The 57,671-nt window shown below is 28.1% G+C and carries 54 protein-coding genes, 1 tRNA gene and 1 riboswitch (2 of these 56 only partly in view); of the genes, 21 read left to right on the top strand and 34 right to left on the bottom strand.

Features of this window, described 5'->3' with window-relative positions:
- The 5 genes from bamA to RT575_RS05715 all read right to left on the bottom strand — a co-directional run.
- A protein-coding gene (gene bamA / locus RT575_RS05735; RefSeq protein WP_313579470.1) for an outer membrane protein assembly factor BamA crosses the window boundary here: on the bottom strand, positions 1–800 show its 5' end (the start). It extends 1,723 nt beyond the left edge of the window; 800 of the gene's 2,523 nt are visible here — the first part of the coding sequence; it begins with the start codon at positions 798–800; the stop codon falls past the left edge of the window.
- A 20-nt stretch (positions 801–820) separates the two neighbouring features.
- Positions 821–1,570 carry an isoprenyl transferase gene (locus tag RT575_RS05730; RefSeq protein WP_313579469.1) on the bottom strand — a complete coding sequence of 250 codons (750 nt, stop codon included), beginning with the start codon at positions 1,568–1,570 and terminating at the stop codon, positions 821–823.
- A 7-nt stretch (positions 1,571–1,577) separates the two neighbouring features.
- Positions 1,578–2,348: a DUF6089 family protein gene (locus RT575_RS05725; RefSeq protein ID WP_313384949.1), complete on the bottom strand. Its 771-nt coding sequence runs from the start codon at positions 2,346–2,348 to the stop codon at positions 1,578–1,580.
- Between the two features lie 118 nt (positions 2,349–2,466).
- Positions 2,467–3,351: an NAD kinase gene (locus RT575_RS05720; RefSeq protein ID WP_313384948.1), complete on the bottom strand. Its 885-nt coding sequence runs from the start codon at positions 3,349–3,351 to the stop codon at positions 2,467–2,469.
- On the bottom strand, positions 3,351–4,010 hold the full coding sequence (locus RT575_RS05715) for a CBS domain-containing protein (RefSeq protein ID WP_313384946.1): 660 nt from the start codon (positions 4,008–4,010) through the stop codon (positions 3,351–3,353). The genes RT575_RS05720 and RT575_RS05715 overlap by 1 nt, the downstream gene beginning before the upstream one ends.
- Before the next feature lie 252 nt (positions 4,011–4,262).
- On the opposite strand from RT575_RS05715, the gene RT575_RS05710 reads away from it, so the two are divergent.
- The 7 genes from RT575_RS05710 (at position 4,263) to RT575_RS05680 (ending at position 12,577) form a co-directional block, all read left to right on the top strand.
- Positions 4,263–5,180: a mevalonate kinase gene (locus RT575_RS05710; RefSeq protein WP_313579467.1), complete on the top strand. Its 918-nt coding sequence runs from the start codon at positions 4,263–4,265 to the stop codon at positions 5,178–5,180.
- Positions 5,181–5,200: 20 nt separating this feature from the next.
- On the top strand, positions 5,201–6,124 hold the full coding sequence (locus RT575_RS05705; RefSeq protein WP_313579465.1) for a geranylgeranylglycerol-phosphate geranylgeranyltransferase: 924 nt from the start codon (positions 5,201–5,203) through the stop codon (positions 6,122–6,124).
- Positions 6,125–6,134: 10 nt separating this feature from the next.
- Entirely contained in the window at positions 6,135–7,079 is a 945-nt protein-coding gene (locus RT575_RS05700) for a pseudouridine synthase (protein WP_313579463.1), read from the top strand.
- A gap of 261 nt (positions 7,080–7,340) precedes the next feature.
- Positions 7,341–8,540, top strand: coding sequence for a methylmalonyl-CoA mutase family protein (locus tag RT575_RS05695; protein WP_313579461.1), 1,200 nt, complete (start codon positions 7,341–7,343; stop codon positions 8,538–8,540).
- A gap of 113 nt (positions 8,541–8,653) precedes the next feature.
- Positions 8,654–9,163, top strand: a complete 510-nt coding sequence (locus RT575_RS05690) for a hypothetical protein (protein ID WP_313579459.1) — start codon at positions 8,654–8,656, stop codon at positions 9,161–9,163.
- A gap of 59 nt (positions 9,164–9,222) precedes the next feature.
- Positions 9,223–12,006 carry a TonB-dependent receptor gene (locus tag RT575_RS05685; protein ID WP_313579457.1) on the top strand — a complete coding sequence of 928 codons (2,784 nt, stop codon included), beginning with the start codon at positions 9,223–9,225 and terminating at the stop codon, positions 12,004–12,006.
- A 13-nt stretch (positions 12,007–12,019) separates the two neighbouring features.
- Positions 12,020–12,577: a 5-formyltetrahydrofolate cyclo-ligase gene (locus tag RT575_RS05680; RefSeq protein ID WP_313579455.1), complete on the top strand. Its 558-nt coding sequence runs from the start codon at positions 12,020–12,022 to the stop codon at positions 12,575–12,577.
- Here RT575_RS05680 and RT575_RS05675 read toward each other — a convergent pair.
- A complete protein-coding gene (locus tag RT575_RS05675) occupies positions 12,517–13,140 on the bottom strand; it encodes a hypothetical protein (protein ID WP_313579453.1) in 624 nt (207 codons plus the stop codon). The genes RT575_RS05680 and RT575_RS05675 overlap by 61 nt on opposite strands.
- Complete coding sequence (locus tag RT575_RS05670; protein ID WP_313579451.1) at positions 13,130–14,212, bottom strand: hypothetical protein; 1,083 nt, start codon at positions 14,210–14,212, stop codon at positions 13,130–13,132. The genes RT575_RS05675 and RT575_RS05670 overlap by 11 nt, the downstream gene beginning before the upstream one ends.
- 283 nt (positions 14,213–14,495) lie before the next feature.
- On the opposite strand from RT575_RS05670, the gene RT575_RS05665 reads away from it, so the two are divergent.
- On the top strand, positions 14,496–14,711 hold the full coding sequence (locus RT575_RS05665; protein ID WP_313579449.1) for a hypothetical protein: 216 nt from the start codon (positions 14,496–14,498) through the stop codon (positions 14,709–14,711).
- 58 nt (positions 14,712–14,769) lie between these two features.
- Here the strand turns inward: RT575_RS05665 and RT575_RS05660 are convergent, their stop codons facing one another.
- The 3 genes from RT575_RS05660 to rluF form a co-directional block, all read right to left on the bottom strand.
- On the bottom strand, positions 14,770–15,819 hold the full coding sequence (locus tag RT575_RS05660; RefSeq protein ID WP_313374870.1) for an NAD(P)-dependent alcohol dehydrogenase: 1,050 nt from the start codon (positions 15,817–15,819) through the stop codon (positions 14,770–14,772).
- A 124-nt stretch (positions 15,820–15,943) separates the two neighbouring features.
- Positions 15,944–18,058, bottom strand: coding sequence for a prolyl oligopeptidase family serine peptidase (locus RT575_RS05655; protein WP_313579447.1), 2,115 nt, complete (start codon positions 18,056–18,058; stop codon positions 15,944–15,946).
- A 91-nt stretch (positions 18,059–18,149) separates the two neighbouring features.
- Positions 18,150–19,052 carry a 23S rRNA pseudouridine(2604) synthase RluF gene (rluF, locus tag RT575_RS05650; protein WP_313384931.1) on the bottom strand — a complete coding sequence of 301 codons (903 nt, stop codon included), beginning with the start codon at positions 19,050–19,052 and terminating at the stop codon, positions 18,150–18,152.
- Between the two features lie 110 nt (positions 19,053–19,162).
- On the opposite strand from rluF, the gene RT575_RS05645 reads away from it, so the two are divergent.
- The gene (locus tag RT575_RS05645; RefSeq protein WP_313375053.1) at positions 19,163–19,510 is read left to right on the top strand and encodes an ArsC/Spx/MgsR family protein; all 348 of its coding nucleotides are present in this window, start codon (positions 19,163–19,165) and stop codon (positions 19,508–19,510) included.
- 8 nt (positions 19,511–19,518) lie between these two features.
- The gene (locus RT575_RS05640; protein WP_313579445.1) at positions 19,519–21,651 is read left to right on the top strand and encodes a DPP IV N-terminal domain-containing protein; all 2,133 of its coding nucleotides are present in this window, start codon (positions 19,519–19,521) and stop codon (positions 21,649–21,651) included.
- Between the two features lie 64 nt (positions 21,652–21,715).
- Here the strand turns inward: RT575_RS05640 and RT575_RS05635 are convergent, their stop codons facing one another.
- Positions 21,716–23,041: a hydroxymethylglutaryl-CoA synthase family protein gene (locus RT575_RS05635; RefSeq protein ID WP_313579443.1), complete on the bottom strand. Its 1,326-nt coding sequence runs from the start codon at positions 23,039–23,041 to the stop codon at positions 21,716–21,718.
- Positions 23,042–23,214: 173 nt separating this feature from the next.
- On the opposite strand from RT575_RS05635, the gene RT575_RS05630 reads away from it, so the two are divergent.
- Together RT575_RS05630 and RT575_RS05625 are read left to right on the top strand one after the other, a co-directional pair.
- On the top strand, positions 23,215–23,856 hold the full coding sequence (locus RT575_RS05630) for an HdeD family acid-resistance protein (protein WP_313384926.1): 642 nt from the start codon (positions 23,215–23,217) through the stop codon (positions 23,854–23,856).
- A 77-nt stretch (positions 23,857–23,933) separates the two neighbouring features.
- On the top strand, positions 23,934–24,410 hold the full coding sequence (locus tag RT575_RS05625; protein ID WP_313579441.1) for an ecotin family protein: 477 nt from the start codon (positions 23,934–23,936) through the stop codon (positions 24,408–24,410).
- Positions 24,411–24,454: 44 nt separating this feature from the next.
- On the opposite strand, the gene RT575_RS05620 is transcribed toward RT575_RS05625, so the two are convergent.
- The 3 genes from RT575_RS05620 to RT575_RS05610 form a co-directional block, all read right to left on the bottom strand.
- Positions 24,455–24,922: a lipocalin family protein gene (locus RT575_RS05620; RefSeq protein WP_313384923.1), complete on the bottom strand. Its 468-nt coding sequence runs from the start codon at positions 24,920–24,922 to the stop codon at positions 24,455–24,457.
- Positions 24,923–25,025: 103 nt separating this feature from the next.
- Positions 25,026–27,173, bottom strand: coding sequence for a TonB-dependent receptor domain-containing protein (locus RT575_RS05615; protein WP_313579439.1), 2,148 nt, complete (start codon positions 27,171–27,173; stop codon positions 25,026–25,028).
- 67 nt (positions 27,174–27,240) lie between these two features.
- Positions 27,241–27,339: riboswitch (TPP riboswitch) on the bottom strand.
- Between the two features lie 56 nt (positions 27,340–27,395).
- Positions 27,396–28,247 (bottom strand): endonuclease/exonuclease/phosphatase family protein, encoded by an 852-nt coding sequence (locus RT575_RS05610; RefSeq protein WP_313579508.1) that lies wholly within the window; start codon positions 28,245–28,247, stop codon positions 27,396–27,398.
- Between the two features lie 152 nt (positions 28,248–28,399).
- On the opposite strand from RT575_RS05610, the gene RT575_RS05605 reads away from it, so the two are divergent.
- Both RT575_RS05605 and purE read left to right on the top strand, forming a co-directional pair.
- Positions 28,400–29,530 carry a 5-(carboxyamino)imidazole ribonucleotide synthase gene (locus RT575_RS05605; RefSeq protein ID WP_313579438.1) on the top strand — a complete coding sequence of 377 codons (1,131 nt, stop codon included), beginning with the start codon at positions 28,400–28,402 and terminating at the stop codon, positions 29,528–29,530.
- Positions 29,531–29,534: 4 nt separating this feature from the next.
- A complete protein-coding gene (gene purE / locus RT575_RS05600) occupies positions 29,535–30,038 on the top strand; it encodes a 5-(carboxyamino)imidazole ribonucleotide mutase (protein WP_313579436.1) in 504 nt (167 codons plus the stop codon).
- 236 nt (positions 30,039–30,274) lie between these two features.
- Here the strand turns inward: purE and aat are convergent, their stop codons facing one another.
- Together aat and RT575_RS05590 are read right to left on the bottom strand one after the other, a co-directional pair.
- Positions 30,275–30,910: a leucyl/phenylalanyl-tRNA--protein transferase gene (gene aat / locus RT575_RS05595; RefSeq protein ID WP_313579434.1), complete on the bottom strand. Its 636-nt coding sequence runs from the start codon at positions 30,908–30,910 to the stop codon at positions 30,275–30,277.
- A gap of 90 nt (positions 30,911–31,000) precedes the next feature.
- Positions 31,001–31,372 carry a DUF3127 domain-containing protein gene (locus RT575_RS05590; RefSeq protein ID WP_313384917.1) on the bottom strand — a complete coding sequence of 124 codons (372 nt, stop codon included), beginning with the start codon at positions 31,370–31,372 and terminating at the stop codon, positions 31,001–31,003.
- A gap of 116 nt (positions 31,373–31,488) precedes the next feature.
- Here RT575_RS05590 and RT575_RS05585 point away from each other — a divergent pair.
- Positions 31,489–31,570 (top strand) — tRNA-Leu (locus tag RT575_RS05585).
- A 76-nt stretch (positions 31,571–31,646) separates the two neighbouring features.
- Here RT575_RS05585 and RT575_RS05580 read toward each other — a convergent pair.
- Positions 31,647–32,747: a mannose-1-phosphate guanylyltransferase gene (locus RT575_RS05580; RefSeq protein WP_313384916.1), complete on the bottom strand. Its 1,101-nt coding sequence runs from the start codon at positions 32,745–32,747 to the stop codon at positions 31,647–31,649.
- 7 nt (positions 32,748–32,754) lie between these two features.
- Positions 32,755–33,294, bottom strand: coding sequence for a SprT-like domain-containing protein (locus RT575_RS05575; RefSeq protein WP_313579431.1), 540 nt, complete (start codon positions 33,292–33,294; stop codon positions 32,755–32,757).
- 104 nt (positions 33,295–33,398) lie between these two features.
- Between RT575_RS05575 and RT575_RS05570 the strand changes: the two genes are divergently transcribed.
- The 5 genes from RT575_RS05570 (at position 33,399) to ribH (ending at position 36,936) form a co-directional block, all read left to right on the top strand.
- Positions 33,399–34,145, top strand: a complete 747-nt coding sequence (locus RT575_RS05570; RefSeq protein ID WP_313384914.1) for an ABC transporter permease — start codon at positions 33,399–33,401, stop codon at positions 34,143–34,145.
- Positions 34,145–34,915, top strand: coding sequence for an ATP-binding cassette domain-containing protein (locus RT575_RS05565; RefSeq protein WP_313579429.1), 771 nt, complete (start codon positions 34,145–34,147; stop codon positions 34,913–34,915). The genes RT575_RS05570 and RT575_RS05565 overlap by 1 nt, the downstream gene beginning before the upstream one ends.
- An 18-nt stretch (positions 34,916–34,933) precedes the next feature.
- Positions 34,934–35,533, top strand: coding sequence for an outer membrane beta-barrel protein (locus RT575_RS05560; RefSeq protein ID WP_313384912.1), 600 nt, complete (start codon positions 34,934–34,936; stop codon positions 35,531–35,533).
- 75 nt (positions 35,534–35,608) lie between these two features.
- A complete protein-coding gene (locus tag RT575_RS05555; protein WP_313384910.1) occupies positions 35,609–36,316 on the top strand; it encodes a tetratricopeptide repeat protein in 708 nt (235 codons plus the stop codon).
- A gap of 119 nt (positions 36,317–36,435) precedes the next feature.
- Entirely contained in the window at positions 36,436–36,936 is a 501-nt protein-coding gene (ribH, locus tag RT575_RS05550) for a 6,7-dimethyl-8-ribityllumazine synthase (protein ID WP_313384907.1), read from the top strand.
- A gap of 35 nt (positions 36,937–36,971) precedes the next feature.
- Here the strand turns inward: ribH and RT575_RS05545 are convergent, their stop codons facing one another.
- The 16 genes from RT575_RS05545 to RT575_RS05470 all read right to left on the bottom strand — a co-directional run bounded on the left by RT575_RS05545 (position 36,972) and on the right by RT575_RS05470 (position 56,693).
- Positions 36,972–38,093, bottom strand: a complete 1,122-nt coding sequence (locus RT575_RS05545; protein WP_313384905.1) for a GTP cyclohydrolase — start codon at positions 38,091–38,093, stop codon at positions 36,972–36,974.
- Positions 38,094–38,140: 47 nt separating this feature from the next.
- The gene (locus tag RT575_RS05540) at positions 38,141–38,662 is read right to left on the bottom strand and encodes a DUF4833 domain-containing protein (RefSeq protein ID WP_313579428.1); all 522 of its coding nucleotides are present in this window, start codon (positions 38,660–38,662) and stop codon (positions 38,141–38,143) included.
- A 69-nt stretch (positions 38,663–38,731) separates the two neighbouring features.
- On the bottom strand, positions 38,732–39,313 hold the full coding sequence (locus RT575_RS05535) for a hypothetical protein (RefSeq protein ID WP_313579426.1): 582 nt from the start codon (positions 39,311–39,313) through the stop codon (positions 38,732–38,734).
- Positions 39,314–39,317: 4 nt separating this feature from the next.
- A complete protein-coding gene (locus RT575_RS05530; protein WP_313579424.1) occupies positions 39,318–39,950 on the bottom strand; it encodes a VTT domain-containing protein in 633 nt (210 codons plus the stop codon).
- Between the two features lie 64 nt (positions 39,951–40,014).
- The gene (locus RT575_RS05525) at positions 40,015–40,671 is read right to left on the bottom strand and encodes a DedA family protein (RefSeq protein ID WP_313384897.1); all 657 of its coding nucleotides are present in this window, start codon (positions 40,669–40,671) and stop codon (positions 40,015–40,017) included.
- A gap of 9 nt (positions 40,672–40,680) precedes the next feature.
- Positions 40,681–41,046, bottom strand: coding sequence for a YraN family protein (locus RT575_RS05520; RefSeq protein WP_313579422.1), 366 nt, complete (start codon positions 41,044–41,046; stop codon positions 40,681–40,683).
- A gap of 10 nt (positions 41,047–41,056) precedes the next feature.
- Positions 41,057–41,692, bottom strand: a complete 636-nt coding sequence (upp, locus tag RT575_RS05515) for a uracil phosphoribosyltransferase (protein ID WP_313579420.1) — start codon at positions 41,690–41,692, stop codon at positions 41,057–41,059.
- A gap of 5 nt (positions 41,693–41,697) precedes the next feature.
- Positions 41,698–42,639, bottom strand: a complete 942-nt coding sequence (locus RT575_RS05510; protein WP_313579418.1) for an LD-carboxypeptidase — start codon at positions 42,637–42,639, stop codon at positions 41,698–41,700.
- A gap of 87 nt (positions 42,640–42,726) precedes the next feature.
- Positions 42,727–45,243, bottom strand: a complete 2,517-nt coding sequence (locus tag RT575_RS05505; protein WP_313579416.1) for a TonB-dependent receptor domain-containing protein — start codon at positions 45,241–45,243, stop codon at positions 42,727–42,729.
- A 379-nt stretch (positions 45,244–45,622) separates the two neighbouring features.
- Positions 45,623–48,076, bottom strand: coding sequence for a TonB-dependent receptor domain-containing protein (locus tag RT575_RS05500; protein ID WP_313579414.1), 2,454 nt, complete (start codon positions 48,074–48,076; stop codon positions 45,623–45,625).
- A 393-nt stretch (positions 48,077–48,469) separates the two neighbouring features.
- On the bottom strand, positions 48,470–50,878 hold the full coding sequence (locus RT575_RS05495; protein WP_313384887.1) for a TonB-dependent receptor domain-containing protein: 2,409 nt from the start codon (positions 50,876–50,878) through the stop codon (positions 48,470–48,472).
- 374 nt (positions 50,879–51,252) lie between these two features.
- Entirely contained in the window at positions 51,253–52,122 is an 870-nt protein-coding gene (nadC, locus tag RT575_RS05490) for a carboxylating nicotinate-nucleotide diphosphorylase (protein WP_313384885.1), read from the bottom strand.
- Complete coding sequence (locus tag RT575_RS05485) at positions 52,122–52,901, bottom strand: hypothetical protein (RefSeq protein WP_313579411.1); 780 nt, start codon at positions 52,899–52,901, stop codon at positions 52,122–52,124. The genes nadC and RT575_RS05485 overlap by 1 nt, the downstream gene beginning before the upstream one ends.
- 78 nt (positions 52,902–52,979) lie before the next feature.
- Positions 52,980–54,548: an L-aspartate oxidase gene (gene nadB / locus RT575_RS05480; protein WP_313579409.1), complete on the bottom strand. Its 1,569-nt coding sequence runs from the start codon at positions 54,546–54,548 to the stop codon at positions 52,980–52,982.
- Positions 54,548–55,552 carry a quinolinate synthase NadA gene (gene nadA / locus RT575_RS05475; protein WP_313579407.1) on the bottom strand — a complete coding sequence of 335 codons (1,005 nt, stop codon included), beginning with the start codon at positions 55,550–55,552 and terminating at the stop codon, positions 54,548–54,550. The genes nadB and nadA overlap by 1 nt, the downstream gene beginning before the upstream one ends.
- Positions 55,553–55,577: 25 nt before the next feature.
- Entirely contained in the window at positions 55,578–56,693 is a 1,116-nt protein-coding gene (locus tag RT575_RS05470; protein ID WP_313384879.1) for a C1 family peptidase, read from the bottom strand.
- Positions 56,694–56,913: 220 nt separating this feature from the next.
- Here RT575_RS05470 and RT575_RS05465 point away from each other — a divergent pair, with 220 nt between their 5' ends.
- On the top strand, positions 56,914–57,671 hold the 5' portion of the coding sequence (locus tag RT575_RS05465; protein ID WP_313384877.1) for an orotate phosphoribosyltransferase. It continues 598 nt past the right edge of the window; only the first 758 of its 1,356 coding nucleotides appear in the window; its start codon is at positions 56,914–56,916; its stop codon lies off the right edge, out of view.

The raw sequence follows: 57,671 nt of genomic DNA, 5'->3' as shown, positions 1-57,671 counted from the left end.
ACTTTAGCATCTCTAAAACCAACTGATTTATATTCTTCAACTAAATTTTTTAAATCATCCTGAAATTTTTCAGGAATCATTTTAGATGATTTGAATATATTAATTGAAGTACGCTTAGTATTTTTCAATCCTTTTTTACGTAAACGAGAAGAAGGCATATTTTTATTCCCTTCAAAAACTATATTTTGAATTTTTACACGCTCTCCCTTATCTACATTTAATATAATATTTTCTTCATCATCTTTACCAGCGACTTTTTCTCTTACAACATTAATTGTTGTATTAGGAAATCCTTTACCAGTATAATAATCTTTTATTTTATTATTTGTAGTGTTTATTAAACTCTGTGTAATCTTAACTCCTGGATTTAATTTATTTTGTTTAATTATATCTTCTCGTTGAGATTTTTTTACACCATTCATTTTTATTTCACCCAAACTAGGGACTGAAACTAAAGAAAGTTCTAAAGTTACTTCGTTACCTTCTATTTTATATACATATAAATCTATATCTGAAAAAATATTAGATCTCCATAACTTTTTTACAGCATTATTTACCTTTGTTCCTGGTAATTCTATATCTTCTCCAATTGCAAAACCTGCATAACGAATAATTTGATTTTTAGAATATTTTGTATCTCCTGTTACAACAATGTCTTTTAATTTATATGTTTTTGCATTACCGTAATCTAAGGTAAATTTATTCTGTTGAGTTGAATCAATGGGTGCTATAGAATCGTTTACTTGGGCATTTGCCATATAAGTACCAAGCATGCACATTGTCCAAAAAATTTTCTTCATAATCCTCTATTTCAGTTCGATTAGCTCGTTAATTGTTCACTTATTTTACCAAATCTACGTTCACGATTTTGATAATTTAAAATCGATTTGTAGAACTCTTCTTCATTAAAATCAGGCCATAATACATCTGTAAAATATAATTCAGCATACGCAATTTGCCACAGCAAAAAATTACTAATACGTGTTTCACCACTTGTTCTAATCATAAGATCTACCATTGGTAAATCATGTGTATATAAATTTTTATGAACTAATTCTTCATTAAAATCATCATCGGATATTTCACCGTTTTTATATTGCTTAGCAATAGTTTTTATAGCATATAATAACTCTTCTTTAGAGCCATAACTAAGTGCTAAAGTTAAAACACAACCTTCATTATGTTTTGTTAATTCCATTGCTTTTGTTAAATCTTTTTGGGCTTTACTTGGTAATTTAGAAAAATCTCCTATAACATTTAAACGAATTTCATTTTCATGTAAATCATTTATCTCATCTTTTATAGCTGAACTTAACAAAGTCATTAATACATTTACTTCTAATCTTGGTCTGTTCCAATTTTCTGATGAAAACGCATAAAGAGTAAGATATTTTATCCCTAATTTACGGCAAGATTCTATTGATGAGCGTACAGATCCTAAAGCACTTTTGTGTCCAAAAGTTCTTTCTTTTCCATTTTTCTTAGCCCATCTACCATTACCATCCATAATGATGGCAACATGATTTGGTAATTTTTCTTTGTTTATTTGTTCTAGCAAACTATTATTCATTCTATTTTTAATCGCAATAACAAGCAGGACGTCCGAAGCTATACGTTAACGTTATTCCAGATAATACATACCAATCCTTGTTGGATGTGTTACCCCAAACTCTTTTATTATATTCGTCCTTAGATAAATTTCCATCATTGATGCCTTTAATAAAATTATCTGAGAACTTACCTACATTATAATCTATATAATCAACATTCGTGTAACGAAATCCTGTTTCAAAACCTAATATCCAATTATAATTGAATTTTATCTTATATCCTATACCAAAAGGAATTGACAAATTTGTTTTGTATTTACCTTTCTCAGTAATAACATTTGTTGCTGCATCGTAGTCATAATTTTTTTCTTTTGCAGAAAATGCTCCTAAGCCAAAAAATATATATGGTGAATTAGCATTTTGTACATCATCATTTATATTAAAAAAATTATACTCAAAAACAACAGAACCTTCTACAATATTATTACGAAAACTTTTTTTTCTATCTTGTTTATATAGCTCATTTGAATGTCCATCATCTGCACCTACCCTAGAGTAAGATAAATTTGCTCTGAATCCCATTTGAGGATTAATATTAAAACGATATAAACCTCCTATTGAAATAGGTAGAAAAAAATCTGTTTTTCCTGTTCTTACCGGAAATGGATTAAAATAATTTCCTTTTCCAACATCTCCTATAACATTAGCTCCTCCAGCAAAAATTCCAATTTCATGTCGTTGTGCAAAGATTAATTGTGACATAAACATTGTAAAAACAAACAAAAATATTTTCCTCATGTGTTCTGTTATTTTTTTTGATTTTTGCTATTTTTATTCATAAAATTCGAACAAATATAAACAAAAGTCTATTCAACATAACTGATTTAACAAAAATTAAGAAGTTTTATTGTAAAAATTAATTTCTTTTATCCGAACCCCAAAGCATTTTTTCTCTTAAAGTCGTAAAATAAGTAGCATCAACAGCTTCAACAATTAAAATTTTAAAATCTGCTTTTTCAATTGTTAATTCAACATCTGTAGATAAAGGAAAATTACGAGAATCTAGTGATAAGAAATATTCTTCTGCTCTACTTCGTATTTTTAAATTAATTTTTTCATTTTCTGATACAATTAGAGGACGCACATTCAGATTATGTGGAGCAACTGGTGTTATTATAAAATTCTGATTGGACGGATGTACTATGGGTCCTCCACAGCTTAATGAATAACCAGTAGATCCTGTTGGAGTAGAAATAATTAGACCATCTGACCAAAATGAATTTAAAAATTCTTTATTCAAGTAAGCGTCAACTGTTATCATACTCGTTGTTTCTCTACGAACAACAGTCACTTCGTTTATTGCAAAATTATTTTCTATTTCAACTCCATCACTTCTTTTAACTGTTAATAGTGTTCTAGGAATAATATTATATTCATCATTAAAGAAACTATCCATTTGCTCCATTAAAACATTTTTATTGATAGTTGCCAAAAATCCCAATCGCCCAGTATTTACTCCGATAATAGGTATATTTGAATCTTTCACAAATGTTGTTGCAGACAATATTGTTCCATCTCCACCAAAACTAAATAAAAACTTTATTGACTTATCTAAGTCTTCATAAGAAGAGAAAGTTTCTACTGAAGATAAATTTAACTCCGTAGAATCTTTTAAAATTTCTAAAAATTTTTCTTCAACACAATAAGATATATTATTTTCTGCTAAATAATTTAAAAGTATGGGAATAATATCCGTTAAAGATGTACTTGTTTTTTGACCGAAAAGTGCAATTTTTGTCATTAGGTATTCATATATTTTAGCAATTGTTCATAACGACTATGAAGCAACTCTTGCTTTTCATCATTATAAAACTTCTGAATTACTTGGTATCCGTATCGTTCAAATGTTTCACCAATTGTTAATAGATTTGACGAACTAAATTTCAATAGAACATAAACACTATCCTCTTTATTTCCTACAATCATCATTCCTAATATTTTACCATTGTTACTCTCTATTATATTTGAAATAGATGTCATAGATAAATCTTTTTCTGTTATAGAAACTAGCATTGATATACCTTGAGATGAAACAAAAGGAAAATTAGCAAATATCTTTATAATGTCACTCTCAGTGATTATTCCTAGATATTTTGATTGTTCATTTATTATAGGAAGAATATTTGTTTGATTTGTATACATCATTTGAATAGCCTCAAGAAGTGTACTAGACTCTGAAAGAAAAAAGTTTTCTACATAAGATGAATAATCTACTTCAGCTTTATCTTCCAAAGATAATTCTATTAAATCTTCTTCTGATATATTCCCAACGAAATGTAAACCATTAAATAAAGGGATATGATTCAATTTATTCTCTTCTATTACTTCTAAAAGTTGATTAGGTGAATAATTGATTTTTCCTGGCTTAATATCATTTGATAAATATTCAGTTATATACATACCGCAAATTTATAATTTTAAAATTGTATTTATTACTATTAAGAATTCTTTTAAAGAAATTTTAATATTTAACAACAATACAACTCTATTCATTTATAATGATTTACAATAAATGTATTTCAAAATATCATATTGTCAAAATAATGTAAGCTTAAAATTAAATATTTATTATTTTCTTATTCATTCTATAGATTTATATTGAATATACAACTATTCTTTCGTATTTTTGCATAACCAATTAGAGGATAAATAATGAAAAACCCATTGTTTTACGCCAAAATAATTTTATTTGGTGAATATGGAATTATTGAAAATTCAAAAGGACTTATTGTTCCTTATAATTTTTATCAAGGAGCTTTAAAATTTGAAGCATCTGATATTTCTGAGCAATCTAATGCTCACCTTAATAATTATGCTAAATTTTTAGAAGAAAAATTTGCTGAATCATTCGATACAAAAGCTTTCTCTGAAGATGTTGCTAAAGGAATGTATTTTGATTCTAATATTCCTCAAGGTTATGGTGTTGGTAGTTCTGGCGCTTTAGTTGCAGCGATATATGATAAATATGCATACAACAAAATAGATATTACAAAAGATTTAGATAAAGATAAAATTAATAGTTTAAAAAAACTTTTTGGGCAATTAGAATCTTTTTTTCATGGAACTAGTTCTGGAATTGATCCTTTAATTTGTTATATGAACATCCCTATCCTTATTCAGTCTAAAGATGATATCTCTACAATTGGTTTACCTACAGCTAATGATTCTGGAAAAGGAGCTGTTTTTTTAATTAATTCTGGAACTCCAGGAGAAACTGCTCCTATGGTTCATATTTTCTTTGAAAAAATGAAAAAAGAAGGTTTTAGAAAAACACTTAAAGAAGAATTTATAAAGTATAATAATGCTTGTATAGAAAGTTTTGTAAAAGGAGATTATAATCCTTTGTTTTTTAACTTACAAAAATTATCCTCTTGGGCATTTGAACATTTTCAACCAATGATTCCTCAAAAATTAATCAATGCATGGAAAACAGGAATAGATACAGATACTTATTATCTTAAATTGTGTGGTTCTGGTGGAGGTGGATATGTTCTTGGTTTCACTCAAGATTACGAAAAAGCAAAAAATCATTTAAAAGATTTTCAAACCGAAATAATTTATAAATTTTAAATCATAAAAAAATTAATTCTATGAACTTTAAGAAAATAATTCTAAAAATTTTTGCTTTATTTTCTGTTATTCGTGGATATAATTTAATTATTCTCATACTTGCTCAGTACCTTGCTGTTCTATTTATTTTTGCACCAAATACAGGACATCGGGAATTACTAAAAAACCTAAAATTAGATGGAATTATATTTTGTTCTATCCTTTGTGTCGCTGCTGGCTACATCATCAATAATTTTTATGATTTAGAAAAAGACGAAATAAAAAGACCTCTACAAGTTTATTTACAAAAACAAGTTTCTCAAGGATTTAAACTTACTGTATACATCTGTTTAAACTCTATTGCTTTAATCATAGGAAGTCTAATATCTTTCAAGGTTTTTATATTCTTTTTTATCTATCAATTTCTTGTTTGGTTTTATAGTCATAAAATAAACAAATTTGCTATTATCAAAAATTTTTATTTAGTAATTATTCGTGTTCTACCTTTTTTTGCTCTATTAGTTTATTTTGATGATTTTTCTTTTAACTTAGCTTTACACGCAACTTTCTTGACGATATTATTATTGGTAACTGACATTGTTAAAGATTTAGGATCTCAGAAAGCCGATGTAATTTATAATTACAATTCTATACCAATAAAATACGGAGTAAATTTCACTAAAATTCTTATTTCTGGTTTTATTATTATAGAATTAATTATTGGCTTATTAATTATATTAAAAAATGATGTTGGTTCAATGAAATATTTTTTCATGCTTGCAGATAGCATCTTTTTAATTGTTTTATTAAGCATTTGGAAATATAAAACAGCTCAAGATTATAAGCTTTTACATTATCTTTTTAAAGGAATGATTGTTCTTGGTGTATTTAGTATCGTATTAATCGAAATAAATCCCTTAACTTTGCAAACTATTGCGCAAAATTTTAATCAGCGCATAAATTAATCAAATTCAGATGAATAACAGACGAAATCAATCCAACGACAGAAATTCCCAAGGCGGGAACAATCGTGGAAAAGGTGGAGCAAGAGGAAATTCTTCTTCTAAACCATCTTCAGGGAAAGGAAAACCAACTTTTGGTGGAAAACCATCAGAAGAAGGAAAGAAAAGTTTTGGACCAAAGAAACCGTTTAACAAACCAGGTGAAAAACCATTTGTTAAAAGACTGAAAAAAGCACCAGTTGATGACGGGACTATTCGTTTAAATAAATATGTAGCGAATGCAGGGATTGCATCCAGAAGAGAGGCCGATGAGTTGATCAAAACTGGAATTGTTACAGTGAATGGTCAAGTAATCACTGAAATGGGTCATAAAGTACAACCCGATGATGAGGTACGTTTCGATGGTCGAAAAATTTCTTCAGAGAAAAATGTTTACTTTGTTCTTAACAAACCAAAAGGGTTTATATCTACTGCTAAAGATGAAAGAGACCGTAAAACCGTTATGGATTTAATGGCTAATGCAACTACTGCACGTATTTTTCCTATCGGACGTTTAGACAGACAAACAACAGGGGTTTTATTGTTTACTAATGATGGATATTTAACTAAAAAACTGACTCACCCAAGTCATGATGTTAAAAAAATATACCACGTAACATTAGACAAAAAACTAACAGCAAATGACTTAGCTGATATAAAAAAAGGTGTACGCTTAATTCCAGAAGGAATTGCAATGGTAGATGAAATTTCTTTCATCGAGGGTAGACCAAAAAATGAAGTTGGTATTGAATTACACATCGGTTGGAACCGTGTTGTAAGACGTATCTTCGAGGCTAAAGGATACGCTGTAGAAGCATTAGATCGCGTATCTTTTGCTGGATTAACAAAGAAAACCTTACAAAGAGGTGAATACAGAAGATTGACAGAACAAGAAGTTAACTTCTTAAAAATGTTATAATAACGTATTTATAGAAACAACATAAAAGTGACTTTAGTTGACAAGCTAAAGTCACTTTTTTATTTTTTAAATTATTACTTGGGGCAATTTCTTCGGACCATGCAATACGTTGCAATCTTTTTTGCTAAATTATTTCTATTGTTAAATGTAAAAAAAAGAGTTTCCTCTTCTATCATTAATGCAGTGTATTTTAAAATCAACAAAAAATATATAGAAAAAGAATTTATATTAATAAAAATTAGAAATATTTATCTTAGCAACATGAAGCAAAAAACCGATTTTTCGAATTTAAAGTTCAAACGAATCAATCATTTAAACAATGAAAAGTCTTTCGATACAAACAATAATAGTATCGAAAAAGAGAACGACCATCTAAATACAACAAATTTAGAACAAGCTAATTCTTTTCCTGGTTTTTTCCCTTTTTTACGTGGTTATTCTACAACAGGTTACATTTTAAAACCGTGGACAACTAATCAAAATAACTGTTTTTCTAATGAAAAGAAAAATTATAATTTTGATGAAGAAAGTTTTTCTTCCATTAATGAAATGTCATCTTGGTTAGAAAAAAATTCATCAGATGATATTTCAATATCAATTTCCATAAATAAAAAAGGAATTATTTATTTTGCATATTTCTTAATAGCATTAGAAAAAATTAATTGGAAAAAAAATCAATTATCTATAAACTTAATAATTAAAACTAATGACTCTGTTTATCCAAACATTTTATTAGATTGTATTACTTATGTAAATAAAAATAAATCTAATTTTTATAGTTTATCAATTATCTATAAAAACTTAGATGACAATTTGTTCGATTCTATTGTCAATTCACTAACAAGAAGCCTTCAATTAATACAAAATGGAATAAATAGAGATTTAAAAATTGATTACATATCTCCATTAATTTCATTGTATTTACCTGTAGATAAAAATTCTATTAACGAAATATGCAAATTAAGGGCAATCCGAATAATATGGGCAAAATTAATCGAAGAATTTTCTCCTCAAAATTACGATAGCTATAAAATAAAAATTCACTCATTTCTTAAAGAAGAAAACTCAGAAATATTTCATCAACAAATTTTTAATGCAACTAATCAAGCCTTATCATCTGTTTTAGGAGGAATAGAATCTTTAAATACAACGTTTAAAATAAACGAAAATTTGAGTTTAGAAGAAGCTAATCTTATAGCTAAAAATTTACAGTTAATACTTCAAGATGAAACGCAAATATGTAGAACTGTTGATCCATTAGGAGGAAGCTTTATAATAGAATCAATCACCAATGAAATAGCAATAAAAGCATATCAAAAAATAAAGAAAGTATCTTTAATAAAATCAACAATAAATTATCAATTTAATATAAACAACATATTAGAATTAACTATAAATATAATAAAAGATAATACTACTTTTGATGAAGTTTATTCGGCTTTAGAATCTATAATAGAATAAATTTTCATCACTAACGTTTTAAAAAAAACAAAAATTAATTGTAATTTTAGTTCACTTTATTTCTCTGTATTAATTGAGAATACGTTATATTTATACCTACAAACCTTAAATAAATGAATAAAACTCTCCGAAATATAATTTTATCAATCTCTATATTTTTTATTCTATGGTTTATTATCTATTTTTATCTTGGAGAGTATATAGATTTAGAATTTTCAAACCCTAATTTTTCAAAAACATTTCCCAAAATATTAACTTTCTTATGCGCTGTAAGTATTTACACTTTATTCTTAATTTCAATAAGACGAGCATATGGTTGGAGTTTTTTAAATATATTAAAATTTATTGTTGGTATATTATTCAGTTTAATTCCTATTTTTCTTTTTGAATTTTTTAGCCTAAGCAAATGTGCAAATTGGAAGATTGATAAATCATATAAGAAAACTTTATATGAAAGTAAAATATCATCATCTGAAAGTATAAAACTTATTGAATTAGAGTGTAAGGAAACAAATACAATAAGTAGAAAAGTCGAACGAATAATGCAAATAACACCTTTATTTATTTCTACATCAAAAATAGATACATTAAAAATTTCTGATAAAAATTGGAAGAAACTTTAGTTTTCATTTAAACCTTAATACATATTTGATGTCTTATGGTTAAAGTAATCTGTTACCAAATGACAAAATATATATTTGCAATTCTATTTAGTTTCTTAACTATTGGCCTATTCGGACAAGATAAAAAAGTAATAATAACAGGGAAAGTTACAGATGCATTAAACCTTCCTCTTAGTGAAGCTGATGTATTTATAGGGAACAAAGCAGATTCTGCAAAAATATCTTCTACAACAACAGATGAAAATGGTCTATTTAATTTAGAAATTAATTCACAAGAAAAACCAATTTATTTAATTATAGACGATGCATTAGAAGGAACTTATAAAAAATCTTTCGAAACATTAAAAAGCGATACTGATTTAGGAACAATCGTTATAAATCCTATGGTTTATGATTTAAAAGAAGTCGTTGTTAGCAATGTAGAACCAATTGTTGTAAAACATGATACGATAGAATACAATGCTGATTCTTATAAAGTAAAACCTAATGCTAATTTAGAGGCCTTAATTAGAGAATTACCGGGATTCGAAATTGCTGATGATGGTTCTATTACTGCAAATGGAAAAAGTATAAGTGAAGTTTTAATTGATGGTGAATCATTTTTTGGAACTGATGGAAAAGTTGCTTTAGAAAATTTACCAGCTGATATTATTAAAAAAATTCAAGTTTCTGACTTTAAAACTAAAAGTGAAAAATTCTCTGGCGAACGATCAAAATCTGATAAATCATCTCTAAATATAACTCTTAAAGAAGGAAAAAATAGTGGTTATATGGTAAAAGCTACAGGTGGTTATGGTACAGGTGATCATTATGAAAGTAACCTTATGGCTAATTATTTTAAAGGAAAAAGAAGAATTAGTTTAATTGGCTCTTCTACTGATGTTGCTTCATCTGGAATGGTAAATGGAGAAGGTTCTCGTGGTCGTGGAGGAATGGGAAGAAGAGCTTCTAACGGAATTACAACAAATACATCTATCGGATTAAATTATAACGATCAATTAAGTGATAACTTAAAAATTGGTGCAGATTATAGATTAAATCATTCATACAATAAAAATGAAAATTATACTCATCAAGAAAATTTAAACCCTGATAATGTATTTACTACGACTTCTAATACAAATACCAAAAGTGAAACTTATGGACATAATTTGGGAACAAATTTAGAATGGACTAAAAAAAATACTAAAATTTACTTTTATCCTTCATTCAATAACTCTTCTACTAAAAGTAGTACCATTGGTGATAGTGAGAGCGTAAATCAGGATGGTGATTTAAAAAACACTACCGCTCAAAATAACAACACAAAAACTGATGCAAATACATTTTCTAATTTAATTTCCATCAATCAAAAATTAAAAAATAAATCATACTTTGATCTTAATTCTAATATATCTGTCGCAAAAACGGATGCAACAACAAGAGAAATATCAAATGCTTTATTTTTTGATGGATCAAGAGCAGATACTTATCGTAATGTAAATACTAAAAATACAAATAAGAATAATTCATATAACTTTGATTTAAAATATACTTTACCAATTACAGATTCTATAAGTGTAGCAATTGGTTCTAGTTACACATATGCAGATCAAGAAACAAATAATTATTCATTGAATTACAATGATTTAACTGGGAAATTTGATGAAATTAACTCAGATTTAACTCGTTTATTCACAACAAAATCTAGTTTATATAATCCATATGCACAGTTTTTATTAAATAAATCAAAATTATCAGCCTCTTTAAATATTGGCGCTAATATATACAATCAAGATAATTATGGTTTATATAAATCGAATGCTGAAAGTTTAACAATAAATAAAACTTTACCACAATTACAAGGAAACATACGTTATCAAAGTGGTAATAACATGTTGATGTTTATGTATAACTACAGTACAAGTTTACCTACTGCAGCACAATTACTAAAAATTGAAGATCAATCTTCATTAACAAATAAAACCGTTGGTAACCCTGATTTGGACCCAAATAAATCGCATAATTTCAACGTAATGTTTGGAAACTTTGATAGAAAAACTCGTCAAGGTTTTAATGCAAATATTGGTTATACTTATAATGAATCTAGTATTACTAATTCTATCGTAACTAATGAAGATTTAACTCGTAATATTACTTATGAAAATGTAAAAGGTAATTATAGTATCTCTGGATCTTTTTTCTTTAATAAACAATATCAAAAAGGAATCAATAAATTTAGATTAAACTTAGGTTTATCTTCAAGATATGGACTAAATCAAGGATATAATCAAAATATCATGTATAAATCTTTTAATACTACATTATCTCCAACTATTAGGTTAAATTGGGATTATGGTGATAATCTTACTATATCTCCTTTATATCAATTAAGTTTCACAAAATCTAAATACGAAAATTACCAAATTAGTGGACAAGAAAATATTACACATAATTTTGGATTAAATACAAATTCTACTTGGTTCAAAAATTTAGTTTGGACAAATAATTTTAGCTACAATTACAATTCGAGAATGGCTGCTGGTTTCAAAAGAGATTTCTTTTTGTGGAACACTAGCTTAATGTATCGTTTCTTTGGAGATAAATTAGAGGCAGGAGTAAAAGTATATGATTTATTAAATCAAAATAATAGTTATACTCGTACAATTTCTGATCAATACATTAGTGATGAGAAAAATAATATTTTAACACGATTTGTTATGTTCTCTCTTACTTTTAATTTAAACAAATTTGGTGGAAAATCTCAAGAAAAAGATGAATTTTCACCAAGAGATGAAAATGGACCTAGACCAAACAGACCAAATGGTTCTGGAGGAAGAATGATGCCCCCTCCTGGTAGATAAACTATCTTTTTAGATGAAAAAAAACGAAGCAAGAAAATATTATAGATCATTACGAAATCAATTTTCTAATAATGACATAAGTATCTTAAGCCAAGAAATATTTGAAAATTTACAAAAAATAGATTTTTCAAATGATTCCAATTTTCATGTTTTTTTACCTATTAAAAAAAATAATGAAATCAATACTTATCCAATTATAGATTGGTTATTTTCTTTAAACAAGAATATCATTCTACCCTTAGTAATTGGTGATGATATGATTAATTGTAAAGTTGAAAGAGATTTTAAAACTCAATTAAACTCTTATCAAATTCCAGAACCGATTAGTTTTACTGAAATAGATTCTAAAGAAATAGATGTAATATTAATTCCTATGTTTGTCTCTGATAAAAAAGGAAACCGTGTAGGATATGGAGGTGGTTATTATGATAAGTTTTTAGCACGATGTAAACCTAATGCAAAAAAAATAGGCCTAAGTTATTTTAGACCTATTGATTGTATAGAGGATATTTATTTTGGTGATTTCCCTTTAGATTTCTGTATTACTCCCGAAGGAATAGAATCTTTCTGAATACTATCAGTTCTTTCATTCAGTTTGGTAAAGTAGAATTTGAATTCTCGCTTAAACTGGATTGGTTCTTTTTTCAAAACAAAAGATCCTACATTATTATTTGTTTCAATTAATTTCTTATCAGAATTAAAATAATTTACTGTATATGCTACTTGTCTTACAGAATCAGGCGTAAGAGAATCTTTTGGTAATATTATAAATTTAGTAATAGAAGTATATGTTACTTTTTTAGAAGACAAATCTCTTAATAAAGCAAAAACTTCTGTTGTGTCCTTTTTGGGGAAATATGTAAAAAGTTGATCTTTCAACATACTATCAACTACTGTATCATTAGAATTAGATGCCAAGGCTGAAAGCTCAAACAACTCTCTTAATTTTTGTTTTGTAATAAAATCAACAGCTTCAACAGAATCCATCTTACTACTTACTGTAGAAGATTCGTTCTTATACCCTTTTATAGTTTCAGGATTATAATCTCCATGATATTTTTCGTCTTTACACGAAAAAAGTATCCAAACGCTAAATAGCATAATTATGCTAAACTGAACAATTTTACTTATCATTCTCATCTTGTTGGATTTTAAATTTTAATTTTACAATTTTTCCATTTTTAGTTTCTGATTCTATCAAAGAAAAGTTCTTTAAAGAAGTTGTAGGAATTGTAACTAAATTAATATACTGTTGTTTTGATAAAATTTCTACACCAAAAAAATCATTATCATAAACTTGATAAATCAAAGCGTTATCAGCAATCATTTGATTTAATTTTGATATTCTTTGTTTAAGGTCTTTTGCAGAATTAGAATAATAATAAAGCATAACTTTATAATCATCAGGATCTAACAACAATTTTTCTGGTTGGTTATATTGATGCAAATTTACCTTAAAAGTATCTTGTTTATAATAAGGTGAACTCACAAACATTTTTACAATATTTTTTTGAGATTTAAACTTTATACAACCTGTTTTTGTTGATAAATAAAGAGGAGTAAAACCATCTCTAAAAATAGTAACCTCAACAGAATTCTTTATTGGTGTTTGTCGGTCTGAATCTACAAAGCAAAATTCATATTCTTTTTGTGCAAAAAATAAAAAATAAGAAGCTGCAACAATGACTATAAAAAAAATAGAAATAGAAACAATAATTGAGATTGTTCTCAATTTTATTTTTTTAGATTTTTCTTCAATTGGTACAGTAACTGAACCATTTCTTTGTTCAGATGTTAATTCCTGGCTTTCCTTATCTTTATTATCTTCTATTTTTAATAAAGGGGTTTCTTCTTTTTCTATTAAATCAACTTCATTTAATTTAGCTTCAGATTTAGTTATATCAAAATATTCTATATTCTTAACATTAAGAAAATGAGCCCAATTTCTATAGCCACAGTATTGAGCTAATAAATTAAGCATATCAATACGAGGTAATTTTTTAAAATCTGATTTAAAATAAGTATAAAACCATTTCTCACTTACTGTAGATTTGGTTTTATTAAATAAATCTTCCTGAAATGAAGTAATTTCTTGTCCTTTCCAATCTGATATATTTGCGGATTGAGCAGAATTTTCCTCAAAAAATCGATCTACGATTGATTTTTTCAAAACTTCAAAAATCTCTATATCTGTAAATTTGCTCAAAAAATAATTTTTATATACTTGTTTATCAGTTTTTTGTAAAATAGAAAAATAATTTTACAAGATGACTTTATGTAACTGCAAATAAAATAATATTTTCAACATAAAAACAATTGACGACCTCTTTTTATGATGATTTTAAGATTTATTCACTTTGTAAAATACCAGTAAATCCACTTTATTGTTAATTACAAGTAAGTTACAACTATTATACATTATTCTCTTTTATCGATTTTATAATTTTGACTTATTAAAATTGAACAATAAAAATATAAAAATTAAAATTATGAAAAAATTAGTATTAAATGCAATCGTATTAACAATATTTGGAACTTTATTTAGTGTTTCTGCATGTAAACAAGAAAAACCTAAAACAGAAACTAATTCAACTATTGTTGAAGATTCTTTGAAAATAGAAAAAGAAGAAGCTCCAACAATTGGATCTGACTCTGTAGAAAGTGTAACTGTTGATTCAACAAAAACAAAAGAAGAAACTAAATAGTTTATAAAGAAAAAAACCGCCAATGGCGGTTTTTTTTTATAGAAAATAATCAAAAAGATTAAGACTCTTTTAATGATTTAATATCAATTACAAAACGATATTTTACATCAGATTTCATCATACGCTCGTAAGCTGTATTAATATTTTGGATATCTATCATTTCTACATCAGAAACAACATTATGTTCTCCACAGAAATCTAGCATTTCTTGTGTCTCTTTTATTCCACCGATTAATGATCCAGCAAGATTTTTTCTTTTCATAACTAATAAACCTCCATTTACTGCTTCTAAAGGTTCTATAGCTCCTACAATACACATTGTTTTATCTAACTTCAATAAATCTAAATATGGATTTACATCGTGTTTTACAGGAATTGTATTTAATAAGAAATCAAATGAATTTTTGTGAGCAGCCATTTGTGTTGCATCTTTAGAAATTAAAACCTCATCTGCTCCTAATTTTTTTGCATCTTCACCTTTTGATTCAGAAGTTGTAATCATAACAACATGTGCTCCCATTGCTTTTGCAAATTTAACTCCCATATGTCCTAATCCTCCAAGACCAATTACACCTACTTTATCTCCTTCTTTTACATTCCAATGACGTAATGGAGACCAAGTTGTAATACCTGCACATAATAAAGGTGCTGCTGCTTTTACATCTATATTTTCTGGAACACTTAATACAAATTTCTCCTCTACAACAATGTTTTCTGAATAACCTCCGTAAGTTACTCCTCCATGTTTAGAATTTGTAGAATTGTAAGTTCCTGTAAATCCATTTTCACAATATTGCTCTAATCCTTCTTCACAAGGATGACAATCTTGACAAGATTCTACCATACAACCAACACCTACTAAATCACCTACTTTGAATTTAGTAACTTCTGATCCTACTTCTTTTATTCTTCCTATAATTTCATGTCCTGGAACAACTGGATAATTTGGTTTTCCCCAATCTCCTTTTGCTGTGTGAATATCACTATGACAAACACCACAATATTCAATATCAATAAATACATCTTTAGGCGATAATTGACGACGTTCTATTGTATGTGGTTCTAGTGCATCTGTTTCATTAAATGCTGCATAAGTTTTTGTACTCATTTTTGGATATATTTAATTAATAATCAATTTACTACATATTATTCGATTAAAATAATATTAATCTACAAAAATATAAAATCCATCTGAAAATTCAGATGGATTAATCGTTATTAAAAACTTAAAATTATTTTATTTTTTTTATTCCCATGTTCCATAAAGTGAATGCATACTTATCAGCTGTCTCATTAATAACAACTTCTGTAGAGCGACCAGCTCCATGGCCGGCTTTTGTTTCTATACGAATTAATACAGGATTATCACAGCTTTGCTTTGCTTGTAAATTTGCTGCAAACTTATATGAATGTGCTGGAACAACACGGTCATCATGATCTCCTGTTGTAACTAATGTTGCAGGATAACAAGTTCCTTCTTTTACATTATGTACAGGCGAATATGACTTTAAATAATCAAACATTTCTTTACTATCTTCTGCTGTACCATAATCATATCCCCAACCTGCTCCTGCAGTAAAAGTATGATAACGTAACATATCTAAAACACCAACAGCTGGTAAAGCTACTTTTGCTATTTTAGGGTTAATAGTTTCTGTTGCTCCTACTAATAAACCTCCGTTTGATCCTCCTGAAAGAGCTGTAAAATCTGGTGATGTATATTTATTTGTTTGTAAATATTCTGTAGCTGCAATAAAATCATTAAAAACATTTAATTTATTAAATTGACGACCGCCATCATGCCATTTTTTACCATATTCTCCTCCTCCACGTAAGTTAGGAACAGCATAAATACCTCCATTTTCTATCCAAGTTGCTATTGCTGGACTAAATGCAGGAGTAAGACTTATGTTAAAACCTCCATAACCATATACAATAGTTGGATTTTTACCATTTTTCTTTGTCCCTTTTTTGTAAGTAATAATCATAGGAACTTTTGTTCCATCTTTTGACGTATAAAAAACTTGTTCAGAAATATAATCTTCTGTTTTAAATTTCACATTTGGTTTGATATAAACTTCCGAAGATCCATCTTCTACATTGTATTTATAACTTGTAGATGGTGTAATATAATTTGAAAATCCAAAATAAATTTCTTTTTCAGATTTTTTACCTCCAAATCCTGAAGCAGAACCAATTCCTGGTAAATCTATTTTACGAATTTTAGTTCCATCATATTTATATTGTTCTACTAATGATGTTGCATCCTTTAAATAACGAGCAAATAAATAACCTCCACCAGTAGAAATACTCAATACGTTATCAGTTTCTGGAATTACAGTTTGCCAAGCATTTTCTGATAAATCATTAATAGATGCTTTAACTACTTTGTTATTTGGTGCATTCTTATTAGTAAAAAGATAAAATGTTTCACCATCATTGTCTATAACAGATGTATTGGTATCAAAATTATTTACAATCGGTTTAATTTTCCCATTAGGAACTGATAAATCTTGGTAATATAATTCATTACCTGTTGTTGTATTAGCAGCACTAATAATTAAAAAACGCTCATCATCTGTTAAATAAGCACCTACATAACGTCTTGGAGTTTCTTGACCTCCAAAAATTAAATGATCTGTTTTTTGTTCAGCTCCTAATTTATGATAGTATAATTTATGTTGATCTGTTTTTTCTGACAATTCTGATCCTTTTGGCTTATCGTAAGATGAATAATAAAAACCATCATTACCTTTCCAAGCTATTCCAGAAAACTTAACATCAATTAATGTTTTTCCTACTTCCTTTTTATCCTTAGCATTAAGAACTATAATTTTTCTCCAGTCAGAACCTCCTTCTGAAATTGAATAAGCAACTAAGCTACCATCTTTAGAAAAACTAACATCTGATAAGGAAACAGATCCATCTTTAGAAAATTTATTAGGATCTAAAAAAACTTCCTCTGTTCCATCTTCTCCTAATTTTCTATATAAAACGGAATGTTGTTGTAAACCATCATTTTTATAATAGTAAGTATAATCACCTTCTTTAAATGGAGTTGATATTTTCTCGTAATTCCATATTTCAGTTAATGATTTTTTTAATTCAGCACGTAATGGAATTTCATTTAAATAAGCATAAGTAGCCTTATTTTGTTCTACTACCCATTTTTTTGTGTCATCTGCTAAATCATTCTCCAACCAACGGTATGGATCTTGAACCTCTTCACCAAAATAAGTATCTACATGATCTATTTTTTTTGTTTCAGGATATTTCTTTTTATAACTCTGAGCATTTACTCCAATCATAAGTGATAAATTTAATAAGATAAAAGCTGTTTTTTTCATTTTTCTGTTACGCTATAATTTTAATCTACTAGTTACGTAAAGATAATAAAATCGAAACTACTTTAACTTATCTATTTCGTTAGAAATAATTTTATCTCCTTTTACCTCCTTTAGGTTTATTAGGATTACTTTTTCCTATTCTGGCTTGTGATGAATTTGAAGATTTCTTACCTCCTTTCTTTTGAATCATTTTTCCCTTTGAATTTTTAAAATCTGGAGAAATTTCATTTGCTTTCTTAGGTTTTTTCTTTTGATTAGAAGTTTTTTCTACATGCTTTTCAGAATCTTTAGTCAATCGATTCAGTTCATCTAATTCTTCTAGTGTTAAATCTCTGTGTTGTCCAACAGGAATATTCAATGTTAAATTCATTATACGAACTCGTTCTAATTTTTTAACAACATATCCAAAATATTCACACATTCGACGAATCTGTCTATTCAATCCTTGAATTAAAGTAATTTTAAATGTGTTAGTGTTTATTTTTTCAACTTTACATTTTTTAGTTACTTGACCTAATATTGGAACACCTGTAGACATTTTCTTACAAAAATCATCTGTAATAGGTTTATCTACTGTTACAACATATTCTTTTTCGTGATTATTACCAGCTCGTAAAATTTTGTTTACAATATCTCCATCACTTGTCAAAAGGATTAAACCTTGAGAGTCTTTATCTAATCTTCCTATTGGAAAAATACGTTCACCAAATGATAAATAATCTACAATATTATCTGGATCAGAAGAATCTGTAGTACATGTAACCCCAACAGGTTTATTTAACATTATATAAGCTGCATTTTCTTTCGATTTTGGCTCTATAATAGTTCCATTAACAGTAACAGTATCTGTAGGTTTTACATGTTGACCAATTTTTGCAACTCGTCCATTTATCAAAACAACACGTTTTTCTATATACTGATCAGCCTCACGTCTAGAACATATACCACTATCGCTGATATATTTATTCAATCGCAAAAAATTAGTTTCTTCCATAATACAAAGATAGTTTATTATAAAATTAATAGTATATCAACATAAAAATCTTTCAAGCTCTTTAAAACTCAAGATTCTATTTATATTTACAAAACAAAAAAATTACTGAGATGAAAAAAGTATTCTTTTTAAAGACTTGTGATACATGCAAACGAATTTTAAATGAATTTGATTTTACAGGTTTTGATTTACACGAAATAAAATCAACAGCAATTACCGAAGACGATTTAAACGATATGGTAAAATTATCAGGAAATTATGAATCTCTTTTTTCTCGTCGTGCACAGAACTATAAAAAATTGGGATTAAAGGATAAAGTACTTTCTGAGGATGATATTAAAAATTATATTCTTTCTGATTATACTTTTTTAAAACGTCCAGTAATCATAGATAATGATAAAATTTTTATAGGAAGCGATAAAAAAAATATAGAAGCTTTAGAGCAACATTTGAAATAAAACAACACATGAAAAAAACAATTTTACTAAGCACTTTTTTATTAAGTGCTGGTTTACTTGCTCAGAAAAAAAATATATCTATGCAAGAAGCTGTACTTGGTTTAGCTACCAACTTACGAGTAGATAATTTAAATCAAGTTCAATGGATTCCTAATCAAAATGCTTACACACAAAATGTAAAAACTTCTTATGGAGAAGCATTAATTAAAAAAGAGGTTTCTTCTTTAAAAACAGATACTATTTTTAGAAGTTCTCAATTTGAAAATAAACGAATTCCTCAATTAAATTGGATAAATGCTGAACAAGCCAATTTTTCTACCAAACAAGGAGTAAAAAAGATTAATATCGCTGGTCAACAAACGAATTGGTTAACATTACCTGAAAATGCCGAAGAAGTAGAAATTGATGGAACACACAACCAAATTGCTTATGTTGTTGATAACAATTTATATTTTGTAGATAAAAATGGGCAAACCCACCAAATAACTACAGATGGTAAATATGAAATTGTAAATGGTAAATCAGTTCATCAGCAAGAATTTGGAATTCATAAAGGTATTTTTCTTTCTCCAAAAGGAAATTATATAGCTTTTTATAGAATGGATCAAACTGCTGTTACTGATTATCCAATCATTGATTGGACAGTACAACCTGCTGTTAATAAAAATATTAAATATCCTTTTGCTGGTACAAAAAACCATACTGTTACTTTAGGTGTTTATAATCCATCTACAAAAAAGACTATATTTTTAGAAACACATCCAGAAGTTGATCATTACTTAACTTCTGTTACTTGGTCTCCAGACGAAAAGTTTATTTATATTGGAATTTTATCTCGTAATCAAAAACATTTAGAATTAAATCAATATGATGCTACATCTGGAAAATTAATCAAAACATTATTCAAAGAAGATGATGCAAAATATGTTGAACCTCAAAATGAATTATATTTTGTAAAAGGAAAAACAAACGAATTTATTTGGTGGTCGCAAAGAGATGGATATATGCATTTATATCGTTTTGATATCAATGGAAAATTATTAAATCAGATTACGAAAGGTAATTGGATTGTAAATGAAATTGTAGGAGAAAATTCAAAGAAAAAAGAATTACTAATTACTACAACAAAAGATTCTCCTAAAGAAAAACAATTGTATGCTGTAAACTGGGAAACAGGAAAACTACGTAAAATAACTACAGATGCAGGTATACATAATGTTTCTATTTCATCAAATGGAGAATATGCTATAGACAATTGGTCGAATGAAACAACTCCTCGCAAAGTTGATTTATTAGATACAAAAGGAAAATTAAAATCAAATTTATTAACAGCTAAAAATCCTTTATCTGATTACAATACTGCAAAAGTAGAAAATGTTACATTGAAAGCTGATGACGGTACAGATTTATATGGAAAATTGATTTATCCTACAAACTTTGATAAAACAAAGAAGTATCCTGTTATTGTTTATTTATATAATGGACCGCATGCACAATTAATTACAAATCGTTTCCCTGCAACAGGAAATCTTTGGTATGATGTCTTGGCTGAAAAAGGATATGTAGTTTTCACGATGGATGGTAGAGGTTCTTCTAACAGGGGATTAAAATTTGAACAAGCTATTCACGGAAATGTTGCTACTACCGAAATGAATGACCAAATGAAAGGTGTTGAATTTTTAAAATCTTTACCTTTTGTTGATGCTGAAAGAATGGGAATTCATGGTTGGAGTTATGGTGGTTTTATGACAACTTCTTTTATGTTAAGAAAACCTGATGTATTTAAAGTTGGTGTTGCTGGTGGACCAGTATTAGATTGGACACAATATGAGATTATGTATACAGAACGTTACATGGAATCTCCACAAGATAATCCGGAAGGATTTAAGGAAACTAACTTAATTAATAGAGTAAAAGACCTAAAAGGAAAACTATTAATGATTCACGGAACACAAGATAATGTAGTTGTTTGGCAACATTCTATCGATTTTATTCGAGAAGCCGTAAAAAATGGAATTCAAATGGATTACTTTGTTTACCCAGGTTATCAGCATAATGTAATTGGAAAAGATCGTGTACATTTAATGCAAAAAATAACAGATTATTTTGACTTATATTTAAAGCCAGAAAATTCTAAATAAATAAAAAAGACTTGGAGAAATCTCCAAGTCTTTTTGTTTAATTATATACTCTTTTACAATTCAATTAACCTTGATATGTATAATATCTTGCTCCTTTTAAATTAGAATTCTCAGATTCTATTCTCTCTAAAGCAAATCCTTTAGATTTATCAATAGATTCATTTAAATTCTTATTATGTAAATCTTGGTATTGTTCAAAAGTAATTGGTTTTCTATTATTCAAGTTTTCAAAAAGATTAATCTTTTCAATAATATTTTTCCAACCAGAACCAATTTTACCTTCAAAAACTTTCGATTTAGAACCAGAACCATAAGCAATAAAACCTATCGTTTGACCTTCTAACTCTTCATTGTTATTGTTACTTACTTGCAATGCAGATAAAAAAGCTGTAAAAATAGAAGCAGTATACATATTACCTATTTCAGAAGAAGCTCTTTGTGTAGGTTCTATTTTTTCTTTTACTAATGTTTTATAAGCATCAGATTTAGATATAGCTTTCAAGTTTTCATTTGTATTTTCTTCACCATTTTCTAAAGAGAAAACATCCGAAAACATTCGTTTACCTTGAAATGCATATGGTAAATGAAAAGCGATATATTTCCAATTATCATATAATTTACCTTGCTCATTCTTCTTTTCTTTCAAATCAAAATAAGCTTCTCTCACTCTATCTTTGTAGCATTCGTTAGAATATTGACCTTCGAAAACTGGTTCATCAGAAAACAATTCAATTTCACTTTTCGTTGTTCCAAGAGCAGACAGAATTTCTTTATTATTTGTTGTTTGATGAGGTTTAAAGAAATCAAATACAGATTCCATTCCTATTCCCCAAACATTATCTAGCTCAATCAAACTTGGATTACTAGAAACTAACATAGCAACTGCACCAGCTCCTTGTGTATACTCTCCTGTAGATTCAAGACCATATTTTGCATAATCTGCAGCTATTACAATTGCTTTTTGTGTAGGATTAGCACGAACAAAATCTAAACAATTATGTAAAGCATCAACTCCACCAACACAAGCAAAAGTCATATCAACAACATCTGTATGTTTAAAAGCTCTTTCTCCAAACTGTTCAGTAATTACATTTTCAACTAATTGCACAGCATAAGTTGCTGTTGGTTTAGCTCCGTCTAATGCACTTTCAGTTCCTAAATAAATTCTTCCAATTTCAGAAGGATTAAGATTATAGTCTTTAAAAAGTTGAAGTAAAGCATTTGCTGCAATCGTAGCTGTATCTTCGTGTACATCTAAAACAGCCATTTTTTTTAGCCCTAACCCTAATTCTAATTTTTCAGGTTCAATATTTCTTTTTTCAGCTAAATCTTTTATCGATAAATATATTTGCGGAACATAAATAGAAGCCGCTTCTATTCCAAATTTCATTATTTTATTTTTGTTTAAGCGAACTCCAAATTTAAGGTGTATTTTTAAAATAAACTCTATTAAAATAAAATACAATTTCAACTAGTTTAATTATTCTTAACTATCTAAAATAAAATAGTTTTTATTCTACAAAATTCTTATATTGTAATCAACAATCACTTAAATTTATTATTATGGCAAGAACATTCTACAAATCAATTAAAAACTCAATCAAATATTGGTGGATTTCTTTAATTATTGGATTATTATTTATTGGATTAGGTATTTACTGTTTTGCCTTTCCTGATACTTCTTATATAATTTTATCAACATTTTTTGCTATTTCATTTTTATTTTCTGGAGTCTCGGAAATTATATTTTCTATTTCTAATAAAGATGAAATTGATAGTTGGGGCTGGACTTTAGCTTATGGGATATTAACAACAGTTGTTGGTTTTATGCTAGTTGTAAATCCTATACTTAGTTTACAAGTATTTGCTTTCTATGTAGGTTTTTTATTTTTATTTCGTTCAATTTCTGGAATTAGTTATGCTTTCGATTTAAAAAATTATGGAGTAAAAGACTGGGGAATCTCTTTGTTTTTAGCAATATTAGGATTAATATTTTCTTTCATTCTATTATCGTCTCCACAACTTGCAGGATTAACAGCAGTAGCATGGGTAGGTTTAGCAATAATATCATCTGGTTTTTTTGCTATTTTCATTGCATTTCAATTAAAGAAATTAAAAGATTTACCAAAACATGCTTCTGAAGATTTAAAAAATCGTTACAATGAAATAAGAAAGGAAATTGAAGAATTTACTCAAAAAGATTAACAGTTACTTTAACAATTAATCAAACAACCTTTTTTATTATCTATGCATCTTATAGATAAATATAAAATCTTTACATTATGAAATTAACAAAGTTATTTAGTTTAATTATCTTATTATCATCTATGATTACTTTTGGACAAAAAAGTAAACAAAAAGAAATTGATATTTCTATGTACCCTAAAGCTGAAAAAGGATATGTACAAAAAGTAATATATTTAGAAACACTGGCAAAAGAAGATGATTATAATGTCGAATTATTTATTGGTAAATTAGAAGCTGTAGATAAATGTAATAATCACTTCTTATTAGGAAACTTAGAAGAAAAAACTATTGATGGGTGGGGATATAATTATTTTCAATTTGATTCTGAAGGTCAAATAGCAGGAACATTAATGGGATGTTCTGATAATAAAAAGATAGATAAAATTGTTTATGCTCAACCTGTAAAAACAAGATATAATAGTAAATTACCTATTGTAGTTTATATACCTAAAGGGTATTCTTTAGAATATAGAATCTGGAAAGCAGGTAACAAACTAATTATAGTAAAATAAATAAAAAAGATGAGAATTAATTCTCATCTTTTTTATTTTATCTATTATTCAACAGGTTGATAAACGCTTAATTGAAGTTTTTGCGATTCTGTATCTGTTGCTTCTTGTATAGTTTCTTGCAAAATTAAATATGAAGGATCTAATTGGTACATATAATATGTTTTTTTTGTACCATCACTCTGTGTCAATGTAATATTCCTTTTATCTGTACCAGTTAATTCATAAAGATATGTTCCATTTGTATCTGTCTCAACGCAATTACCATCTGTTGTTGCATAAGCTACTGAATAATAATTTTCTGGATCAGTAAAATCTAAAGTCGATTGTCTCTCACATGCTAAAAGTTTATCTGTTGTAGTAACATTATCTATAATTGTTCTTACCTCTTTTAATTGCCATTTGTGTGCACTTAATAACTGAGGTTGAGTAATAGCAAATGAGTTATCATCTTCACAAGAAAATATGATGAAAAATCCTAAAATAACTAGAAGTAACGAGTATAATCTTTTCATTATTAATATTAATAATTTTAAAATGTAAAAGTAATTATTTTGAATGATGTTTTAGTATTAGAATAAAAAAAAGCTGTTTCAAAATATGAAACAGCTTTTATAGTTATAATCGTACAGATATTCCTCCTAAAATATTAATTCCTGCTTGAGGAAAATAATACCCTCCACCATCATAATATCCATTTGATTCATATTTCACATCAAATAAATTATTAACTAATAGTGAGAATTCTATTTTTTTTAGATTTAACCAATTCGGGCTGTAACGAATTAATAGATCTGAAACTAAAAAACTAGATAATTTACCATCTGCAGGTTCTGTATTCGATAGATATTGTTCGCCTATATACTTATTTGTAAAATTAAGTAATAAATTCTTCGTTGGATAAACTTCAAAACCAAATGATGAAATTACATCTGGAGATAAAGCAATTTTTGTCGTTCCATATTTTTTAACAGAATAATTTCCATCATTATCCCAAGAACCTTCACTATAATCTTTATTTCTATTTTGACTTAAAGTTAAATTACCAAAAACATTTAATCTTTCCGGAAGAATAGCATAACTAGCATCTAATTCTATTCCTCGACGATAAGTCTTCGAATTTTTACGAATTGGTGTTCCTACATCGTTCAATTCTCCAGTTGGTACTAACTGATTTCTATAATCCATATAATATAGATTAGCACTCATAGAAAAACGCCCACTTTTTTTGTACCCTAATTCATAATCTTGTAAAAATTCTGATTTTGGTTTTTCATCATTCCTTGTTATACCACTATAATCTACTCGCAAAGGTTCTCGTTGAGAAATTCCATAAGATGCATAAAATACATTATTAGAATTAATTTTATAATTAACACCAGCTTTTGGATTTACAAAGTTGAATTTATCTGAAAATGGTCTAAAATCTTCCTGATCATTTTCTCCATTTTTTAAATATCTTGCTTCGTAACTTACATAACGATATTGTAAATCTCCAAATAATTCAAAATTTCCAATAGAATATAAAAGCTTTGCATAGGCAGCCAATTGTTTTTTTACTGCTCTATTATTATAATATTTAAAATCTTTATTATTCCAATCTGTATCCTTTACCCATAAAACATTACCATAATGATCTCCATCATATTCATTTCCAGACAAACCAAAGAAAACTTTAAAATCATTTAATTTTTGATTTTCTACATCTAAATTAAATCCATAAAAATCATTATCTAAATATTCTCTATTAATTAAATTTCTTTTATCAGATGATAAAAAATCTAATTTATAACGACTTAAATTTCTATTATTTTTATAGCTCTCGTAATATCCTTTACCTTTTCTATAATGGACTGTTAAATTAGATTTCCAATTACTACCAAAATCTTGTAACCATGATAAATAATAATGATTTTGAGTATAATTATCTGTATGATTTTTATAGAAACCTACAACTTCTCCATCTTCATTCTGTATTTCTCCCCCTGTGTTATATCTTCTATTATTTTTTAATGTTTCTCCATCAATACCATTCCAAGCTTGGTAAGTTTGTTCTCTACCAAACATATTCTGAAAACGAAACTTTGTTTTACTATTTACTTCGTACAACGCAGAAAAATTATATGAAATTAAATCTGACCAAGAACGATTAATATAACCATCTGAATTTATTTTGGAGAAACGTCCATCAATACTCAATTTATTGTTGAGAATCTTTCCTGTACCAGCTTGTACAGTATATTTTTGTGTATTAAAACTACCAAAAGATACATTTGCTTCAGCAAAAGGTATTGGAGAAGGATTTTGAGAATCAATATTAATACTTGCTCCAAAAGATGCCATTCCGTTAGATGAAGTCCCAACTCCTCTTTGTATAATCATAGAACTTGCAGAAGATACCATATCGGGCATATTTACCCAAAAAACACCTTGAGATTCTCCGTCATTTAATGATATTCCGTTTAATGTAACATTAATAGATTGCTCATTCAAACCACGAATTTTGATTGATGAATAACCAATTCCTGTTCCTGCATCAGAAGTTATAGAAACTGATGTAGCAGAATTAAGTAAAGTAGGGACATCTTGTCCTAAATTCTTTTTTTGTAAAAATCTTTCAGATAGTTTTTCAACTGTAATAGGTAGTTTTTCGGTAATAGAAACTTCTTGAAGATGAATATGATCTTCGTTTTGGATAGAATCTTTTTCTTGTGCATATAAAATTGATGCACCAAACATTGACAATAAAAAAATCGACCTTTTCATAAAATATAAATAAATAATTATGAAAGGAGCCATATTACATCTTTTAAAAATTAGCGCGCGAATGTAATTTGGTGAAGTACCATTTCCCTTGGCAGCATTATCCGCCCAGGTTCTTTGGGTGTAATCTCAGCCTCAATAAATCATTGAAGCACCCCTTTCGATTGAGCACCAAAGATAGAATTATTTTTTATTAATTAAAACTAATTCTATTTCATAGAAGAATTACTCAATTTTCAATTCTGCAACTATAGGGAAATGATCAGACTTAATATCTTTTCCTCTATAAAAATTAGTTACTTTAATATCTTTCGAAACCCAACATTGATCGATATTCGTTCTGAATAAAGGAATGAAAGCATTCCAAGAATTATTTAAACCAAAACCTGCACGAGCATCTTTCATTCTGTCTGATTGTACTAATTTAAAATTCGGAGAATAAACCGTTGAATTTAAATCACCGATTAAAATTATATTTTTATTTGGTAAATGATCAATTTCTTTTTTGATTAATTGATATTGTTTGTTTCTTCGTTCAAACCTTGCCTGATTTGGCAATGGAGGAACAGGATGAGTTGCTAAAATAGAAAGAGGTTTACCATTTATTTTCAATTCACCAATCAAAGATGGATGCATATCATTATCATAACTTCTTGTTATAATTGTATCAAAAGGAATTTTAGAATAAATAGCTATCCCAAAATTGTTATCTCTCACTTCTTCTTTAAAATATGGATATTCTTTTCTTACAAAATCTACATGTTTTTGCCAAGCTGGTGTCAATTCTTGTAAAACAAGAACATCACTATTCTCTGTTTTCAAATAGTCTTTTAAATACTGAAATTTATTATTATCAGAAAATATATTAATCGATATTATTTTGAAATTAGGATTTTCACCCTTTGAATTTTCACTAAAGTAAAAATTTTCTATATTTTGATAAATAATATATGGAAAGATGAAAATAGGAAATAAAAAGAGTATACTTTTTTTCTTCTCTTTTCTAATGGAATAATTAAAAATTAAACAAAAAATGAATGATAAAGCCAATGCATAGACCGAATATTGCACTAACATATCAAAAACAAAGTATTGATAAAAGCTTTTGCTTGCTAAATAAAAAATCGCAAATCCGAAAAATAAAATTTTACTCCACTTTGTTAACATCTCGTCAATATATTTTTATGAGAGACAAAAGTAGGAATTATATTATTTACTAACTTCGCGATATGATAAAAATAGGAATTTTAGGAGGAGGACAATTAGGTTATATGTTTTTGCAAAATGCATTACAATATCCATGTGAAATCAGCATCTTAGACCCTGCTGCTGACGCTCCGTGTGCACCTCATGCACACCACTTTGTACAAGGAGACTTTAAAGATTATGATACCGTTGTAAAATTTGGAGAAAACCTTGATGCCATTGGAATTGAAATTGAACATGTAAATGTAGATGCTTTACGTTACTTGAAATCTATTGGTAAAAAAGTGGTTCCAGATCCTGAAGCACTAGCTATTATACAAGATAAAGGTGTACAAAAAGAGTTTTATGTAAATAATAATATTCCTACTGCTCCTTATTTTGAATTAAATAATTGGGAAGATTTTAAAAATTTAGAAACTGTTACTTATCCCATTTTCCAAAAATCTAAAAAAGATGGTTATGATGGGAAAGGAGTTCAATTCTTAAAATCTGAAGCTGATTTATCAAAAATACTTCAAGCTCCTTCTATTTTTGAAACTCCTGCAGATTTAGATAGAGAAATTGCTGTGGTAACTGTTGCCGATCATTTAGGAAACATTGTTATTTATCCCACAGTAGAATTTGTAATGAATGAAGAATATAATTTATTGGATTATTTATTGATTCCTTCATCTTTATCAAAAGAAGTAACAGATAGAGCAGAAAAAATAGCAAGAGATGTTGTAAAAGGATTAAATTCTCCTGGAGTTTTTGCCGTTGAGATGTTTTTGAACAAAGACCAATCGATTTGGGTTAATGAAACTGCGTCTCGTGTTCATAATTCTGGACACTCTACAATAGAAGCTGCTTATTCTTCTCAATTCGACCAAATGTTACGAACTTTAATGGAATTACCTTTGGGTTCTACAAAATTATTCACCACTTCTGCTATGGTAAATTTGATTGGTGCAGAAAACCAAACTGGTTCAGCAGAAATACAAAATATAGAAAAGTTACTAGAAATACCTGGTACTTTTTTACATTGGTATGCTAAAGCTATAACAAAACCAGGTAGAAAAATGGGTCATGTAACTTTGGTGAATGATGATATTGAACAATTAAAACAAAACATAGAACAAGTAAATACAACTGTAAAGGTTGTTGCAAAAAAGTAAAATTATGGTTGGAATTATAATGGGAAGTGATAGCGATTTACCTATCATGAAACAAGCATCAGATTTATTAACAGAACTTAGTATACCATTCGAATTAACAATTGTTTCTGCGCATAGAACACCAGAACGTATGTTTGAATACGCAAAAACTGCTCATAAACGTGGAATAAATGTTATTATAGCTGGTGCAGGAGGAGCGGCTCATTTACCAGGAATGGTTGCATCTATTACTCCACTTCCTGTTGTTGGTGTTCCTATAAAATCCTCTAATTCTATTGATGGTTGGGATTCTATTTTATCTATTTTACAAATGCCAAATGGTATTCCTGTTGCTACAGTTGCAGTAAATGCAGCTAAAAATGCTGGAATATTAGCTGCTCGTATTTTAGGAGCTACAAATCCTGAGATTCAAGAAAAAATGGTTAATTACCAAGAAGATTTACAAAAAGCTGTTGAGGCAAAAATAGAAATTGTAAAGAAAGATTATCCTAACGGGTTTGATATTTAATCTTATTTTTTATTAAAATATAAAAATCGGCTTCGATAATTCTAAGCCGATTTTTTTTTAAAATAATTATTATAAAATGATAAATTTCTGATTTCAACTATTTTTTTCTTGATATTATTTAGCTTCTATGCGTTAGGGATTGAAGTGGAAATCCTTTGCTAATTGGATGAGTTTCGACTTCACTCAAAAATTAATTAGCAAAGATTGAAATGGAATAAGGGAACGCCATAAAAAAATTAATCTTGATGAAGGTAGTCTAAAAAAGTTTCTGAATCTATCTCTATAGCTCCTAAACTTGCAAGATGATCTGTGTAGACTTGACAATCTATTAATTGATATTTTTTATGGTATTTAGCAACAAATTGTATAAAACCAGCTTTTGATGCATTGCTAACGTGAGCAAACATACTTTCTCCACAAAAAACATTTCCCATTTCAACACCATAAAATCCACCGACTAATTCGTTATCTTTCCATACTTCTATGCTTTTTGCAATTCCTAATTCGTTGAGTTTACAATAAGCTTCTACCATATCATTGGTTATCCATGTTCCGTCTTGATTTTTTCTATTTACATTAGAACAATTGAGAATAACTTCACGAAAAGCTTTATTTTCTGTAAATGTAAATATTTGATCTTTGAAGACTTTTTTCATTGATTTTGACACATGTAAATTCTCTGGAAATAACACAAAGCGATCCTGCGGAAACCACCAAAGAATTGGTTCGTCTTCGTTGAACCAGGGAAAAATCCCTTTCTTATAGGCTAATATTAATCGTTCTGGAGATAAATCTCCACCGATAGCTATGATTCCATCTTCGTTAACTTCATTATAATCTGGAAAAGTTAAATCTGTGCCTAACCAATACATTTTTTTAGTTTTTGTAGCTTGTTTAAAATTAAAAAAACGTATTCTGATAAAGAATACGTTTTTTGATTAATATTTGATTTTTTTCTTTAATTAGAATGGTAAATCATCATCGTCTCCGTTAGAAAATGTATCTACTGGAGGTGCTGGTGGAAAATTATCGTATCCTTGAGGTGCTTGAGCAGCAGCATTTGCCATGTTTTCTATTCTCCAACCTTGGATAGTATTAAAATATCTAGCAACTCCTTCTGGATTTACCCACTCGCGTCCACGAATATTGATTGAAACTTTCACTTCATCTCCAGGTTTATATGCATTTAATACGTCTGTTTTGTCTTGTGTAAACTCAATTAAAATATCTTGTGGATACTGTTCTTGCGTTGTTACAACAAATTCTCTTTTCTTGAAACTAGCTGTAATATTTTGAGTTTCAAATACTTTTTTAATTTTTCCTGTAATTTCCATTTTGTAAAAGCTTTGATGCAAATTTAAAAGGTAAAAAAAGATTAAAAAAATTTTATTTGAAATTTTGTTAAAAGAAAAACTTATGTATATTTGCAGTCCAAATCGGTTAGATTTATGCGGGCGTGGTGGAATTGGTAGACACGCTAGACTTAGGATCTAGTGCCGCAAGGTGTGAGAGTTCGAGTCTCTCCGCCCGTACTAAAAAAACCTCAACTATCTAAAGTTGAGGTTTTTTTTATTTATATTTATACTAATTTTTGCACAATAATTTCAATTAACAGTATTTTTCACCATTTTTCTGAAGTTTTAAATCTCCAACATAAGTTTTTATATTCTGAACACTATTTCTTGGACAAATTAATAAACCTTTCTCAGAGTTTACAACAATATAATCATCTAGTCCTTCTACTACTATTGCTTTGTCTTCTGTAGAATATATAAAAGAATTTTTAGTATTATATCCTGCAAAATGAGAACATAGCAAAGTATTATTGTTATTATCTTGATCTTCTCCTGTGTATTTATATTTATCATTAATTACAGACCAAGTTCCTATATCACTCCAACCAAAATTACATGGAATAACAAATACATGATCTGATTTTTCTAAAATTCCTTTGTTAATAGAAAAAATATCTAAAGAAGTATAAATTGGTGCTAGTGTCTTTATATTTTGTAAATCTTCAGGTAATTCAAAGTAATTTTTTAAAGATTCTGACATTCCTTCTAAATAAGTATTAAAAGCTGCTATAATCCCTTTTACAGAACAAATTAAGATATTTGTATTCCAAAGAAATTCTCCTGTTTTTAGGAATGATTCTGCAAATTCTAAACTAGGTTTATCTATAAATGACTTTGTCTTTTTTATTTCTTGTTCGTCATTTATAAATTGAATATAACTAAAATCTGTATCTGGTCTAGATGGAACAACACCTAATGTAATTAATTTATCATCATCTAATAAATTATTAAAAGCTAAGTTTACTTTTTCCGAAAATTCTTCTTCATTATAAATAAAGTGATCTGAAGGACAAATAATTAATCTTGCATTAGGATTTAGTTGATTAATTGTTTTTGCTGCTAACAAATTACATGCTGCAGTATTCATTACCCTAGGTTCTATAATAAAATTTTCTTTTTTAAATGTTGGTAATTGTTCTATGAGAATATCTTTATATTCTTCTATGGTAACGATATAAATATTATCATTTTTAATCACTTTACTTAATCGTTCAAAAGTTAATTGTATGAACGTTTTTCCTATTCCTAATAAATCATGAAACTGCTTTGGTTTCTCTTTAGTGCTTAAAGGCCATAACTTGACTCCTGGTCCACTTGCCAAAATAATAGCATAATTATTATCATTATTATTCATGATTACCCTATAGTTTGTTTATAATTGATGTTGCGCTTATTAGATATCTCTTATTAGATTTTATTTCTACACAAAGAAATCTTGTTTTTTGTTTTGGTCCTTTTTTAAAAATTCTTTTACCAATTGAAAATATTGTACCAAAATCTACATCTTCCAAATATGTTTGATCAGATTTTACATCGTTTATAATATATTTTGAGATATTAGCATCCGCACCTAAACTAGCCTTAGGATGTTTAGCATGATGTAAAATATATGGTTTTAAATAATCTGGATAAATAATAATGGATTCCATTAAAAGTTGTCCAAAAATAGTTTTCCATTCTTTTCCATGAGGGCTAATATTCTTTGAATTAAATTGCACAAATGTTTTTAAATGTGCTACTTCATGAGTAAAAACAAAAAAAAATGCATAGGGGTTTAAGTCACCATTTACAGTTATTTGATGACGATTATCCCCTAATATTTTACGATAATCTCCCAATTTTGTCTCTCTTCTTTTAGTAATTTTCAAAACAATGGAATGATCTTTTAACCACTTTTCCACGAAAAGGGTACTATTTAGAGGTAGATAAGAATTTAAATTTTCCAAATTCACATTGTGCAAGATAAATAAAATATATATTCAATAAAAATACTAATTTTGTAGTAATGAAATTAATTGAAAATTTAGGGTCATACTTTATGCTAATGGCTAAAGTATTTAGTAAACCCCAAAAAATAAGTGTTTTCTGGAAGTTAACAATAAGAGAAATATATGATTTAGGTATAAATTCGTTAGGTATCGTAACATTTATATCTACATTTATGGGAGCTGTAGTTGCTATACAAATGGCACAAAACTTCCAAGGTTCTGCTATTCCTGTTCCTGATGCATATATCGGATATGCAACAAAAGTAGTTTTAGTCTTAGAGTTTGCTCCAACAATTATGTCACTTATCCTTGTAGGAAAAGTTGGATCTTATATTGCATCTAGTATAGGAACTATGCGTGTTACAGAACAAATTGATGCATTAGACGTTATGGGGATAAACTCCGCAAACTTTTTAATTTTACCTAAAATTATTGCTTGTGTATTTTTTAATCCTTTACTCGTTATGATATCTATAGGGTTTGGTCTTTTAGGAGGTTATTATATTGGAGTTTTTACAAAAATGTGGTCAGCTGCAGATTTTATTACAGGATTACAAATGGCTATGGCTACAAAACTTTTTGTTTATACATTCCTTAAAACAATGGTATTTGCTTTTGTTATTGCTACTATTCCTGCTTATTATGGTTACAAAGTAAGAGGAGGTTCTTTAGAAGTTGGACGTTCTGCTACAACTGCAGTTGTATGGACTTCTGTAGCTATTATCGTAATCAATTTAATACTAACACAAACAATTTTGAGCTAATGATTGAGGTAAAAGATATTCGTAAATCTTTTGATGGTGTAGAAGTACTTAAAGGTTTCTCTCTAACATTTGAAAAAGGAAATGTAAGTTTAATTATTGGACAAAGTGGTTCTGGAAAAACAGTTTTTCTTAAAAACTTAATTGGTTTACTTACACCGACATCTGGAGAGATTATGTATGAAGGTCAAAACATGATTAACTTTGACTATGCTCAAAAACAAAAACTTCGTTCAGAAATTGGAGTTGTATTTCAAGGATCTGCTTTATATGACTCTATGAATATTGTAGAAAATGTCAAATTTCCTTTACAAATGTTCTCTAATATATCTAATGCCGATGCCGAAAGAAGAGCTTTAGAAGTTTTAGATAGAGTTGAAATAGCAAAAACTGCATTAAAAAAATACCCTTCAGAAATCTCTGGAGGTATGCAGAAACGTGTCGCAATCGCTAGAGCAATCGTTAATAATCCTAAATATTTATTTGCCGATGAACCTAATTCTGGTCTAGATCCAAAAACTGCATTAGTTATCGATAAATTAATTTATGATATTACAAAAGAATATAACACGACAACCGTTATTAATACACATGATATGAATTCTGTTATGGAAATTGGAGATCATATTGTATTTCTTAAAAATGGCTTTTTAGAATGGGAAGGTACAAAAGAAGAGATTCTTGTTGCAGATAACCCAAATGTAATTGATTTTGTATATTCGTCGAATCTTTTCAAGAAATTAAGAGAAGCATTATTAAAAGAACAACGTTAAATTACAAAAAACAAAGGAATGAAAAAATTATTTTTAACAGTCTTATTAGGGTTAATCGCTAATTTTGGTTTAGCTCAAAACATAACTTTTGGTTTAAAAGGTGGAGCTGTATTTAATACAGACAAAGGACAAGTTTGGAGAGATGCAACAAGTAATATTTACAAAAAAGATGGTAAAGCTGCTGCGGGATTTCAAGCAGGTGCATTACTTCGCGTTTCTTTAACTGGGCTTTACATTCAGCCTGAACTTTTATATTCTCAATTTAAAAATGAATATGAATATCAAAATGTTAAAACTGATGTCACAAAAAAACGTTTAGACATTCCTGTTAATGTTGGTAAAAGATTTTTAGGAATTGGACATATACAAGCTGGTCCAGTATTCTCTTATTATTTTGATGATAAAATATCTTTAAAAGATGTTTCTAAAGCAAAACAGGATGACTTTAATGTTGGTTTCCAAGTTGGTACTGGTGTAGAAATCTCTAGATTATTATTAGATCTTAGATATGAATTTGGTTTTGGTAAAACAACTTCTAAATTTATAAAAGACGGAACCCAATTCACAACACAAAATCGTCCACAAATGCTTAATTTATCATTAGCTTATTTATTCTAATAAGCTTATTTATAAATATTTTTATTGGATATATATATTCCAAATTGTATTTTTGCACCCTTGTAACTCATTAAAATGGCTAAAAAAAATAAAAAAGAAGAATTTGCTACAGAGCAATTCGTAGAAAAATTAGATAAAACAGCTTTTAGCGTAGAATACTTTGTTGAAAAATATTCTAAACCTATTGGTATTGGTTTAGGTATTTTAATTGTAGCTGTTTTAGGTTATTTTGCATACTTAAAAATGGTTGTAGAGCCAAAATCTAATGATGCATTCAAAGAAATGGTTCAAGCAGAACGTCTTTTTGATCAAGATTCTATCAACATTGCCCTTAATGGTAGTCCTGGAAGTTTTGAAGGTTTACAACAAATTGTTGATGAATACGGAAACACTGACGCAGGTAACTTAGCAAGATTTAAAGCTGCTAGTGCATATTACAAATTAGGAGATTATGTTTCTTCTATCAAAATGCTAGAAGATTTTGACACAAGTGATAAAGTAATGTTAGCACAGAAATATGGTATGATTGGAAACGCTTTAGTCGCTTCTAATAAATTAGAAGAAGGATTACCATATTACGAAAAAGCTGCTAAAGCTAGTGATGTAGAAACATTACAATCTACTTACTATACAAAAGCTGGTAAAATTGCAATGGAATTAGGTAAAAATGCTGATGCATTAAAATATTTTCAAGCTTTAGAAGATGAATATCCAAATGCTAATAATGGTGAAGTTGCTAAATTTATAGAACGTTTAAAATACGCTTCAGAAACAACAAAATAGTTATTTATTAAAAACATAAAAAAGCCAAACAATATTTGTTTGGCTTTTTTATTGTTTATTACTAAAGTAAAAACACTCAATCATTTTTCGTAAATTTACATTTCAATTATTTAAACAAAATGGCAACAGAAAATAAAAATTTATCACAATATAACAAAGCTGAATTACCTAATGTAGCTGGTTCTAAATTTGCTATTGTAACATCAGAGTGGAATAATCATGTAACATTTAATCTTCGTGATGGTGCTAAAGATACACTAATCGATTTAGGAGCTTCTCCTGAAGATATTTCTTTATATCAGGTACCAGGAAGTTTCGAATTAATTTATGGAGCAGATAAAATTGCTAAAACTCAACCTGATTTAGATGGAATTATAGTTGTTGGATGTGTAATTAGAGGAGCTACTGCTCATTTTGATTATGTTTGCCAAGGTGTTACTCAAGGGATCAAAGATTTAAATATAAAACAAGATATCCCTGTTATATTTTGTGTTCTAACAGATGAAAACGAACAACAGTCTATTGATAGATCTGGAGGTAAACATGGTAACAAAGGTGTAGAAGCTGGAGTGGCTGCTGTTATTATGGCAGATATGAAAAAGAAATTATTCAAAAAATAATAATTAAAGAAAATAAGCTAAGTATTTATAAGTACTTAGCTTATTTCTTTATAAAATGTTTTTCTTTTTTTATGAATAATCGGGTTATAGTTTTTCCATAATTGTTGAACTTTTATATTTTCTTCTAACAGTGGATTTGTTTCCATTGTTTTTATTCCTCTTAAAACAAATTTATGGTAAAGCTCTTCTATAATTAAAGCATTAACACCTTTATTTTGATAATTAGGATGAATACCTATCAAATAAAATTCTACATGCGTATTTACTTTTTGTGCTCGCAATAAATGCCACCAACCAAAAGGTAACAATTTTCCTTTCGCTTTCTGAAATGCTTTAGAAAATGAAGGCATTGTAATTGCAAATGCTATCATATTTCCATTACTATCTTTCACACAAGAAATAAAATCGGGATGAATAAATTTTAAATATTTCTTTTTATAATGCTCAATCTGATATTTTTCTATTGGTACAAAACTTTGCAATTCAGAATAAGTAAGATTGATCAAATCAAACATTTCATCTACATGGGGTAAAAGTTCTTTAAATGATTTAAAATTATATGTCTCTAATTGATAACGATTACGAATCATATCACATAACCTTGTCATTTTTTCCATATTACCAAAACTTTCAACATCTATTGTATATTCCAACCATTCTGCCTTTGGTTGATAACCTAATTGTTGAATGTATCTAGGATAGAATTCTTCATTATAAATACCTATTAAAGTTGCAGTTTTATCAAACCCTTCTGTTAACATCCCTGCTTTATCCATATTAGAAAATCCCATTGGTCCTTCTATATATGACAATTTATATTGTTTACCTATGTTTTCAACAGTTGTTAATAAAGCTTTAAGAATGTTTATATCATCTTTAAAAATTAACCATCCAAAGCGAACCTTGGGTTTATGAAGTTCCTTTACTTCAACTTTGTTAATTATTGAAACAATTCTCCCTACAAGTTCTTCCTCTTTATAAGCCAAGAAGAATTTTACTTCTACTGTTTTAAAAACTGGATTATTTGGATGAAAACTTTTTAATTCATCTTTTTTTATTGGAGGAACCCAATAAGGACTATTTTTATATATGGTAAAAGGTAAATCTATAAAATCTTTCATCTGATCTTTCGATTTTACCTCGACTACATTTATCATTTTAGATAAGAGTATTTGTAAATAGATTATAAATTTAAGAAATTATTTTAAGGAATTATCTTTTCCTCAACCATATTTCCTTTACTATCTAATCCATAAAATAGTATGTACTCTAGTTTAACTGAAAGACCACTAGCCCCTTTTTTTTGCTTCAAAAAAACTCTACTTAATTTTATAGTCTTATGATTTATAATTGTTTCTACGAATGGATTTTGATGAGAATCTAATTTCAATATTAATTTTTGTTCTGGATAAGAAACTAAAGATAATTGAAATTCATTTTTCTTAATATTCTTTATAATTAATCCATAAGCTAACTTTTTTTGTATAGCAGTTAATGGTTTCTTTTCTCCATTTTCTGCATATAAAATTCTGTAAATATCTACAGGATTTTCGTTATCAAGAATTCCTTTATTTAGAAAAACAGCATCATAAACATAGGTGTTTTTATTTTCATTATGCTGAATATAAAATAATTGATTATTAGATTTTGGAGGAATTGGATAATTCTTCTGAGCATTAACAATGCTACTTAAAACTAAAATAAAACAATAAATATAACTTTTCATCTACATGTGATTTTAAATAAATAAGTTACAATAACTTTTTTATTTAAAAGAAAAAAATTACAAGAAGAACTAAACCCATATAAATATTTTCTTTGTCTGAATTTTATCAACTTTATATTTATTCTCAAAATCAAATGGAAATGACAATATAGAAGATAGTATTATATGATTTTTTTTATCAGAAATTTCCATTTTATCTAAAGATGTAATTCCCCCTCTTACTGTTCGTTTTAATAAATAATGCTCTAATTTTGAAGAATTATCACTTAGTTTAATTACTTTTTTAATATTAGAATCTTGCACAATTAAAGTATTATTTATTCTATCATAATAAATATTTCTTCTCAATTCTAATAAGAAGTGGTTTATACCATTAAAAATAGGAATGCAAAACATTACAATTACTAATAGAAATAAACTACCAATTAAATAATTAGAATTTTTGAATAAACGAATACAACCAAAAATTAAAATAAGGTTTAGAAATAAATAAGGTAAAAAACTCATTAAAAAAAGATAATTAATCCTAATTTTTACAATTTCATCATTTTCTTCTTTATATTTATTTTGAGATTGGATAATAAAATACCTCAGTATTACAAAAAATATTAAAAAGAATAAGATTAATGTAAATTCATTTTTTAAATTCATATCACTATTTTTTATTTTTGATATATTCAATAAGAATAGGAAGAAGTGAAAATAAAATTATAACCAATACAGCGACTTCAAAATTATTTTTAATAAAAGAGATTCTTCCTAAAAAATATCCAATAAATGTAATCCCAATTACCCAGATTGTTCCTCCTAAAATATTATACTTAATAAAGGTTTTATAATGCATTTTAGAAATTCCTGCAACGAAAGGAGCTAATGTTCGTACAATTGGTACAAAACGAGCTATAACAATTGTTTTTGAACCATATTTATAAAAGAAATTTTCTGTTTTTTGTATTGCATTATCTTTTATAATTCTTCTTCCAAAAAATTGAATTTTAATTAATTTATTCCCTAAATATTTACCGATTGAATAATTGACAGAATCACCTAAAATTGCTGCTAATAATAAGCAAAGCAAAACTAATGATATATTTAATTGATTTGGAAAACTAGCTGCTAACATACCTGAAGCAAATAACAATGAATCTCCTGGTAAAAAGGGCATAATTACTAATCCTGTTTCAATAAATATTAAAAGAAATAGTATTACATAAAACCAATTCTGATAATCATTTAACATTATTTCTAGATACCGATCTATATGTAATATATAATCTAAGAATTCCATATATTAAAGGTATAAAAAAACTCGACTATTAGTCGAGTTTTATTTTATTTTGATTACTAAATTTTTAGTCTTTTTTACTGAATTTCTCCTTTATTACTTCAAAGACTACAGGTAATATAGAAATAACTATAATAGCCAATACAACTTTAGAGAAATTATGTTGTACCCAAGGTATATTCCCTAAAAAATATCCTATTAAAGAAAGTCCAACAACCCATAAAATTGCGCCTATAATATTATAAGTAATAAAAATTGAGTACCCCATTCTTCCTATTCCTGCAACAAAAGGAGCTAATGTTCGCACAATTGGTACAAAACGAGCTACTACAATTGTTTTTGAACCATATTTTTCATAAAAAGAATGTGTCTTTTCTATTTGCTCCTCTTGTACTATTTGCTTTCCAAATAATTTAATTTTCAAAGCTCTATTTCCTAAACCTCTTCCTATACTATAATTTAGTGTATCACCCAAAATTGCTGCGATTAACAAAACAACAATCATTATTACTATATTAAGATGATTATTTGACTGAGCAGCAACCATTCCTGCTGCAAACAATAAAGAATCTCCTGGTAAAAAAGGCATCACTACAACTCCTGTCTCTACAAAAATGATTAAAAATAAAATTGCATATACCCACAAACCATATTGATTTACAAATTCTGATAAATGTTGATCTATATGCATAATAAAGTCAAAAAGACCCATTAGTACTTCCATAAATTTAGATTAAATTTCTGAAGCATCAAAAGCATTTTCTATATGTTTGATACTCCAAGATTCATTATTTTTTAAAAGTGCTAAAATATCAAATCTAACATCACTATTAAAATTATTTTTCTGAATAAAATCATCTGCTGCAAAAACTAATAATCTTTTTTTCTTAGTATTTACTGCAAATTCAGGTTCTGTAAAATAATTAGATGTTCTACTTTTTACTTCTACAATTATAATTTCATTTTCTTTTTGAGCAATAATATCAATTTCAGCTTTTCGAAAAAAATAATTTTGAGCTAATATTTTATATCCTTTTTGAATTAAATATTGGGTAGCAAAATTTTCTGCTTCTTTTCCAAAATCATAACTACTACTCACAAATTTATTTTTATTTTGTCCCGTAAAGACGATCTCCAGCATCCCCTAAACCAGGAACAATGTATCCATCTTCATTTAATTTTTCATCCATTGCAGCTAAAAAGATAGGAACATCTGGATAAATTTTATGTACAGCTTCAACACCTTCAGGACAACCAACTAAACATGCTAAACGTACTGATTTTGCACCTTTATCTTTTAAAATTTCAATTGCTTTTATTGCTGAACCTCCAGTTGCTAACATAGGATCTACTAAAATAACATCTCTAGATTCTAAATCAGTTGGAAGCTTACATAAATATTCTACAGGTTGTAAAGTATCATGATCACGGTAAAGACCTATATGTCCTACTTTTGCCGTTGGTATCAATTGATGGATCCCTTTTACCATTCCTAAACCAGCACGCAGAATAGGAACAATAGCCATATCACTACCTTTTATCTTATAACCAATTGTTTTAGTAATTGGAGTTTCAACCTCTATTTCTTCTAGTTCTAGATTACGTGTAATTTCATAACACATTAATCCTGAAATTTCATCAACTAACTCTCCAAATTCCTTTGTAGTTGTTTCTTTATCACGCATTTGCGTTATTTTAGCTTTTACTAATGGATGAGTAATGATGGTTAAATTATCTTGTTTCATATCTATTATTCTATAAAATACAAATTTACACTATTTGAAGTTATATTCAATCTGACTTTTGCCCCCATTTTAAGCGCAACATTATGTCCTGTATGTCCTGATGGAAAATTAAATGCTATAGGGATATTTAAATCTTTTGTAAAACTATGTATTACTTCATAAGTCGTTGAATCAAAAGGATGATTATAATTTTCTTTATTCTCATCTTCAGTATCCATATGAGTAAAATTTCCTAAAATTATTCCTTTTACTTGATTTAGAATATTATTCCTTTTTAGATTCATCATCATTCTATCTACTGCATACCAGTTTTCAAACCAATCCTCTAAAAATAATATTTTATTTTGAGGATTATTTATAGCTGATTCACTTCCCAAAAGTGAATAAACAATGGACAAATTACCTCCTACTAATTCTCCTTCTACTTCTCCTAGCTGATTAAAACGATGACTATCTTTTATATGATATTCTATTTTGTTTCCAAACAAAACATCATAAACACTTTGATATGATGAAGGATGATAAATTGTATCTGCTAATTTTTTTGCAGTAACTCCATGTAAAGTTTGAAATCCTAGTCTGTTAAAGTGATTATGAAAAACTGTAATATCTGAGTAACCTATTATCCATTTAGGATTTTTATTAAAATAAGTTAGATTTAAATCATCTATAATTTTAACTGAGCCATATCCTCCTCTCGCGCACCAAATAGCTTTTATTTCTTCATTATCCAATGCCCATTGAAAATCCTCTAATCTCACATTATCAGTCCCTGCATAGCGGTATCCAAAATCAAATTCTGAATAAATATTTTTACCTAAAACTGGAATTAATTTCCATGATTTAATTAATTTAATTGCTTCATCCAGCTCACCTTCTAACATACGTTTTGCTGGAGCTACAATAGCTATTTTATCACCTTCTTTTAAAAAATCGGGTTGAATCATTTTCTTATAGTATTATCTATCCAAATATAAACACAAAAAAAAGACGAACTATAAAAGTTCGTCTTTTTATTATTCTATATGAATATTTTAGAAGTTGTAAGTTACACTTGCATTCCAAGTTCTTCCATTACCCCAGTAATATCCGTAATTATCTTTTCTTGAGATATATTGGCTGTTCATTAAATTATTGATGTTACCTCTAAATCTAAGTGATTGACTATTTGTAAATTTAAATTTGTAAGACATTCCTAAATCTACAGTTGCATATGGTCTAATAGCAACATTTTTATATTGTTCTCCAGCGATATCAGCTTTTGCTGCATCATCTAAGATAACATTTTCATAAACACGAGAATAATAATTAAAGTTTGTATCAAATGACCAGTCACGTGTTACGTTTACTCTAGTTCCCATACCAAAAGTAAATTGAGCTGCATTACCTACATAAGCATTTAAAGTTCCTTTGTTATTTTCAAAACCTGGTAATAATGCTTGAGTATCTGTATCTTGTACTTGGTAATTAAATCCTCCTTTATATTTCCAATCTCCAAATGATGTATATCCTGTTAAAGACCAAGCATGAGTAATTTTTGCATCAAAATCAACTTCTAAACCTTTGTGAACTTCAGATAAATTAGTAGCTATAAAACGTACATTTGCATGATTGATATTATCTCCATCAACAAAATTTTGACCTGTATAAGTCATAGATCTATTATCCCATTGTGTGTAATAAGCATTAATATTAACTTTTAAAGTACGTGTTTTATAACGGTAACCACCTTCAATACTTTGTAATATTTCATTACGAACAGGAATATCATCAACATATTTTACTGTATTACGAACAAAAATATTATTTAAATATGGTTGACGTGAATATTTACCAACATTAACAAAAACACTATTCTCGTTATTAATATTATAAGAAGCTCCAGCTTTTAAATTATACCCTATTTTAGTACGTTCTCCAGAATAAGCTTTTCCGTTTTTATATTTAATACCCTGCTTAGCTGCTGTTTCAGCAGTATAATTCCAGTTATCATATTTTTCATATTCTTGCCAAGACAAAGCTCCTTGGAAAAAGGCAGAAAATCTTTCATTAGAATATTCAGCTTGTCCAAAAATACCTTGATAATTAATACGTTCAGAATTATCAAAGCCAATTCTTTCTGAATGTTTAGCCTTATTAAATAAAGAGCTCCAAGGATTAGAACTAAATGTTTTAGTAACTTCGTATCCTGCAGGTCTATTAACATTTACATTTCTTACATCAGTACGAGCTCTTGCTCCTAATAAATCATTTAGTTGTTGATAATGTTCTCCTGTATAAAAACGAATATCAGTTCCTGCATTAAATGTAAATCCTTTTTTTGTATCATAAGTGAAATTAGATACTGCACCATACCAAAAATGATTATTTACAGAAGAAACTAACGCTGTACCATTTCTATAACCATCGGTAACACCATTTGTCAATGTTTGATTATTGGCATATATATTACCCCAATTAATTTCTCCATTACTAGTATAACCTCCACCAGGAGTATAGCCAATTCCATTTCCTGCATTACCTACACTTCCTCCTGTTCCTGTAGAAGCATATAGAACTGTTGATAAATTCATTTTATCATTTATTTTCCAGTCCCAGTTTAAATTTGCTACAGGTTTATTATAATAATTAGTTCTAGCAGACATTGCTTGTCCGTTATAAAAACCATAATTAGAGTTTCCCTTACGACCTGTAATATCATAACCCGGAGTTAAAATTACATCTGTTGGATTACCATTTTTATCTTTTTGATATTGGGTTGCCATTGGTTTAGAAAAGTTTTGGTCATGTTGCTGTGGAGCACCAAAAATCATAAAATTGAATGTATGATTTTCATTTGGTTTATATCCAACAGAAACAAAGTAAGATTGACCTTTACCTTCTGTACCACGAGCAAAACTTCTATGAGCCGACCAGTTATCAAAAACAAATGAAGCTCCCCATTTACCTTTCATACCTGTATTATAACCAACAGTTTGTTTTTGATAAGAATCATTTCCTGCGAAATAACGAACAAAACCACCTTCTTTTTTATCAGTAGCCTTTGTAATAATATTTACAGTACCACCAATAGAAGAAATTGCTAATTTAGAAGATCCTAAACCTCTTTGTGCATCAATAACATTTGCTATATCAGATACCGATTGCCAGTTAGACCAATAAACACTACCATTGTCCATTCCGTTCATTGGTTGCCCATTTAATAAGAATGCAGTATTTGATTGATCGAATCCTCTCATATATAATTTAGAATCACCAAAACCTGATGCTTGATCTGCAACATATACAGAAGGTGAATTCTTTAATAAATCAGGAAATTCAACGTTACCTACACCTTTGTCAAGAATTTGCTCTCTTGAAATAACTGTAGCTGCAACTGGTGTTTTTCTGTTTTCAGAAACATCAATAACTCCTTTACCAACGATTAATGTTTCTCCTAAAGTAACATCCTCATTCCCTTGTTGAACTTTTGTAGAATCTGTTGGTTCAACAACTTGAGCGAAAGATAATGATGCCGTTAAGGCGAAAGCTCCTGCGAACAAAAGCTTCATTGAGTTTAACCTCATCTTATGAAATAGTTTATATGTTTACATTTGCAAATTTGAGGTGTATTTTTATTATAAACTAACTATCTGACAATTAATTATGTATGTTTATACTTTCTACGTATAAATGGATATTTTACATTAAATGACTTACAATTTTATTATATTCACTCTTTAACACATGTTATGTTATAATTATCATAAAATTTACATTTTATTAACAATGAATTAATTCGATTATTATTCATTATAATGTATAATAATTAGTTATAAATGAATAATTATTCTTAATTTTTAGTTATTTAGAATTGATATAAGTAATAAAATAAAAAAGCAGCCTATAAATATAGACTGCTTTTTTTAATAAATTTAACTTAATTGTATATTATAATGTGATTCTAACAGTAGCATTCCAAGTTCTTCCATAACCGAAAAACACTTGATTATTTACATTAACACCTTTATAAGTTTGTGCACCTTTATAATCTGCTTGATAATTTGTTGAAGCTTCTTGAATATAAATTGTATTAAATACATTATTAACATTAAAACGTAATGATAATTTATTTCTATCAGTTAATTTATAATTCCAAGTAATACCTGCATCCATTAAATTATAAGATGGTAATCTTAAATTTCCTGATCCACTATTTGCTGTATCATTTGTCACAGCACTAGTTCTAGAACCATATAATCTGTCATTATATCTATAATCAGCATCTACAGATATTCCTTTGATTACTTGGTAAACAAAACCTGCTCCAAATTGAGTTTGCGCAGCATCACCTACTCTAAGTCCATCTAATTTTTCTGTTGTTGTTGCTAACAAGTTCTGATTTTCATCATAAGCTCTAGAAATTGTAGAACCTTTATATTTCCAATCACCTAATGAAGCATAACCTTTAAGTTCTAAAGTACGAATTGGTTTATATCCCATTTCTAACTCTAATCCCTTATGTTCTTGTTTTACTCCTTGGTTAACAAAATTAACATAAGTACCAGGAGTAACTGTTGGGTATAAATTATTATTACTATCTGTAATTAACAATGAAGAACCTGTTACACGATTTTCCCAAGTTGTGTAGTAAGCATTAAAGTTTGCCCAGAAGTTTCTAGATTTAAATTTATATCCCAATTCTAAACCTAAGATTCTTTCGTTTTTAGCACTAGTATTTACGTCATTCTTATTGTTCATAAATAAATTATTATGATAAGGTTGACGAGAATAATATCCTGCGTTAGCAAATACTTTATGATTTTCTGCTATTGTAAAACTCAAACCACCTTTTAAATTATATCCCCAATGAGATAATTTTTGTGATTTTTCATTTTCTTTTGTATAATTAAAGTAATCCCAGCGTTGGTTAGTTTGATTAGAAACAGCACCTTGGAAGAATGCCGTGAAATTTTCTTTTGCATATTCAAACTGACCAAACATACCTCCGTAATTTATTCTCTCGCTATAATTATAAGACAATTTATCTGTGGCATTTTTAGCATAATGACTTATAGCATTCCAAGGGTTTGGAGAAAATGTGTTTGTGATATTATAACCATTAGGATATTGAAGATTTTTAGAAACTGTTACATAATCAGCACCCATTAAATTACCTAATTGTTGAAAATGTTCTCCTTTAAATGTTCTTAAATCAAAACCTACATTAAAGTTTAAATTATCAGTAATTTTATGATTTAAATTTGTTACTAAACCATACCATTGATGATTATTCACTGATTGACGAATTGCATAATTAGCATTTCCTCCATTTTGAGATTGTAAATCAAATTGATCTTGAATGTTTTTTAAACCTGTATCTGTATTACGAGTTGCAGAAACAGTTCCTGCTCCAGTCATTGGTCCTGTTCCTCCTCCACGTCCCCATGATGCATAAAGAACAGTTGACAATGATGTATTTTTACCTATTTCCCAATCCCAGTTAAGGTTAGCTACTGGCTTTTGATAGTAATTTCTTCTCTCATTTATTAATTTACCATTTACATAACCAGTATTGTTATTGTATTTACGCCCGTATTTTAATAAATCAGTCAATGTATTTACATTTGATTGGTCATGCCATTGTGGAGCTCCTGTAAATAAGAAGTTTAATGTATGATGTTTAGAAGGTTTATAACCAAAAGAGATAAAATAATTTTGTCCTTCACCTTTTGTACCAATGTTATATCCATTTCCTTGCCAATGCGTCATCATAATAGAAACACCAAATTTATTATTAATCAATCCAGTGTTATAAGAAAAAGTTGACTTAAAGTAATAGTTGTTAGCAATCCCCGCACTAAATTCTCCTCCTTCTTTTTTTTCTGTAGCTTTAGTTACAAAATTATATGTACCTCCTACAGAAGAAATAGCAAGCTTAGAAGATCCTAAACCACGCTGAATTTGTACTGCATTTGCAATATCTGACATTCCAGACCAGTTTGACCAATATACTTTACCATCATCCATACCATTAATTGGTTGCCCATTTAATAAAAAAGCAGTATTTGATTGATCAAAACCTCTAGTAACAACGCGAGATTCCCCAAAACCTCCAGATTGTCCAGCAACGTAAACAGATGGTGTATTAACAAAAGCTTGTGTAATATCACTTGCTCCAGCTACCTTTTGTTGAATTGCTTCTTTAGTTATTGTTGTTGCAGCAATAGGTGTTTTACGGTCATCCGCTAAATCAATAACTCCTTTACCTACAATTAATGTTTCTCCTAAAGATACATTTTCGTCCTCTTGTTGAACAACTTTTGTAGAATCTGTTGGTTCAACAACTTGAGCGAAAGATAATGTTGCCGTTAAGGCAAAAGCTCCTACTAATAAAAGCTTCATTGAGTTTAACCTCATCTTATGAAATAGTTTAAAAAGTTTACACTGTAAATGTGAATACTTTTAACGAAAGCATTATTAAGCCAGTGTTAACAAATTCTGGAGAAAACAACTATTTCTTTTAAATATGAAAAATCCTTAATTTACAATAAAATTATATTTTAAATTTATTTTATAAACATTTAATATAAATTAAATTAAAAAAATATCATAAATAAATAAAAAATAAGATATTTATTCACTTTACATAATTTAACTAAATACTGTAAATGAATAAATATCGAATAATTATTCTTAAATAAGAATTATTTAGAACTATTCTATTTAAAAAAATAAAAAAAATGTGAAAAAGAAGCTACCTATAAAGTAGCTTCTATATTTGATAATGATTGTTTATTAAAAACTATATGCTACACTCGCATTCCAAGTTCTACCTAATCCCCATCCATAACCATTAGTATCTTGTTTGATAATGTATTGATCATTAAATAAGTTTTTAATATTACCTCTGAATCTTAATTTTTGAGATCCAAATTTAACTTGATAACTTGCACCTAAATCTACTTTAGCAAAAGGTCTTAGTGTATTAGGTTCACTTTTAGCAGTTGCTATATTAATGTTTTCATATGTTCTAGCATAATAATTAAAATCTGTATCGAATGATAAAGATTTTGTTACATCAACCTTTGTTCCTAAACCAAAAGTAAACTGTGCCGCATTACCTACGTGATAACCATTAATATCTTTAACTCCTCCTGGTAAAACTTCATTTGTTAAATTATTTATCTCGTAATAAGGAGTTGAGTCATTATATTTCCAATTTCCTATAGAAGTAAAACCTCTCAAAGTCCATTCTCTTGATATTTTTGCATCAAAATCTATTTCAAGACCTTTATGTGTTTGTCCTAGATCTGTAGCATACTGTGTTTTTGTATACAAAACAGCATTAGTAACAGGATCTACAACATTTACATCTCCTAAATCTAAGAATCTATGTGACCATTCTGTATGATAAACATTAATATTAACATTTAACGTTTTTGTTTTATATCTATATCCTGCCTCAAAACCTGTAATTTCTTCATTTCTTACATCAGGAGTCTGTCTATCAACAGTATTATAATAAAATACATTATCTAAGAAAGGTTGACGTGAATAACGACCAACATTAGCAAAAAATGAATGCGCTTCTGCAAATGTATACGCCATACCACCTTTTAAGTTCCATCCGGTTTTATTTATTTTTTCTGAAGCTTTTTCTACACCTCCATAATTCCAACGATCAAATTTTTGATAAAATTGATTTGACAAAGCTGCCTGACCAAAAACAGAAAACCCATTTACACTATATTCTATTTGTCCAAAACCACCTTGATAATTTAATTTTTCACTATAATCACGACTTGTTCTTTGACTAGGATCAGCATATTTAAATAAAGCTTTCCAAGGGTTAGTAGAAAATGTTTCATTAACAACTACATTTTGTCCACTAAAAGCATTTTTCTGAGACCATCCACTTAAACCAAATAAATTATTCATTTGTTGAAAATGACGTCCTTGATAAAAACGAAAATCCGCACCAAAATTAATAGTTAAACCTTTTTTATTATCAAAAGTAAAATTAGAAACTGTTCCGTACCAAAAATGATTATTTACAGAAGATCTAATAGCTCCGTTTGAAACACCAGTCCCACCATTATTTCCAATCCCATCAGGATCAGCTAGATTTCTTTGCTCAATAAGATCAAAGTCTATTAAGCCATTTGTAACAGCTGAACTTGCAGTTCCTACACCAGAAGTTCCTCCTCCTGTTCCCATAGAAGCATAAACAACAGTAGATAAATTCATTTTATCATTTATTGACCAATCCCAGTTTAAATTAGCTACTGGTTTATGGTAATAATTTGTTCTTAAATTTTCCCCCTTACCTTTATAATAACCATAAGTCGTATTATATTTTCTTCCGTAACCATATTGTTCAGCAGCAGCCCATTGTTTATCACTTTTTGTAGAATAATTTTGACCATGCTCTTGAGGAGCTCCAAAAATCATAAAGTTTAAGTTATGACGCTCACTAGGCTTATAACCTACAGATATAAAATACGCTTGACCTTTTCCATTTGTTCCTTGAGCATATTTACGATGAGCTTCCCAATGATTTAATAACATAGAGAATCCCCACTTACCTTTCAATCCAGTGTCATAAGACACTGTTCCTCCAAAATAACTATCATTACCCGCAACAAAACGAGCAAAACCACCTTGTTTTCTTTCTGTAGCCTTTGTAATTATATTTACTGTTCCTCCAACTGAAGAAATTGCTAATTTAGAAGATCCTAGTCCTCTCTGAATCTGAACAGCATTAGCAACCTCAGTCATTGCTGACCAATTCGACCAATAGATATTTCCATCTTCCATTCCATTAATTGGCTGTCCATTTAATAAAAATGCTGTATTTTGTTCAGTAAATCCTCTTAAATACATATGAGAATCACCAAATCCAGAAGTTTGATCAGATACATAAACTGAAGGAGTATTAGCCATTATTTCAGGAAATTCAACATTTCCAACACCTTTATCTTGAATTTCTTGTTTTGAAATTGTAGATACAGCAACTGGAGTTTTACGATTTTCTTCAACATCGATTACTCCTTTACCAACAATTAATGTTTCTCCTAAAGATACATCTTCGTTATTCTGTTGAACTTTAGTAGAGTCTGTTGGTTCAACAACTTGTGCGTAAGTAAATGATGCCATTAAGGCAAAAGCTCCTACAAATAAAAGCTTCATTGAGTTTAACCTCATCTTGTTAAATAGTTTAAAAAGTTTACTTTGCAAATATGTAGAGACAAAATGAGATACAAGTTAACTTAATGTTAATAAATTTATATTTTTTAACTTTTTTTTATATTTAATAAAAAATTAACATTAAAAATAAATAGTACATAATTTAAACATAACTTTTTTAAATATAATTACTTAAATTAAAATACAAATTTTATTATATAAATTAATAAAATAAAATTAACATAAAATATGCTAATAAAAATACAATTCAATATTATAAAATAGTAAATTATTATTTTATCAATAAAATTGTTAAAAAAAAAATCCTAACATAAAAATGTTAGGATTAAGAATTATTCATTAATAAATAAAGTTATATTTCTTATATAATATTAAAGCATTTTAGAAATTGCTTTTAAGCTCAAATCAAAGTTTTTAGCAGAATGAATTATTGCTCCTGATGAAATAAAATCAACACCTGTTTCTGCAATTGATTTTACAGATTCCTTCGTAATTCCTCCAGAAGCTTCAGTTTTAACTCTACCATCAATAAGTTTTACTGCTTGTTTTAAATCATTTAATTCAAAATTATCAAGCATAATAAAATCAACGCTAGCTTTAAGAGCTTCTTCAACCTCTTTTAAATTTCTTGTCTCTACTTCTATTTTTAAATGTAAATGATGATTTGACAAATATTCTTTTGTTTGTTGAACAGCCTTAGTAATATTACCACAAAAATCTATATGGTTATCTTTTAACATAATCATATCATACAATCCAAATCTATGATTTTCTGCTCCACCTATTTTTACTGCCCACTTCTCAATCATCCTGAAATTTGGTGTTGTTTTACGAGTATCTAAAATCTTTGCATTAGTTCCCTTCACTAAATCCATCATTTCATTAGCATAAGTTGCTATACCAGACATTCTCTGCATACAGTTTAAAACCAATCTCTCACATGTTAAAATTGACTGTGAAGAACCTTTAACTTTAAATACTACATCTCCAAAAACAACACTATCTCCATCTTTTTTATATTGATCTATTTGTAATGACGGATCGAAAGTGTCAAAAATAATTTTAGCCAATTCTACACCTGCTATAATTCCATTATCTTTTACTTTTAATTCTGCCTCTTGAATAGAATCGTAAGGAACACAAGCTAACGTAGAATGATCTCCATCTCCTACATCTTCTAAAAAAGCTTGGCGAATAAAAAGTTGTAATTTTTCTGTTGTTATATATGGATCGTAACTCATTATCTATATGTTAGTTTTGCAAATTTTGATTGATTAAATTCTTTTTTAGTTTTATACTCATAATATTCAGCCCAACTACCATTTTCTTCACGAAAAACAATAATTAAAACTTCTACATTAGGATCATTTTCAAAAAAATTCTTTATTTGAATTTTATATTCTTTCCCGTCAATAAGTCCTTTTGTAACATCAATTAAACCCGTTTTAAAACCACTTTCAAAAGCTTCAGTATAAGGATCAACACTAGCTATTTCGAATAGATTAGAAAATTTACCTAAATAATATTCTCTATCTCCATTATTTCCATATGTTTTTAAATTAAAATCTTTATCTATTCTAACTTCTATATTCTCCTCATTTGTTTTTATTGTAAACAAAACACGCTCAAAAACTGGAAATTTTTCAAAATCATTATCCTTGTTATCAGACTCATAACGAAGAGGAAGACTCATAACAACGTCAACTGGATTATTATTCTCATCCTTACCTGGTTGAATTGTTAGTTTAGCTTTATCCATTTTACTTTGTAAAAGAATTAAACTAGACATTGCTACACTATTGAATATAGGATTATCTCCTTCAGCATATAAGTCACTGAATTTACCTTCTTTATTTATTGTAAATTTTAATTTTGATTTAGCACTTTGTACCTGTAAATAATCAGCAATATTAGAAAAATAAGTTACTTGATTTTGTATATCATGACTTAAATTAGCATTCATACAAGCAACCAAAGACCTATTCTCTGTATTTTCCTCACAACCAAAATATATCGGCATTTTTTTTGTAATAGACTTTGTTTGAGCAAAACAAAACCCGCTTATAAATAGTGTTAATAGTAAAAAAAAATTTTTCATTTATTGAATATCTTTATTATAAAAAGTACCTTTATTTTCTTTCTGACTAACACTTTGATTAATGATTAATTGAGCAACTTCTACCAAATTTCTCAACTCTAATAATTTTGTAGAAATAACAGAAAAATTATAAATTTCTTTTACCATTTTCTCTATTTCAATTATTCTTTGTTGAGCTATCTTTAGTCGGCTATCACTTCGTACGATACCGACCAATTCACTCATCATTGCTTGTAGCTGTTTACGAAGATAAGAAATCAAAACTAACTCTTCTTGAATTTTCATTCCTTCAGAATTCCATTCTGGAAAAATAAATTTATATATTGAAAAATTATTTTTATTTAACTTTGATAATGTCTTTTCTGCAGCTCTATGACCAAAAACCATAGCTTCTAATAATGAATTTGAAGCTAAACGATTCGCTCCATGTAAACCAGTATTCGTGCATTCTCCTACAGCAAAAAGATTTTTAATTGAGGTTTTTCCATTCAAATTAACATCAATTCCACCGCATAAATAATGCGAAGCTGGAACAACTGGAACCAACTCTGTAAACATATCATACCCTTCACTTTTACATTTATCGTAAATATTTGGAAAATGTTCTAAAAATTTTTTCTTGTCTAAATGTCGGCAATCAATATATACATAATCATCTCCTTTTAATTTCATTTCATTATCTATTGCTCTTGCTACAATATCTCGAGAAGCTAATTCTTCTCTAGAATCATATTTGTGCATAAATAATTCTCCATCTTTTGTTCTCAATTTAGCTCCAAAACCACGAACAGCTTCGGAAATTAAAAACAATTGACCATCAAATTCACTATAAAATGCTGTAGGATGAAACTGAATAAATTGCATTCCAGAGACAGATGCTTTTGCTCGATTAGCTAAACCTATACCATCACCTGTTGCAATAATAGGATTTGTTGTGTTTTTATACACATGACCAACTCCTCCTGTTGCCAACAATGTGATTTTAGACAAATGGCGTTCTACTTTTTGAGATTTTAAATCAAGAATATAAGCGCCATAAGATGTTATTTTATCTGAATGATGTTTTTTACCAAGATGATGTTCTGTTATTAAATCAACAACAAAATGATGAGTTAAAATATTTATATTGGGATGATTTTTAATCGCCTCTAATAATGCTCTTTCTATTTCCCAACCTGTAATATCTTTGTGATGTACTATTCTATTTTCGGTATGTCCACCTTCGCGTCCGAGATCATAAATACCTTCATGATTTTTATCAAAACGTACTCCCCATTCTATAATTTCAGCAATTCGTTCTGGTGCTTCTTTTACAACAACTTCAACAGCGTCTAAACTACATAAACCATCACCTGCTCTTAATGTGTCATCTATATGTTTTTTGAAACTATCTTTTTCGAAATCACTAACAACTGCAACTCCTCCTTGTGCATATTTTGTATTTGTTTCTTCTTCATTTGCCTTAGTTACAATTGTAATTTTTGCTTCTGGATTCTTAGAAGCAACTTTTAAAGCATAAGAAAGTCCTGCAATTCCAGAACCAATAACTAAAACATCTTGAAGCTGCATTATTTAATTTTTTCAGACAAATCCAACATTCTATTAATAGCAGCCAGTGCTTTTATACGTAAATCTTCCTCTATCTGAATTTCTGGTAATTCATATTTCATACATAGATATAACTTTTCTAACGTAGATAATTTCATATAAAAACATTCAGAACAATTACAAGATTCATCTTGAACCAAAGCTGGAATTAATTTTTTATTTGGAGCAAGCTTTGCCATTTCATGTAAAATCCCTTCTTCAGTAGCTACAATAAATTCTTCTGCATCATCTTCTACAACGTAATCCAACAAACGAGATGTTGAGCCTATAAAATGAGCAAATTTTAATAAATCTTCTTGTGCTTCTGGATGAGCAATTAATTTTGCTTTTGGATGATCTGCGATTTGCTGAGCAATTCTCTCTAAAGAAAATGCTTCATGCACAATACATGCTCCATCCCACAGAATCATGTTTCTATTACAAACCTGATTTAAATATCTACCTAAATTACGATCTGGTGCAAAAATAATTTCTTGTTCTTGTGGTAAAGAATTAATAATTGCCTCAGCGTTTGATGAAGTTACAATAATATCTGATTCGGCTTTTACACCTGCATCACAATTTATATAACTTACTACAATTGCATTTGGATATTGTTCTCGTAAACCTTTTAAACCTTCAGCTGAACAAGAATCAGCTAAAGAACAACCTGCTTTTGTATCTGGTAAAACAACTTTTTTGGTTGGATTAAGAATTTTTGCGGATTCAGCCATAAAGTGAACTCCACAAAAAACAATCATATCTGCATCTGTTTTTGCTGCTGCGCGTGCTAATTGTAATGAATCACCTAAATAATCAGCAAGATCTTGAATTTCTCCAGATTGATAATAATGTGCTAAAATAACAGCATTTTTTTCTTCTTTTAATTTCTTTATCTCTGCAATTAAATCAATTCCTTCAGGAATTTTTACATCTAAATAACCTTTATCACTAAGCTTTGTTACGGCCTGTTCTAATGCTTCCATTTATTTCTTTTTGTCTCTTTGTGTTTTATTTTATACCCAATTTCTTTTTCAAATCTTTTGATAAGGCATCTTTATGAACTGTAAAAGCAATTGATTTCATTCTAAAATATGGTTTAGACATAAAAATATGTCCATTATTTCCTAGGTTATCAGTTCCCCAAGAGTTTTTTACATCATAATATTGATTTCCTAATTGATCTTTAAGAATTCCTGTAATATGCATTAAGTGATCATCTTCGGTTGAATAATTTTCGAATGCAGCTTGACGCTCATCAGCAGAAACCCATTTCTCAGGTACTATTTGCACAAAATAATCAGACTCTTTTCCTTCTTCTGGCCAAATAGCCATACCATATTTGCTCGAAAAAGTTTTTTCAGAAACATCAGTATCAAATGCAGCTGTATATCCTCTATACAAAGCATCATCCAATGTTTTCATATATTCATCTAAAGGTAAATTATAATAATTACCATTCGAAAAATTATCTGGAACTTGTAAAATAAACTGAGAATAATATGGAGCTTGCTCAAAAGATGTTATTGTTACATAATCATCTGGATTAATCTTTAATGCTTTTGCAAATTCTTGTGGAGTATATTGTTTTCCTTCGTATGTAAATTTAGTAGGAGGAACACCTAATTTATTATCAAGCTTTTTATTAAAATTTGTTTTCCAATCTTTTGTTAAATATTGTTTTGGATTTTTTACAATAGAATCTAAATCCGTTTTTAATTCTTTAACTAATAATTGATGATCATATTTTGTATCAACTCCATTCAGACCTGAATATACTTCAACAGGAACTAAACCATTTAATCGTACTGAATTTAAGACATCATGAGACAAACCTCCTTCACTAAACTGAGCTTTACCTTGACGATAAACATAATTATATGCTTTTACAGGATATGTATAACGAACATTGTACATTTCTGATAAATCTACATCTTTACCTGTTAATCTTTTTACTTCAGACTCCAAAAAAGATGTTGTAGAGAAAGACCAACATGTACCTGTTCTTCCTTGGCTAATAATAGGCAATGCTGAATTATTAACTAGTTCTTGAAATTTGAACGGACTTTCTTGTGCAGAAGACAAAATACTGATTAATGCAAAACCAGCTAAAATATATTTTTTCATTGATGATAAACTTTATTGTTTCAAAAGTAAAATATATTTATGAAGTTTCTCATTTTAATTATTAAAATAATAGACAATAAAATTAATATTTTTTCATTTTAAAGGTATTTTATGAATTAATATTGTATTAATATTCAATTTACTATCATTTTAAAAGAATTTTCACGAAAATGCTTTATATCACTCAAAAACCTATTAACTTTGCTCAAACATTACGCAAATGCAACCAAGAGAAGATTTTTTGTTGAAAGCCTACGAGCTTGGAATTATAAAATTTGGAAACTTCACTTTAAAAAGTGGTATTGAATCTCCTTTCTATGTCGATCTTAGACCTTTGGCTTCTAGCCCTCAATTATTAAAAACACTTGCTAATAATTTACTTGATTTAGTTGAAGATGTAGATTATGATTTGATTTGTGGTGTTCCTTATGCTGCATTACCAATGGCAACTACAATGAGTTTAACATCAAACATTCCTTTAATTATCAAAAGAAAAGAAAATAAAGGATATGGGACTAAACGAATGGTAGAAGGTGTTTTTGCTGAAGGACAGTCTTGTCTTCTAGTAGAAGATGTTATTACTTCTGGTCAATCATTATTAGAAACAATTGATCAAGTAGAACGTGAAGGATTAAAAGTTAAAGATCTTGTTGTTGTACTAGATCGCGAGCAAGGTGGTTCTGACAAATTAAAAGAACAAGGATATAATGTAAAAACATTATTTACTATTAATGAAGTAATTGATATCTTACATAAGTATCATCGTTTAAATGATGCAGAAACTAAAAAGATAAAAGACTTTTTAGCTTTACCTCCTGAAGCTGCTCCTGCAAAACAAAGAATCGCATTAGAGGATAAAAAAATTGTTCATCCTGTAGGAAAGCGTTTAGTTGAATTAGCAATAAAAAAACATTCTAATTTAATTGCTTCTGCTGATTTAATTACTTCAGCAGAAATCATTGACTTTGCCAAACAAGT

Source organism: Chishuiella sp. (assembly GCF_032109125.1).
GTDB lineage: Bacteria > Bacteroidota > Bacteroidia > Flavobacteriales > Weeksellaceae > Empedobacter.
The sequence above is the reverse complement of the archived record's forward strand: the minus strand, read 5'-3'. Positions and strand labels throughout refer to the sequence as shown.

Coding starts and splice junctions, on each gene's coding strand:
- RT575_RS05610 (WP_313579508.1), bottom strand. CDS start 28,247: ATGTTAGTGCAATATTCGGTCTATGCATTGGCTTTATCATTCATTTTT.
- RT575_RS05615 (WP_313579439.1), bottom strand. CDS start 27,173: ATGAAAAGGTCGATTTTTTTATTGTCAATGTTTGGTGCATCAATTTTA.
- RT575_RS05715 (WP_313384946.1), bottom strand. CDS start 4,010: ATGTATATAACTGAATATTTATCAAATGATATTAAGCCAGGAAAAATC.
- RT575_RS05500 (WP_313579414.1), bottom strand. CDS start 48,076: ATGAAGCTTTTATTAGTAGGAGCTTTTGCCTTAACGGCAACATTATCT.
- RT575_RS05570 (WP_313384914.1), top strand. CDS start 33,399: ATGAAATTAATTGAAAATTTAGGGTCATACTTTATGCTAATGGCTAAA.
- RT575_RS05645 (WP_313375053.1), top strand. CDS start 19,163: ATGAAAAAAGTATTCTTTTTAAAGACTTGTGATACATGCAAACGAATT.
- RT575_RS05530 (WP_313579424.1), bottom strand. CDS start 39,950: ATGGAATTCTTAGATTATATATTACATATAGATCGGTATCTAGAAATA.
- RT575_RS05535 (WP_313579426.1), bottom strand. CDS start 39,313: ATGAATTTAAAAAATGAATTTACATTAATCTTATTCTTTTTAATATTT.
- purE (WP_313579436.1), top strand. CDS start 29,535: ATGGTTGGAATTATAATGGGAAGTGATAGCGATTTACCTATCATGAAA.
- RT575_RS05635 (WP_313579443.1), bottom strand. CDS start 23,041: ATGAAATTTGGAATAGAAGCGGCTTCTATTTATGTTCCGCAAATATAT.
- RT575_RS05505 (WP_313579416.1), bottom strand. CDS start 45,243: ATGAAGCTTTTGTTCGCAGGAGCTTTCGCCTTAACGGCATCATTATCT.
- RT575_RS05695 (WP_313579461.1), top strand. CDS start 7,341: ATGAAGCAAAAAACCGATTTTTCGAATTTAAAGTTCAAACGAATCAAT.
- RT575_RS05495 (WP_313384887.1), bottom strand. CDS start 50,878: ATGAGGTTAAACTCAATGAAGCTTTTATTTGTAGGAGCTTTTGCCTTA.
- RT575_RS05470 (WP_313384879.1), bottom strand. CDS start 56,693: ATGAAAAAATATATTTTAGCTGGTTTTGCATTAATCAGTATTTTGTCT.
- RT575_RS05605 (WP_313579438.1), top strand. CDS start 28,400: ATGATAAAAATAGGAATTTTAGGAGGAGGACAATTAGGTTATATGTTT.
- RT575_RS05660 (WP_313374870.1), bottom strand. CDS start 15,819: ATGAGTACAAAAACTTATGCAGCATTTAATGAAACAGATGCACTAGAA.
- RT575_RS05665 (WP_313579449.1), top strand. CDS start 14,496: ATGAAAAAATTAGTATTAAATGCAATCGTATTAACAATATTTGGAACT.
- RT575_RS05580 (WP_313384916.1), bottom strand. CDS start 32,747: ATGAATAATAATGATAATAATTATGCTATTATTTTGGCAAGTGGACCA.
- RT575_RS05620 (WP_313384923.1), bottom strand. CDS start 24,922: ATGAAAAGATTATACTCGTTACTTCTAGTTATTTTAGGATTTTTCATC.
- nadC (WP_313384885.1), bottom strand. CDS start 52,122: ATGAGTTACGATCCATATATAACAACAGAAAAATTACAACTTTTTATT.
- RT575_RS05545 (WP_313384905.1), bottom strand. CDS start 38,093: ATGATAAATGTAGTCGAGGTAAAATCGAAAGATCAGATGAAAGATTTT.
- RT575_RS05655 (WP_313579447.1), bottom strand. CDS start 18,058: ATGAAAAAAACAGCTTTTATCTTATTAAATTTATCACTTATGATTGGA.
- RT575_RS05525 (WP_313384897.1), bottom strand. CDS start 40,671: ATGGAAGTACTAATGGGTCTTTTTGACTTTATTATGCATATAGATCAA.
- ribH (WP_313384907.1), top strand. CDS start 36,436: ATGGCAACAGAAAATAAAAATTTATCACAATATAACAAAGCTGAATTA.
- RT575_RS05675 (WP_313579453.1), bottom strand. CDS start 13,140: ATGATAAGTAAAATTGTTCAGTTTAGCATAATTATGCTATTTAGCGTT.
- RT575_RS05565 (WP_313579429.1), top strand. CDS start 34,145: ATGATTGAGGTAAAAGATATTCGTAAATCTTTTGATGGTGTAGAAGTA.
- RT575_RS05720 (WP_313384948.1), bottom strand. CDS start 3,351: ATGACAAAAATTGCACTTTTCGGTCAAAAAACAAGTACATCTTTAACG.
- nadA (WP_313579407.1), bottom strand. CDS start 55,552: ATGGAAGCATTAGAACAGGCCGTAACAAAGCTTAGTGATAAAGGTTAT.
- RT575_RS05625 (WP_313579441.1), top strand. CDS start 23,934: ATGAAATTAACAAAGTTATTTAGTTTAATTATCTTATTATCATCTATG.
- RT575_RS05555 (WP_313384910.1), top strand. CDS start 35,609: ATGGCTAAAAAAAATAAAAAAGAAGAATTTGCTACAGAGCAATTCGTA.
- RT575_RS05710 (WP_313579467.1), top strand. CDS start 4,263: ATGAAAAACCCATTGTTTTACGCCAAAATAATTTTATTTGGTGAATAT.
- RT575_RS05590 (WP_313384917.1), bottom strand. CDS start 31,372: ATGGAAATTACAGGAAAAATTAAAAAAGTATTTGAAACTCAAAATATT.
- RT575_RS05560 (WP_313384912.1), top strand. CDS start 34,934: ATGAAAAAATTATTTTTAACAGTCTTATTAGGGTTAATCGCTAATTTT.
- RT575_RS05640 (WP_313579445.1), top strand. CDS start 19,519: ATGAAAAAAACAATTTTACTAAGCACTTTTTTATTAAGTGCTGGTTTA.
- upp (WP_313579420.1), bottom strand. CDS start 41,692: ATGAAACAAGATAATTTAACCATCATTACTCATCCATTAGTAAAAGCT.
- RT575_RS05700 (WP_313579463.1), top strand. CDS start 6,135: ATGAATAACAGACGAAATCAATCCAACGACAGAAATTCCCAAGGCGGG.
- RT575_RS05510 (WP_313579418.1), bottom strand. CDS start 42,639: ATGATTCAACCCGATTTTTTAAAAGAAGGTGATAAAATAGCTATTGTA.
- RT575_RS05485 (WP_313579411.1), bottom strand. CDS start 52,901: ATGCCGATATATTTTGGTTGTGAGGAAAATACAGAGAATAGGTCTTTG.
- RT575_RS05685 (WP_313579457.1), top strand. CDS start 9,223: ATGACAAAATATATATTTGCAATTCTATTTAGTTTCTTAACTATTGGC.
- rluF (WP_313384931.1), bottom strand. CDS start 19,052: ATGGAAGAAACTAATTTTTTGCGATTGAATAAATATATCAGCGATAGT.
- RT575_RS05705 (WP_313579465.1), top strand. CDS start 5,201: ATGAACTTTAAGAAAATAATTCTAAAAATTTTTGCTTTATTTTCTGTT.
- RT575_RS05630 (WP_313384926.1), top strand. CDS start 23,215: ATGGCAAGAACATTCTACAAATCAATTAAAAACTCAATCAAATATTGG.
- nadB (WP_313579409.1), bottom strand. CDS start 54,548: ATGCAGCTTCAAGATGTTTTAGTTATTGGTTCTGGAATTGCAGGACTT.
- RT575_RS05690 (WP_313579459.1), top strand. CDS start 8,654: ATGAATAAAACTCTCCGAAATATAATTTTATCAATCTCTATATTTTTT.
- RT575_RS05540 (WP_313579428.1), bottom strand. CDS start 38,662: ATGAAAAGTTATATTTATTGTTTTATTTTAGTTTTAAGTAGCATTGTT.
- RT575_RS05680 (WP_313579455.1), top strand. CDS start 12,020: ATGAAAAAAAACGAAGCAAGAAAATATTATAGATCATTACGAAATCAA.
- RT575_RS05725 (WP_313384949.1), bottom strand. CDS start 2,348: ATGAGGAAAATATTTTTGTTTGTTTTTACAATGTTTATGTCACAATTA.
- RT575_RS05730 (WP_313579469.1), bottom strand. CDS start 1,570: ATGAATAATAGTTTGCTAGAACAAATAAACAAAGAAAAATTACCAAAT.
- aat (WP_313579434.1), bottom strand. CDS start 30,910: ATGTATTGGTTAGGCACAGATTTAACTTTTCCAGATTATAATGAAGTT.